Below are 57671 nucleotides of genomic sequence, written 5' to 3' on the forward strand. Positions count from 1 at the left end.
TCTTGAGGCGCGCATCGCGCGGCGGCGGGTAGCCTTCGAGCACGATCTGCATGCCCAGCTCTTGGGCCGTGGCTTCGACCGCGGAGAGCAGGTCGAGGTAGTCCTCCAGGAAGGCCAGGGGCGGCATGAAGACGTAGAGCACGCCCGAGGCCTGGCCCACCTTCTCGGCGGCCGGGCCGTTGGCGCGGCGCGGGTCGCGCGCTTCCACGCACAGGGCCGTGCGCGTGATCCAGTGCGCCGACTCGCCGCGGCTCGGGAAGCGCACGTTGGCGCCGTCCGCCACATGGCGCGCGCTGCCGTCGCCGGGGGCCACGTCCCCGCCGGTGGCACCGGTCGCACTCGGCGGTTGCAGGCGCACCGTGGCACTGGCGCTGCGCGGTGCGCCTTGCACATAGGCAACGTCACCGGCTGCGGCGCCCATGCCACCCTGTCCCCAGGCTTCGGCATAGCGGGCCCGCAGTTCGGCGGCCGGGGGCAGCGCGGCCTGCGGCGCATGCGGATCGCGGTCGATCAGGTAGGGGAAGTCGCCCTTGGCCGCCCAGGGCTGCGAATCCAGCGGCAGGCGGTAGCCCATGGGCGAATCGCCCGGGATCAGGTACATGCGGTCGTCGCGTAGGAACCAGGGGCCGGTCTTCCAGCCGGCACCGGCCAGGGACGGGTTGTCCGTCGCGTTGGAGGAGGGCTCCAGCGGCAGCACGTAGCCGATCACGGCATCGAGCTTCTGCGTGAACACGCGGCGCAGGCGGGCGCGCTCCAGCTCATCATCCAGGTTGGACTCGAAGGGGTCGACGTTGACCGGCAGCCGGCGCTCGCGCCAGAGGTAGTAGTAGACGTCCTCGTAGCCGGCCTGGATGAAGCGCTCCGACAAACCCAGCTTGCCGGCCAAGGTGCGGGTGAAGCGCTCGGCGTCGGCGCTGGTGTAGTGGGCGGGCTTGCGTTCGTCGGCGAAGAGGGCGGGGTTGTGCCAGATCGGCTGGCCGTCGGCGCGCCAGAAGATCGACAGTGCCCAGCGCGGCAACTGCTCGCCTGGGTACCACTTGCCCTGGCCGAAATGCAGGAAGCCGCCGTGGCCGTATTCGGCGCGCAGGCGGTCCACCAGTTCGGTCGCATAGCCGCGCTTGGTGGGGCCGAGGGCGTCGGTGTTCCATTCGGCGGCGTCACGGTCGCTGGTGGCCACGTAGGTGGGCTCGCCGCCCATGGTCAGGCGCACGTCGCCAGCGGCCAGGCGGGCATCGACCGCCTCGCCCAGGGCCAGCACCTCGGCCCACTGGTCGTCGGTGTAGGGCTTGGTGACGCGCGGCGATTCGTAGATGCGGCTGACGACCATCTCGTGGTCGAACTCGACCTCGGCCTCGTCCACCAGGCCCTCGATGGGCGCGGCGCTCGACGGGTTGGGCGTGCAGGCCAGCGGGATGTGGCCTTCGCCGGCCAGCAGGCCGGAGGTGGCGTCCAGGCCAATCCAGCCGGCGCCGGGCAGGTAGACCTCGCACCAGGCATGCAGGTCGGTGAAGTCGACTTCGGTGCCGCTCGGGCCGTCGAGCGACTTGACGTCGGGCGTGAGCTGGATCAGGTAGCCCGACACGAAGCGCGCCGCCAGGCCCATGTGGCGCAGCAACTGCACCAGCAGCCAGCCGGAATCGCGGCAGGAGCCGCTGGCTTTCTCGAGCGTCTCTTCCGGCGTCTGCACGCCGGGCTCCATGCGGATGAGGTACTTGACGTCCTGCTGCACCTGCTGGTTGAGCTGGACCAGGAAGTCGATGGTGCGCTTCTCGCTGCGATCGATCTTCTCGAGGTAGGCCGCCACCAGCGGCGTGGCCGGCTCCGTCACCAGGTAGGGCGCCAGTTCCTCGGCCTGCGCCTTCGAGTACTTGAAGGGCACCGTCTCCGCGTGCGGCTCGAGGAAGAAGTCGAAGGGGTTGTAGACCGCCATCTCGACCACGAGGTCGACCGTGACGGTGAACTCGGTCGTCTTCTTCGGGAAGACCAGCCGCGCCTGGTAGTTGGCGAAGGGATCCTGCTGCCAGTTGATGAAGTGCTCGGCCGGCTCGACGCGCAGCGAGTACGAGATCACGTTGCTGCGACAGTGCGGCGCAGGGCGCAGCCGCACGACCTGCGGGCCCAGTTGGACGGGCCGGTCGTACTTGTAGCGTGTGACGTGGTGGAGGGCGGCGTGGATCGACATGGGACTCGGTGGTTTGGGCTTATTCTGGTGACGGCGCGCGTGCAGCAATGACGGGCCCGAGGGCGCATGCTAGCCGAGAAGCAAGCAAGGACTGCGCCATCGGCCCTCCCCATGCGGCGGGCCCTTCAGGGAGAGAAACAGGCTTGAACACAGGCAGGGTGGCGGTGCACGCACGAGGGTGCCTGCGCGCCGTGACGGGGTCATGGCGGGGCAGGGGATGGCCGGGTCTGATGGCGGGGCTGGCCGGCGCCATCGTCGGCATCGCGCTGCAGCTGCGGCAGCCCGCGCTCTGGCCGGTCGGGCCCTATGCCGTGGCGGCGCTGGTGGGGCTGGCGGCCTGGCTGCTCTCTGGCCTCCTGCCTGTGCAGCGCCATCGCGCCGGCCTGCTGCTGGCGCTGGTGGCCGGCTTGGCGGTGGGATTCGCCCAGACGGGCTGGCGTGCCGTTGATCGCCTGGCCGGGGCGCTGGCGCCGGCCCTCGAAGGCCGCGATCTCATCCTCCAGGGGCGCGTGACGGGCATGCCGCAGCGGCGCGATGGCGGCCTGCGCTTCGAGTTCACGACCGAGGGCGAGGCGCCGCTGCCGGGTCGGCTGATCCTGTTCTGGCCGGACGCCGTCGCGTCGCCCGCGCCGTTGCATGTGGGCGAGGGTTGGCGGTTGCCGGTACGGCTGCGTGCACCGCACGGCACGCTCAATCCGCACGGTTTCGACTACGAGCTCTGGCTGTTCGAGCAGGACATCCAGGCGACCGGCTCGGTACGACCTGCGCCGGCTCCCCTGCGACTGCAGACGCCCTCGTGGTGGGAGTTGCCGCTCGAGCGTGCCCGTGAGGCCGTGCGCGACCGCATCCTCGAACGCACGGGCGGCAGCAGCGCGGGCCGGGTGGTGGCGGCGCTGGTCACCGGCGACCAGTCGGCCATCGCGCCGGCCGACTGGACCGTTTTCCGCCTGACGGGCGTCGCCCACCTGATGAGCATCTCGGGCCTGCACGTGACCATGTTCGCCTGGCTGGCGGCGGCCGTGGTCGGCTGGCTCTGGCGGCTCAGCCCGCGATTGATGCTGCGCTGGCCGGCCCAGCATGCCGGTCTGGCCGGCGGCGTGCTGCTGGCGGCCCTCTACGCGGCCTTCAGCGGCTGGGGGCTGCCTTCGCAGCGCACGGTGTGGATGCTCGCGCTGGCCGTGCTGCTGCGGCTGTCGGCCCGGCGCTGGCCCTGGCCGGTGGCATGGCTGGTGGTCTTCGCGCTGGTGGTGGCCATCGATCCGTGGGGGCTCATGCAGGCGGGCTTCTGGCTCAGCTTCGTCGCGGTCGCCGTGCTGTTCGCCACCGATGCGGGGCCGGCCGTGGGCCCGCAGGGGCGGGGTGCGGCATTGCGGCGCCTGCTGCGCGAGCAGGGCGTGGTGACCGTCGCGCTGGCGCCGTTGGGGCTGATGCTGTTCCAGCAGGTCTCGGTGGTGGGCCTGGCGGCCAACCTCCTCGCGATTCCAGCCGTCACGCTGGTCGTGACCCCGCTGGCCATGGCAGGCATCGCCGTGCCGGCCTGCTGGGATCTGGCGGCACTGGCGGTGGAGGCGCTGCGCAGTGCGTTGGCCTGGGCGGCCACGCTGCCTGGCGCGACCTTCAGTGCGGCCGCACCGCCGCTGTGGGCGGCGGCCGCGGGCGTGCTCGGCGGCATGCTGCTGGTCATGCCCGGCCCCTGGCGCTGGCGGCTGCTCGGCTTGCCGCTGGCGCTGCCGGTGCTGCTGTGGAAGGCCGAGCCCGTGACGCCCGGCGACTTCGAGGTGCTGGCGGCCGACGTGGGGCAGGGCAGTGCGATCGTCGTGCGCACGGCGGGCCATGTGCTGCTGTTCGACGCAGGCCCGCGCTATGGCCCGCGCAGCGATGCCGGCGAGCGGGTGCTGGTGCCGCTGTTGCGCGCCCTGGGCCTGCGGCTGGACCGGCTCCTGCTGAGTCACCGCGACACCGACCACACCGGCGGCGCCGAGTCCGTGCGCGCCGCCCAGCCGGCGGTGGCCGACTTCGGCGCTCCTTGCGCACGCGGCCTGCGCTGGCGCTGGGAAGGCGTCGATTTCGAGGTGCTGCACCCCGCGCCCGAGGCCGCCCAGCCGCTGGCCCAGCGCAATGCCGATTCCTGCGTGCTGCGCATCGACAACGGCCGCGCCAGCGCCCTGCTGACCGGCGACGTCGAGCAGGCGCAGGAACTGCAACTCGTGCAGGAAAGGGGCGACAGTCTTCGCACCGACCTGCTGATCGTGGCCCACCACGGCAGCCGCAGCTCGTCCAGTTTGCCCTGGCTGCGTGCCGTGCGGCCACGCGTGGCCGTCGCCCAGAACGGCTGGCGCAATCCCTTCGGCCACCCGGCGCCCGAGGTGCGGGCACGCTACCTGTCCGAGGGCATCCCCTTCTTCGAATCCGCGCGCTGCGGGGCGGCCCATTGGCGCAGCACCGAGCCGGATGCCGTCCGCTGCGAGCGGGTGCATGCAGCCCTGTACTGGCACCACCGACCGCCGCCGCCCGAAGGTCAAGAATGAAAACTTTTGCGCACGGTGGGGCCGGGAGATGGCCTTGAACTTGCTAAGCTATGGCTCAAGGAGATTGGTCGTTCCATGCACAAGTTCGATGAAATGTATGAGCGGCTCCCCTACGAAGGGGCCGCGATCCGACAGCACTACCAGCGATACGACCAATGGCTCGCGAAGCAACCCCCCGAGGTGATGCGTTCGCGCCGTGAAGAGGCGGAGATGATCTTCCGCCGGGTCGGCATCACCTTTGCCGTGTACGGCGCCAAGGACGAGGATGGCTCGGGCACCGAGCGCCTCATCCCCTTCGACCTGTTGCCGCGGATCATCCCGGCCGACGAGTGGGCGTCGATGGAGAAGGGGCTGGTGCAGCGCGTGACGGCACTCAACCGCTTCATCCACGACATCTACCACGACCAGGAGATCGTCAAGGCCGGCATCGTGCCGGCCGAGCAGATCCAGGGCAATGCCCAGTTCCGCCCCGAGATGATGGGCGTGAACGTGCCCAACAACATCTATTCCAACATCTCCGGCATCGACATCGTCCGCGCGCCCGACAGCGCCGGCAAGGGCGAGTACTACGTGCTGGAAGACAACCTGCGGGTGCCCAGCGGCGTGAGCTACATGCTCGAGAACCGCAAGATGATGATGCGGCTCTTTCCGGAGCTGTTCGCGCAGAACCGCGTGGCGCCCGTCGCCCACTATCCCGACCTGCTGCTCGAGACGCTGCGCGCCAGCGCGCCGCCGGCCACGGCCGAGCCCACGGTGGTGGTGCTCACGCCCGGCATGTACAACAGCGCCTACTTCGAGCATGCCTTCCTGGCCCAGCAGATGGGCGTGGAACTGGTCGAGGGCCAGGATCTGTTCGTCAAGGACGACTTCGTCTACATGCGCACCACGCGCGGCCCGCGCCGCGTCGACGTGATCTACCGCCGCGTGGACGACGACTTCCTCGACCCCGAGGTGTTCCGCCCCAATTCGACGCTGGGCTGCGCCGGCCTGATGCGCGCCTACAAGGCGGGCAACGTGGTCATCTGCAATGCGGTGGGCACGGGCATCGCCGACGACAAGTCCATCTACCCCTACGTGCCCAAGATGGTGGAGTTCTACCTCGGCGAGCAGCCGATCCTGAAGAACGTGCCCACCTGGATGTGCCGCAACAAGGACGACCTGGACTATGTGCTCGCGCACATGGAAGACCTGGTCGTCAAGGAGGTGCACGGCGCCGGCGGCTACGGCATGCTGATCGGCCCGGCGTCGACCAAGGCCGAGATCGACGAGTTCCGCGAGGTGGTGCGGGCCAAGCCCGATGGCTACATCGCGCAGCCCACGCTGAGCCTGTCCTCGTCGCCGACTTTCGTCGACGCCGGCATCGCGCCGCGCCACATCGACCTGCGACCCTTCGTGCTGTCGGCCAAGGAAGTGCAGATGGTGCCGGGCGGCCTCACGCGCGTGGCACTCAAGGAAGGCTCGCTGGTCGTCAACTCCTCGCAGGGCGGCGGCACCAAGGACACCTGGGTGCTGGAGCCCGACCGCCGCTTCGCCGGCAAGAACGGTCAGAGCCAGTCGCAGACCCAGGGTGGCCAGGGGCAGTCGCAGTCCCAGAGCCAGTCGATGAACTCGTCCTCTTCCGCGGCCTGAGGCAGCACCCTTCGATTTCGAGAAAGACAAGACCCATGCTGTCCCGTACCGCCGACCACCTCTACTGGATGTCGCGCTACACCGAGCGGGCCGAGAACACGGCGCGCATGCTCGACGTCAACTACCAGACCTCCCTGCTGCCCCAGTCGGCCGAAGTGGCCCAGCTGGGCTGGCAGGGCGTGCTGTCCATCAGCGAACTGCGGCCCGCCTACTTCCAGAAACACGACGCCATCACGCCCGAGGGCGTCATGGAATTCATGGTGAAGGACGAGAGCAATCCGTCCTCCATCGTGTCCTGCCTCAAGGCCGCGCGCGAGAACGCCCGCGCGGTGCGCGGCGCCCTCACCACCGAGTCGTGGGAGACGCAGAACACCACCTGGCTGGACGTGGTCCGCATGCTGCGCCAGGGCGAGTTCGAGCGCGATCCGGGCCAGTTCTTCGAATGGGTGAAGTTCCGCTCGCACCTGTCGCGCGGCGTCACGCAGGGCACCATGCTGCAGGACGAGGCGTACCACTTCCTGCGCCTGGGCACCTTCCTGGAGCGGGCCGACAACACGGCCCGGCTGGTGGACGTGAAGTTCCACGCCATGAACAGCGAGTTCTTCGGCGGCGGCACCGAAGAGCACCAGGAGTACGACTTCTACCACTGGAGCGCGATCCTGCGCAGCGTCTCGGCGTTCGAGGTCTACCGCAAGGTCTACCGCAACGTGATCAAGCCGGAGCGCGTGGCCGAACTGCTGATCCTGCGCGCCGACATGCCGCGCTCGCTGCACGCCAGCCTGGTCGAGGTGGTCAACAACCTGAGCAAGGTGGCCAACGACCAGAGCGCCGAAACCCTGCGCCGCGCCGGCAAGCTGCTGGCCGAACTGCAGTACGGCCGCGTGGACGAGATCCTGGCCACCGGGCTGCATGCGTATCTCACGCAATTCCTGGATCGCATCAATGAGCTGGGGATGCGGGTCAGCCAGGATTTCCTGGTTCCGACGAATTAAGGAACCCCCTCAGCCGCTTTGCGGTGGCTGCTCAGCCTGCCGTCGCTTGCCGTACGGCGTGTTCCCACCGCGCCATGGCCGCCTCGGCCTGCGTGCGGCTGAGTGTGGGCAGGAAACGGCGCTCTGCTTTCCACAAAGCTGACAGCTCTTCCGTGCCGGCGTAGACACCGCTCGACAGGCCGGCCAGGAAGGCGGCGCCCAGGGCCGTGGTTTCGACCACCGCGGGGCGGACGACCGGAATGCCCAGCAGGTCCGCCTGGAACTGCATCAGCAGGTCGTTGACGCAGGCGCCGCCGTCCACGCGCAGCTCGGCGACGGGCGTGCCGCCGGCGGCCTCGACGTCGCGGCTCATGGCGGCGAGCAGCGCGGCGCTCTGGTAGGCGATGCTCTCCAGCGCGGCGCGGGCGATGTGGGCCACGGTCGTGCCGCGCGTCAGGCCGGTGATGGTTCCGCGGGCGTCGGCGTTCCAGTAGGGCGCGCCCAGGCCGGTGAAGGCGGGCACCATCATCACGCCGCCGGCATCGGGCACGCTCTCGGCCAGGGCCTGCACCTCGGCGCTGCCCTTGATGGCCTGCAGGCCGTCGCGCAGCCACTGCACCACGGCACCGCCGACGAAGACGCTGCCTTCCATCGCGTATTGGGCGACCGCAGCCTGGGCTGTAGCCGCGCCCGGCGCGCCGCCTCCAGCGACAAGGCCGTTCTGGATTCCGGTGGCCCGCGGCGCGGCGCCACGGCCGGCAGGCGCTACCGTCAACTGAGCAGCGCTGGTCACCACCAGGCCATTGCTCGACGGCTGGAAGCGCTCGCCCGTATGCATCAGCAGGAAGCAGCCAGTGCCATAGGTGTTCTTGGCCATGCCGGCGTCGAAGCAGGCCTGGCCGAAAAGGGCCGCCTGCTGGTCGCCGGCCACGCCGCCGATGGGCAGGGCGGCGCCCAGCAGGGCTGGGTCTGTTTCGCCGAACAGGCTGCTGGAGGGCTGCACCTGCGGCAGCAGCGCGGCTGGGATGTCCAGCGCAGCCAGTAGCTCGTCGTCCCAGACATTGCGATGCACGTCGAAGAGCATGGTGCGGGAGGCGTTGGTCACGTCCGTCGCATGCACGCGGCCTCCGGTCAGCTGCCAGATGAGCCAGCTGTCCACGGTGCCGAAGGCCAGCTCGCCCGCTTCGGCCTGCGCGCGCAGGCCGGGCATTTCGTCCAGCAGCCAGCGCAGCTTGGTGGCGGAGAAGTAGGCGTCGATGACCAGGCCGGTCTTGCGCTGGATCTCGGCCTGCATGCCCTGGGCGCGCAGCTCTGCGCACAGCGGCTCGGCGCGGCGGTCCTGCCAGACGATGGCATGGTGCACGGGCTGGCCGGTGCGGCGGTTCCACAGCACGGTCGTCTCGCGCTGATTGGTGATGCCGATGGCACGGACGTCGCTGGCCTTCAGGCCGGCCTTGGCGAGCGCGTCGCGGGCGGTGGCCAACTGGCCGCGCCAGATCTCCATCGGGTCGTGCTCCACCCAGCCCGGCTGCGGATAGATCTGCGGCAGTTCGCGCTGGGCCATGGCCACGATGCGGCCGCCGCGGTCGAACACGATGCTGCGTGAGCTGGAGGTGCCCTGGTCCAGGGCGAGCAGGTAGTCGGTGGGGGATGCCATGGTGTCGTCTCCGTTGAATGGTTGGCGCTGGGTCGCCGCCGTTCAGGCGATCTCGCAGCGCACCTGCGCTTGCGCGAGCAGGTCGGGGAAGGGCGCCGGCGGTTCGGCGTCGGTGAAGAGCCGATCGATGGCCGTGAGCGTTGCCACCTGAACCATCGCCGGCCGGTTGAACTTGCTGGCGTCGGCCGCCAGCCACACTTCCCGACCCTGGCCGATGATGGCCTGGGCCACCTTCACCTCGCGCAGGTCGTAGTCGCGCACGGTGCCGTCCTGCTCGATGCCCGAGCAGCCAACAAGGGCGATGTCCACCTTGAACTGGCGGATGAAATCCATCGTCGCCTCGCCGACGACGGCGCGGTCGCGGGCGCGCACCGTGCCGCCGGCCACGATCACTTCGCAGGCCTCGTTGCCGGCCAGGATGTGCGCCACATGCAGGTTGTTGGTGATGACGCGCAGGCCGCGGTGTTGCAGCAGTGCGCGGGCAATGGCCTCGGCCGTGGTGCCCACGTTGAGGATCAGCGAGCAGTCGTGCGGCACCTGCGCCGCCACGGCCCGCGCGATGCGGGCCTTCGCCTCGGCATGGAGCATCTGCCGCTGCGGATGGGCGATGTTCTCGATGGTGGAAACCGGCACCCGCACGCCGCCATGGAAGCGCGCCAGCAGGCCGGCGTCGGCCAGGCGCTGCACGTCGCGGCGCACCGTCTGCAGCGTCACGCCCAGTTCCTCCGCCAGCTCCTCCACGGTGGCGCTTCCGCGGGTGCGGACGGTGTCCAGCAGCTGGACTTGGCGAGGGTTGGAGTGGTTCACGCGCGTCGATCCGAAAACAAACGAAATGATAAGGGCAAAAATTTGCGGCAAAATCGCGCCAAAAGGAATCGAAATGAACGAATCCGAAAGCATTCGCGCCGCCAGCTTCGAGCTCGACCCCATCCAGTGCGACGTGCTGGTCGTCGGCGGCGGCATCAACGGCTGCGGCATTGCGCGCGACCTGGCCGGCCGCGGCTTCAAGGTGGTGCTGTGCGAGCAGGACGATCTGGCCGCGCACACTTCCTCGGCCTCCACCAAGCTGATCCATGGCGGTCTGCGCTACCTGGAGTACTACGAGTTCTCGCTGGTGCGCAAGGCGCTGGCCGAGCGCGAGGTGCTGCTCAAGAGCGCACCGCACATCATGTGGCCGCTGCGCTTCGTGATGCCGCACGACCCGGCCATGCGGCCGGCCTGGATGATCCGCGCCGGCCTCTTCCTCTACGACCATCTGGCCAAGCGGGAAGTGCTGCCGGGTTCGCGCAGCGTCGACCTGCGCCGCCACCCGGCCGGTGCGCCGCTCAAGTCGCGCTACAAGCGCGGCTTCGTCTATTCCGATGGATGGGTGGACGACGCCCGACTGGTGGTGCTCAACGCCCTCGACGCACGGGCGCGCGGCGCGCAGATCCTCACCGGCACCCGCTGCGTGGCGGCGCGTCGCAGCGCCGAGGGCTGGACCTGCACGCTGGAGACGGCCGACCATGCCGCCCGCGCCGTGCAGGCCAAGGCGCTCGTCAACGCCGCCGGCCCCTGGGCCGAGGCATTCCTGCGCGGCGCGGCCACGCCCGCGGGCGGCGAGTCGCTGGCCAAGCGCAGCCTACGGCTGGTGCAGGGCAGCCACATCGTCGTTCCGCGGATGTTCGAGCACGACCATGCCTACATCTTCCAGAACCCTGACCAGCGGATCATCTTCGCCATCCCCTACCAGCAGGACTTCACGCTGATCGGCACCACCGACCTGGAACTGGAAGGCCATGACCCGCGGGCCGGCCGCATCACCCCGGGCGAGATCGACTACCTGTGCGAACAGGCCAGCCGCTACTTCGAGCGTGCCGTGACGCCGGCCGACGTGGTGTGGACCTATTCCGGCGTGCGCCCGCTGCTGGACGACGCCTCGGGCGATCCCTCCGCGGTCACGCGCGACTACCTGCTGGAGCGCCACACCGAGGCCGCGCCGCTTCTGTCGGTCTGGGGCGGCAAGATCACCACCTTCCGCAAGCTGGCCGAGGATGCGGCCGATGCCGTCGGCGAGATGCTGCACGACCGGCGTCCGGCCTGGACCGAGGCCGCCCCGCTGGCCGGCGGCGACCTGGCAAGCTGGCTGCCCCCGGAGAGTCGCCGGCTGCCGCCGGATGCACAGTTCGAGCGCTTCGTGCAGGAAGTCCAGCGGCGCCATCCCTGGCTCGAGGCGGCGCTGGCGCGGCGCTGGTCGCGCGCCTACGGCACCCGCATCGCCCAGGTGCTCGGCGATGCGGCGGCCATGGCGGACCTGGGGGCCGCCGTGGCGCCGGGCGTGTTCGAGCGCGAGCTGCGCTACCTGGCCGACGAGGAATGGGCACGCACCGGCGACGATGTGCTCTGGCGCCGCTCCAAGCTTGGCCTGCACCTGGATCCGTCGCAGCGCGAGGCGGTGGACGCCTGGATGCGCCAGTTCGCCATCGGGCCCAGCCTGCGCGCAGCCCACTGAACCCGGGCGCGCCCCGTGGCCCTCAGCCGACGGTCGAGGACTGGGCCGGCGTGCCCCAGGATGCGCCGGATTGCGCAGAGGGGCGGCTGTCGGGCCAGCGGATCAGCACCTCGGTGCCGCGGTCGACCTCGCTGCGCACCCGCAGCTCGCCACCCCCTTCGAGGGCGAACTGCCGGGCGATGGCCAGGCCCAGCCCCGTGCTGTGCGCGCGGCCCTTGCCGTTGCTGTAGCCGCGGTCGGTGCAGTGGGCGACCTCTTCGGGCGTCATGCCCACGCCCTCGTCGCGCACTGCCATCCAGACCCAGCCGGGCTGTGCGTCGCGGCCGCTGGCCAGGGTGACCGTGCCACCGGGCCGGCTGAACTTCATGGCGTTGTTGAGCAGGTTGCCCGCCACGCGCAGCAACTCGCCGCGGCCCACGGCCACCCGGCCGCCGCTGTCCAGATGGGTCTGCAGGCGCAGCCCGTCGCGGGCCGCGATGGGCTGGACCATGCGGGCGACGTCCACCAGCACGGCGTCGAGCGCCAGGGGGCCGGTGGCCGGCTCGTCGGCCGCGGGCACCGTGGCTTGCAGCTCGCGCGAGGCGAGGCCCGCCTTGGTGGGCGATGTGGGCTCGGCGGGCATCGGGGGCATGTCGGCGCCGCCGCCACGCGCCAGCCGCCGGCCGTTGAGGGCACCGACCAGCTCGCGCAGCATGTCGGTGGCATGGCCCAGGCCGGCCAGGGCGTCGGCCTCGCCGGGATGGCGCTTTCGCAGCATGGCCAGGCTCAGCTGCAGCGACAACATGGGCGTGGCCAGGTCGTGCAGCACGTTGGCCACCAGCGTCTCGCGTTCGAGCACCAGCTCGGCCTGGCGCCGCATGTCCTCCCGGGCCCCGCGCAGCGTGGCCCGCAAGGCCAGTTCACGCTCGATGGACTGGGCCATGGCCTCGAGCAGGTCGATCTCCTGCTCGCCCCAGCGCCGCGGCACCTGGTCGATGACGCACAGGCTGCCGACCACCTGCCCCTGGTGCCGCACCGGCACGCCCAGGTAGGCGGCCACGCCCAGCGTGCGTACCGTCGGCACCTCGCGCCACGGCGACTCGGCCCGGGTGTCCTCGATGGCCAGTGTCCGGCCGAGCGCATGGGTGTAGTGGCAGAAGGTGCGTCCCGCCATGGTGCGGGTGTCGGACAGCGGAGGCCCCGCACCTTCGATCGCCTTGTAGTGGTCGACCTCGGGCCCGATGGCGCCAAAGAACGAGACTGGCGAATGCGTGAGCCTGCGGACCAGGGACACCGCATGGCCGACGGCTTCGTCCACGTCGCGGTCGAGCAGGCCCAGTGCTGCGGTCAGCGCGACGCGGGCAGGTTCGCGGACGGCGAGGTCGATCTCGGATTCAGGCGGGCAGAGCGCCGCAGCCGAGGCGCCGGTGATGCGCTGGGGTCCCGCGCCGGGCGTCGGGAAGGAAAGGGCGTCAGCGCTCATGGGTGGAAAGTGGGTCCGAGGGGGCGGAGGCGCCCAGTGTCGCGCCTTTGTAGGACATTGGCGGGGGTGGCCGGCTCCGGACGGACGATGAACACCAAAGTTCGAGTGGGACAAGAGGCCGACTTGGCCAGCCGCCCGCCGCCTGCCGGGTCGGCGTGCGCTGGCGGTCAGCCCGCCACGGCGGCAGCGAGGTTGCGCCGCGCCTGCGGCTCCCGTTCGGCACGGATGCCGGCCGTGAGGTAGAGCGGCTGGCGCGCCAGGAAGCCCGCCATCAACTGCCGGCGCCGCGGCTCGAACACCTCGGGCGGCACATGGGCGTATTCGGCGCGGATCTGGCGCTCGTATTCGGCGTAGCGGGCGGGCGGTGCGCCGAGGATGGCCAGGTCCACATCCAGCAGCAGCCGGGTGTCTAGGTCTTGCGGCGCCTGCGCGCCGGGCTGGCCGTGGCGCGTCGCCATCACCAGGGCATGCACGCGTCCGGCCGCTTCGGCGGGCGCGCCCGCCGTGATCAGGGCATCCCGTGCCCAATCGGCGCTGCGCGCCTCGTTGTCGCCGGCCTGCACGTCGTACACGGCGTCGTGGAACCACAGGGCCAGCGCGACCTCGGGGGGCCGTTCGGCCAGATCGCGGTGCGCGGCCAGCAGGTGCAGGCACTCGTCCAGGTGCTGCAGCGTGTGGTAGTGGCGCTGGGGCTCGGCATAGCGGGTGCAGAGCTGTTCGAGCAGCCCAGCCGGTGCTCGCGTGCCGATTTCGGTCCAGGCCTGCAGCCAGCCGGCGCCATGGCGGGCAAGGAAGGCGTCGCGGTCCATGGCGGCGGCTTCTTCGCTCACTGCGCCATCGCGGCGCGGACGGCGGCGCCCAGCTCGAGCACCGCCATGGCGTAGTAGCTGCTCCAGTTGTAACGCGTGATGACGTAGAAGTTCTGCGTGCCGGCGACGTAGCTGGCCGGCGCACTCGGGCCGTTCTGCAGCTCGATCAGGGCCAGCAGGCCGCGGTGGCGCAGGCCGTCGGCGTCGAGCTGTGCGCCGCCGGCGACGAAGGCATCGGCGCTGAAGCTGGGCACGATGTCAGGCGCCAGCAGCACGGGCAGTTGGGCGCGGGCCGCATCGACGCGCACGCCGTAGGTGGCCGGCAGGCCCGGCTGCCAGCCGAAGGCCTTGAAGTAGTTGGCCACCGAGCCGATCACGTCCTGCGGATCGTTCACCAGGTCGATGCGGCCGTCGCCGTCGTAGTCCACCGCGTACTTGGCGATGCTGCTGGGCATGAACTGCGGCATGCCCATGGCGCCGGCGTAGCTGCCGACCGGCGTCGTGGGGTCGGCGTGGGTGCGGCCCTCCTGCGTCAGGAAGTTCTCCAGCTCGCCGCGGAAGAAGGCCTGGCGCTGCGCGGCGCGCGGATGGGCCTGCGGAAAGTCGAAGGCCAGCGTGGCCAGCGCATCCAGCACGCGGAAGCTGCCCATCTGGCGGCCGTAGATGGTCTCGACGCCGACGATGCCCACGATGATGTCCGCGGGCACCCCGAAATCGCGCTCGGCGCGGGCCAGGGTGGCGGCGTTGTCGCGCCAGAAGCGCACGCCGGCGCCGATGCGGATCGGCTCGACGAAGCGGCTGCGGTAGGCGGCCCAGTTCTTGGCGCCACTGCCGGCCGGTGCGGGCAGCATCAACCGCGGCACGTTGGGCAGCAGGCGGGCCTGGCCGAGCGTTGCGCGGACCCAGGCGGGGTCCAGGCTCTGGCGGGCAGCGATCTCGTCGGCAAAGGCCATGGCATCGGCGCGGCCGGCATAGGCCTCGCCGACGGCAGCGGTGCGCTTGGCGGCCTGCTTGCCGCCCTGCTTGGCGGAGCGGGCAGCGTCGCCGCGCCTGGACGTGGCGCCGGCATCGAGGGCCGGCAGGGCCAGCGACGCGCACAGCGCGAGCGGCAGGAACGGGAAGGAGCGCATCCGGCCGATTGTGCCGAAGGGTGCGCGCATCGCTCACCCTGGCCAGCGCAGGCGCCGGAAGTCGCGCCGCAACGCGGCCAGGTCGTCGGCCGGATCGCGTGCGTAGCGCTGGGCCTCCAGCCGCAGCAGCCAGTCGCGCGTCGGTGTGGCGGCCTCGCCGAAACGCGCGGCGAGCAGCTCCGCCATGCGCCGCGGCGGACTGTCGGGCGGCACGCTCACGCCGGCCCGGGCGAGCCGGGCACGCGCCCGGGCCAGCAGCCGCAGCCACGGGTCGGTGCGTCGACGCTCGCGCCAGGCCCAGGCCGCGCCGCCCAGGCTGGCGGCCACCAGTGCCATCAGCAGTACCCGGGCCAGGTCGGCCGGGCTGGGGCTGTCCATGCCGAGGGCCTTGAGCAGGTCCAGCTGCCGGGTCTGCGTGTAGTTCAGCACCCGCTGGTTCCAGGCGTTGTTGACCGCCTCCCACAGCGCGCGGGCGTGCTGCATCAGCGTCGGGCTCATGGCGCCGATGGCCCCGGCGAAGAAGCCGGGCGGGGGCACCAGGCGCTGGAACTGGCCCACGCGGCCCGGCGACACGGCCGCCGTCGGGTCCACGCGCCACCAGCCCTTGTCTTCCTCCCACACCTCGGCCCACGCATGGGCGTCGCTGTTGCGCAGCGTCCAGTAGCCGTCCACCGGGTTGATCTCGCCGCCCTGGAAGCCGGTGACGATGCGCGCCGGCACGCCTGCAGCCCGCATCAGGATCACGAAGGACGAGGCGATGTGCTCGCAGAAGCCGGCCTTGCGGTCGAACCAGAACTCGTCGGCCGTCTGTGCACCATAGACGCCGGGCTCCAGCGTGTAGACGTAGCCACCCGTGCGCAGCCGCTGCAGCACGGCGTCGACCAGCGCGGTCGTGCTGCCGCCGGCCTGGGCCTGCAACTGGCGGGCGAGCTCGGCTGTGCGCGGATTGCTGCCGGGCGGCAGCGCCAGGTAGAAGCCGGGCAGGCCGGCTCGGCGCACCGGGCCGCTCGTGAAATCCAACTGGCTTTGGCCGCGGTAGCGCAGCAGGTCGCCGATGGGGCGGTTGGTGCTCCACTGCAGGTCGCCGCCCTGGAGCGCGCGCAGGCCGTCGGGCAGGGCGGGCGCCGTGCGCATGGCGTCCAGGGCCAGCAGCCAGGGGCGGTTGCTGGGCTCCAGCGTGATCTCGTAGCCAACTGGCTCGCCGCGGCTGCGCAGCTGGGGCAGGCCGCGCTCCCAGGGCTCGGGCGATGTCCATTCGACGCCATCGAAGCGCGACAGCACCGGCCCGCGGAAGTACAGCGCGGTGCGAGTGGGCGGGGCGTCGCCGTCGAAGCGCACGCGCGCGGCGATGCCGTCGTCCAGCGCCAGCTGCGCGATGGTGCCCACGCGCATGGTGGCCGAAAGGCCGCTGCGGCCGGTCATGCCCTCGTTGGGCGTGCCCCACAGCGGCGCCAGCCGCGGGAAGAAAAGGAACAAGGCCAGCATGACGGGCGCGCCGGCCAGGGTCATGAAGGCCGCGATGCGCGCGGACTGCGCGAGCGGCGGCCGGCCAACCGGCATGTGGGCATTGACGAGCGCAGTGAGCAGCCCCATCAGCGCCAACAGCATCAGCGCCGCCGTCAGCAGCGACTGCGACTGGAAGAAGCTGGTGAGCATCACGAAGAAGCTCAGGAAGAACACCACAAAGGCGTCGCGCCGGGCGCGCAGTTCCAGCGTCTTGAGCGCCAGCAGTACCACCACCAGCGTGACGCCTGCCTCGCGGCCGATCAGCGTGCGGTAGCTCAGCCAGGTGGCCGCCAGCGCGAGCAGCAACATGCCCACGCGCCAGCGCCACCCCGGCAGCGGCGCAGAGCGCCAGGCCAGCAGCCCGCGCCCCACCAGCACGGCGCCGGCCAGGACGCTGGTCCACAGGGGCAGCGTTGGCACCTGCGGCAGCAGCACCACCGCGATGACGGCCAGCAGGAAGAGCGTGTCGCGCGCGTCGCGCGGCAGGCCGGCGGCGCGCGCGCGAAGGCGCGGGGACAGGGCGGTCATGGCGGCATCACGGGGCAAGGGCCAGGGCTTCGAGGCAGGCACGTCGGTGGGCTTCGCCACGCGACGGCCCCAGGCTGCGCCCGCCGATGCGCAGGCCGTAGTCGAGCTCCAGCCGGTCGGCCTGCAGCACCCAGGCAGTCAGGCGGGACAGCCGCGCCTCGGCATCGGGCAGGCCGGTGGCGGCGGCATCCAGCCAGAGCGAATGGCGCGAGGACTGCTGGCTGTCGCGGCTGACCAATTCCTCGGAGCCGGCCGCCTGCGCGCGGGCCACGCGCTTCCACACCAGCTGGCGCAGCGGGTCGCCACGCTGGTAGACGCGCACCCCTTCGAAGCCGCTGCCGCCGGCCTGGCGCCGGGCCGGGCTGGTGTTGTCCGCATCCGCGGGGCCGGTGGGCAGCGGCGGCGCACCCACCTCGGCGGCAGGCCAGACCAGCAGTTGCGCCGCCGGGCGCCAGACGGTCCAGACGCGGAAGGCGCCCATCGGAAAGCGCGTCTCGGCCGTGAGCATGGGCACGGCATGCAGGCCGCGGCGTGGCGGCAGGAAGCCGATGTCCACCGGGGTCTCGCCCTGCGCGGGCACATCCGTCCACGACCAATGCCCGCTGCCTCGCACGGCCAGCCCGATGCCGAAGCGCGTGCGCCGGCCCGTGTTGTGCAGCACCACCCGCAGCACGGCCGCCGTGCCCGCATGGCCGGGCACGGGCGGCAGCAGGTGCATCTGCAGGCCGCGCAGCGTGCCGTGGCCCACATGCATGCCCGCCACCGCGCAGCCAGCGATGAGGAAGGTCAGCAGGTAGCCCAGGTTGAGCTGGTAGTTGATCGAGGCCACCAGAAGCACCAGCAGCGTGGCGGCCAGCAGCAGCCCGGCGCGGGTCGGCAGGATGTACACCTGCCTTTGCGTGAGCGTGACCTGGTCGCTGGGCGCCCGGCGCGCGAGCAGCCAGGTCTCCATGCGCTGGCGCAGGGCGAGGGCCATGAGCGCGTGTGTCAGGGCAGCGCCACGGCGGCCATCATGGCGCGCACCTGCTCGACGGCGCCCCGGCCGGCATCGCCCACCGGGTTGAGGCGATGGGCGATGGTCTGCGGCAGCACGGCCTGGATGTCGTCGGGCGCCGCATAGTCGCGGCCGGCGAGCAGCGCCTGAGCCTTGGCGGCCCGCAGCACGCCGATGCCTGCGCGCGGCGACAGACCCTGCAAGAACCATCGGCCGGAACGCGTGGCCTCGATCAGGTCCTGCAGGTAGGCCAGCAGTGCCGGGGCGGCATGCACCTGCAGCACGCGCTGCTGGATCGCCCGCAGCTCGCCCGCGGTCAGCAGCGCGGGCAGCGTGCCCAGCATCTGGCGGCGATCGGCGCCCGAGAGCAGTTCCAGCTCGGCCGCCCGGTCCGGGTAGCCGAGCGAGATGCGCATCAGGAAGCGGTCCAGCTGCGACTCGGGCAGCGCGAAGGTGCCGAGCTGATCCAGCGGGTTCTGCGTCGCGATGACGAAGAAGGGCTCGGGCAGGGGGCGGGTCTGGCCTTCGATGGTGACCTGCTTTTCTTCCATGGCCTCGAGCAGCGCGCTCTGCGTCTTGGGGCTGGCGCGGTTGATCTCGTCGGCCAGCAGCACCTGGGTGAACACCGGGCCGGGATGGAAGACGAAGCCTTGTTGCCCGCGGTCGTAGATGGACACACCCGACAGGTCGCCCGGCATCAGGTCGGCGGTGAACTGGACGCGCGAGAACTGCAGTCCGAAGGTATGGGCCAGGGCATGGGCCAGCGTGGTCTTGCCGACGCCGGGCACGTCCTCGATCAGCAGGTGCCCGCCGGCGAGCAGGCAGGCCACGCCGTCGCGCACCTGGGCGGCCTTGCCGACGATCACCGTGTTAAGCTGATTCAGCAAGGCGGCGAGCTTGGCGGCCACGTCCATTTTGGTATCCATCCGCAGAAGATAGCGCATGCGCCCCGGCCGGCCGCCGCCTGGGGCCATGCACGAGAAGACGAGACATGGGCAACACCGGCTACTACACGCACCGCGATTTCTGGAAGCACGAAATGGGGCGCGGCCACCCGGAATGCCCCGAGCGCCTGGACGCGATCGAGGACCGGCTGCTCGTCACCGGCGTGGCCGATGCGCTGGAGCGCCACGACGACGACATTCCCCTGGCCACGCTGGCCCAGATCACCCGGGCCCACAGCGCGGAGCATATGGAGCGGCTCGAAGCCCTGGCCCAGCGCCTGGTGGCCGATGCGCCCGCCGGCGGCCCTGACCATGCCCCCGTCGACCCCGACACCTCCCTCTGTCGCGGCACGCTGCTGGCGGCACGCCGCGCGGCCGGTGCCGCCATCGCGGCCACCGACGCGGTGATGGGCGGGCAGCTGCAGAACGCCTTCTGCGCCGTGCGCCCGCCGGGCCATCATGCCTGCCGTGAGCAGGCCATGGGCTTCTGCTTCCTGAACAACGTGGCCATCGCGGCGCGGCATGCGCTGGACGAGCACGGCATCTCGCGCGTGGCGGTGGTGGACTTCGACGTGCACCACGGCAACGGCACCGAGGACATCCTGGCCGGCGACCCACGGGTGCTGATGGTGGGCATCTTCCAGCATCCCTTCTACCCGTTCAGCGGCACCGACCATCCGGCCGACAACATGGTCAACGTGCCCATCCCGGCGTACACCCGCGGCATGGACGTGCGCGAGATGATCGAGGCGGTGTGGATGCCCCGGCTGGAGGCCTTCCGGCCCGAGCTGCTGATCGTGAGCGCCGGCTTTGACGCCCACCGCGAGGACGAACTGGGCCAGCTCGGCCTCAACGAGAACGACTACATCTGGATCACCAGCCGCATCCGCGAGGTGGCCGACCGGCATGCCAAGGGCCGCATCGTCTCGATGCTGGAAGGCGGCTACAACCTCGACGCGCTGGCGCGCAGCGTCGAGGCGCATGTGCGGGTGCTGGCCGACCTCTGAGCGCTGGCGCGCTCAGGCTTGCCATACGCCATAGCCGGCCTCGCGCAGGCCGATCGCCAGTTCCACCTCCATCTCGACGGCGGCGCGGTAGGGCATGGGGTTGTAGGCCTCGTACAACTCGGGCATGAGTCGCTCGCCGTACTTCAAGACGAAGCGATTGGCCTGCACCCCAGCCATGTGGCGGTCGAAGCGCAGGTCCGGGTCCAGGCCGGTCATGCCGACGTAGACGCAGGGCTTGAGGATGTCGTGGTCCGGGTTGGCGCGCCGGAAGGCCGGCTCGTTCCACACGCGCTCGGACAGCAGCACGACGTAGACGTGGTGGTGGTCTCGTGAGCGGCGGCGCGGCATGGGCCGATGATTGTGCGTCGGCACCCCGCATGCCGAAGGTTGCCGGCTGACATCGACGTCTGCTTGCCGGGCCAACGCCGCTTGTTACCCTCGCGCCTCCCGCAACTCCCGTGATCTTCCCCGAAGGGGAAGCCGCCAGCGCATGCTCGACTGGAATGGATTCGTACAGCGCCTCTCCGAGGTGCATGCCCGCACACTGTGGACCGAGATCGCCGCGCTGGTGCTGTGCCTGCTGCTGGCCTGGGGCGTGACCCGGTGGTTCGGCCGCGACCAGCCGGGTGATTCGCTGTGGTTCGGCGAGAAGAGCTTCGACGGCTTGCTCTTTCCCCTGCTGGCGCTGGCCTTCACGGATCTGGCGCGGCGGCTGCTGCTGACGGTGCAGCCCACGCTGCTGCTGCGGGTGGCGGTGTCGATCTTCCTGGCGCTGCTGGCCATCCGGCTCTTCGCGCGGGTGTTGCGGCGGGTGTTCCCGGCTTCTGCGCTGGTGCGGCTGGTGGAGCGCACCATCTCATGGGTGGCGTGGGCGGCCGCCATTCTCTGGATCGTGGGGCTGCTGCCGCCCGTGCTGGACGAGCTGGAGGCGATCAACCTCGGTTTCGGCAAGACGCGGGTCAGCCTGCGCACGCTGTTTGAAGGCGTGCTGTCGTGCGGCGTGGTGCTGATGATCACGCTGTGGATCTCGTCCACCATCGAGAAGCGGCTGCTCACGCCGGCGGTGAGTGACCTGTCGATGCGCAAGGTGGCCTCGAACGCGGTGCGTGCCGGGCTGCTGCTGGTCGGGCTGCTGTTTGCCTTGTCGGCGGTCGGCGTGGACCTGACCGCGCTCTCGGTGCTGGGCGGCGCGCTGGGCGTGGGCCTGGGCTTCGGCCTGCAGAAGCTCGCGGCCAACTATGTGAGCGGCTTCGTGATCCTGCTGGAGCGCTCGATCCGCATCGGCGACAGCGTCAAGGTCGACACGTTCGAAGGCCGCATCACGGACATCAAAACCCGCTATACGCTGATCCGCGCCGGCAACGGCCGGCAGGCCATCGTGCCCAACGAGTCGATCATCACGGGCCGCGTCGAGAACCTGACGCTCGCGGACCTCAAGACCAATCTCAACACCGTCATCGCCGTGGGGTACGACAGCGAGCCGACGCAGGTGCAGGCGATCCTGTGCGAGGCCGCCGCCGCGCAGGACCGGGTGCTGGCCGACCCGAAGCCGGTGGCCTTCCTCACCAACTTTGGTGCCGACGGGTTGGAGTTCACGCTCAACTACTGGATCAGCGATCCGGACAAGGGCAGGGACAACGTGCGCTCGGCGGTCAACATCGCGGTGCTGGAAGGACTGCGGCGAGCCGGCATCGACATTCCTTTTCCACAGCGCGTCGTGCGGGTGGCGTCGCTGCCGGCCGGTGCGGGCCCGCAGACGCCCCCGGGCGGGGGCGGCGACAGCCAGCCCTCGGCTGGGGACCGGAGCGCCACCGGAGGCGCCTGAACGAGGCCGTTGCGGGCCGCGAAAGGGGCCCGACCGGTGATGAACGGCCTTTCCAGCGCCGGCCTTGTCCCTCGGTTCGTGTCGCCAATGCTGCAGCGCACGAGGAATCCGTCACTATAATCTTCAAAAAAGCACGATCGTTCTTTTTATGGCGTCGGCGCTGGCCGCCCGCGTCGCCCCAGCGGGCAAAGCACGCCCGCCGGAGGGGTCGCCCTAGAATGTTTTGCTGAGTTGCGCAGCAACACGCCTTTTGCAATCAACGGAGTCAAGCCAATGAAGATTCTGGTCCCCGTCAAGCGGGTCGTCGACTACAACGTGAAGGTGCGCGTCAAGAGCGACGGCAGCGGGGTGGACATCGCCAACGTCAAGATGAGCATGAACCCCTTCGACGAGATCGCCGTCGAAGAGGCCGTGCGGCTGAAGGAAAAGGGCCTGGCCACCGAGGTCATCGCCGTCAGCTGCGGCGAGGCCAAGTGCCAGGAAACGCTGCGCACCGCCATGGCCATCGGCGCCGACCGCGGGATCCTGGTCGAGACCACCGAAGAGTTGCAGCCCCTGGCCGTGGCCAAGCTGCTCAAGGCCCTGGTCGACAAGGAACAGCCCGCGCTCATCATCCTGGGCAAGCAGGCCATCGACGACGACGCCAACCAGACCGGCCAGATGCTCGCCGCCCTGGCCGACCTGCCGCAAGCCACCTTCGCCAGCAAGGTCGAGGTCGAAGGCGACAAGGCCAAGGTCACGCGCGAAGTCGACGGCGGCCTGGAAACCATCAGCCTGAGCCTGCCGGCCGTGGTCACCACCGACCTGCGCCTCAATGAGCCGCGCTACGTCACGCTGCCCAACATCATGAAGGCCAAGAAGAAGCCGCTGGACACCGTCAAGCCCGAGGACCTGGGCGTGGACGTCAAGCCGCGCCTGAAGACCCTGAAGGTCAGCGAGCCGGCCAAGCGCGGTGCCGGCGTGAAGGTGCCCGACGTCGCCACCCTGGTCGACAAGCTCAAGAACGAAGCCAAGGTCATCTGATCGGCACAGACACGACGAAGGAAAGACAAGACATGACCGCACTCGTCATTGCAGAACACGACAACCAGTCGATCAAGCCCGCCACGCTGAACACCGTCACGGCCGCTGCCGCCTGCGGCGGTGATGTCCATGTGCTGGTGGCCGGCCAGAACGCGGGCGCCGCCGCCCAGGCCGCCGCGCAGATCGCCGGCGTGGCCAAGGTGATCCATGCCGACGGCGCGAGCCTGGCCGAGGGCCTGGCCGAGAACGTCGCGGCCCAGGTGCTGGCCCTGGCCGGTGACTACAGCCACATCCTGTTCCCGGCCACCGCCGCGGGCAAGAACGTCGCTCCGCGCGTGGCCGCCAAGCTGGACGTGGCGCAGATCAGCGACATCACGAAGGTCGACAGCCCCGACACCTTCCAGCGCCCGATCTACGCCGGCAACGCCATCGCCACCGTGCAATCGGCCGACGCCAAGAAGGTGATCACCGTGCGCACCACGGGCTTCGACGCCGCCGCTGCCACCGGTGGCAGCGCGCAGGTCGAGACCAAGGACGCCGCTGCCGACAGCGGCAAGAGTGCATTCGTGGGCCGCGAGGTGAGCAAGAACGACCGTCCGGAGCTGACGGCGGCCAAGATCATCGTCTCGGGCGGCCGCGCGCTGGGCAGCAGCGAGAAGTTCCAGGAAGTGATGACGCCGCTGGCCGACAAGCTGGGCGCCGCCATCGGCGCCAGCCGCGCCGCGGTGGACGCGGGCTATGCGCCCAACGACCTGCAGGTGGGCCAGACGGGCAAGATCGTGGCGCCGCAGCTGTACGTGGCCGCCGGCATTTCGGGCGCCATCCAGCACTTGGCCGGCATGAAGGACTCCAAGGTGATCGTGGCGATCAACAAGGACCCCGAAGCGCCGATCTTCAGCGTGGCCGACTACGGCCTCGAAGCCGACCTGTTCACGGCCGTGCCGGAGCTGGTGAAGGCGCTCTGAGGCCCTCGCCACCGCCGAAGCGCAACTTCAAGGGCATCGTTCGCGATGCCCTTTTTTCATCGTCGGCAGCGGGGCGGCATGCCCCGCAGGATCGCCTGCGCCTGGGCGGTCACCCGTTCCGCCACTTTCATCCGAGGAGACTTCCATGAGCTACACCGCGCCCATCAAGGACATGCTGTTCGACATCCAGCATCTGGCGCGCATCGACAAGATCGCCCAGATGCCGGGCTTTGGCGACGCCGGCCTGGACACCGCCGCCGCCGTGCTGGAAGAGTGCGCCAAGCTGACGCAGGACGTGATCGCGCCGCTGAACGTGGCCGGCGACCGCGACCCCTCGTCCTTCAAGGACGGCGCGGTGCGCACCACGCCCGGCTTCAAGGACGCCTTCCGCCAGTACGCCGAAGGCGGCTGGCAGGGCCTGCAGCATCCGGTCGACTTCGGCGGCCAGGGTCTGCCCAAGACCATCGGCGCGGCCTGCGGCGAGATGGTCAACAGCGCCAACCTCAGCTTCGCGCTGTGCCCGCTGCTGACCGACGGCGCCATCGAGGCGCTGCTCACGGCCGGCTCGGAGCAGCTCAAGGCGACCTACCTGGAAAAGCTGGTGAGCGGCGAATGGACCGGCACCATGAACCTCACCGAGCCGCAGGCCGGCAGCGACCTCGCCCTGGTGCGCACCCGCGCCGAGCCGCAGCCCGACGGCAGCTACAAGGTCTTCGGCACCAAGATCTACATCACCTACGGCGAGCACGACATGGCGCCGAACATCGTGCACCTGGTGCTGGCCCGGGTGAGCGGCGCGCCGGAGGGCGTCAAGGGCATCAGCCTGTTCGTGGTGCCCAAATTCATGGTCGATGAAGACGGCTCGCTGGGCGCGCGCAACGACGTGCACTGCGTGAGCATCGAGCACAAGCTGGGTATCAAGGCCAGCCCGACAGCCGTGCTGCAGTACGGCGACCACGGGGGTGCCATCGGCTATCTCGTGGGCGAGGAGAACCGCGGCCTGGAGTACATGTTCATCATGATGAACGCCGCCCGCTATGCGGTGGGCGTGCAGGGCATCGCGGTGGCCGAGCGGGCCTACCAGCATGCGGTGGCCTATGCCCGCGAGCGGGTGCAGAGTCGCCCCGTCGATGGCTCGATGACGAAGAGCGCGCCGATCATCCACCACCCCGACGTGCGCCGCATGCTGATGACCATGCGGGCGTACACCGAGGGCTGCCGCGCCATGGCCAGCGTGGCCGCAGCAGCCTACGACGCCGCCCACCACCACGAGGACGCCGAGGTGCGCAAACAGAACCAGGCCTTCTATGAATTCCTGGTGCCGCTGGTCAAGGGCTACAGCACCGAGATGAGCCTGGAGGTGACCAGCCTGGGCGTACAGGTGCACGGTGGCATGGGCTTCATCGAGGAGACCGGCGCCGCCCAGTACTACCGCGACGCCAAGATCCTGACCATCTACGAAGGCACGACCGCCATCCAGGCCAACGACCTGGTGGGCCGCAAGACGGCGCGTGACGGCGGCCAGGCTGCACGCGCCATCGCGGCGCAGGTGGAGAAGACCGAGGCCGAACTGCTGGCCAGCCCCAGCGACGACGCGAAAGCCGTGGCGCAGCGCCTGAAGGCCGCGCGCGAGGCCTACCTGGACGTGGTGGACTTCATCGCCGGCCAGGCCAAGGGCGACCCGAATGCGGTGTACGCGGGCAGCGTGCCCTACCTGATGCTGGCCGGCAACCTGGTGGCTGGCTGGCAACTGGGCCGCTCGCTGCTGGTGGCGCTGACGCCCGAGGCCCAGGAGCAGGACGCGGCCTTCATGCAGGCCAAGGTGGCCACGGCGCGCTTCTACGCCGAACACATCCTGGTGAAGGCCGGTGCCACGCGCGACGCCATCGTCGGCGGTGCGTCCAGCGTCACGGCCCTGCCGCTCGAAGCCTTCTGAGGCCGCCGCCGGCCATGCCCACCTGTCGCCCATCGGACGGCAGGCGCGGCAGCCGGCCCCTATAACTTCGCCCGAACCATCGATTCACACGAGAGGAGACTTTCCCATGTCCAGACTGCCTGGCGCACTCGCCCACCTGCCGCTGCCCATCATCGGCTCGCCCCTGTTCATCATCAGCAACCCCAAGCTGGTGATCGCCCAATGCAAGGCCGGCGTCGTCGGCTCGATGCCTGCGCTCAATGCGCGGCCCGCGGCGCAGCTGGACGAATGGCTGGCCGAGATCACCGAGGAACTGGCGGCCTACAACAAGGCCAACCCCGACAAGCCGGCCGCGCCCTTCGCCATCAACCAGATCGTCCACAAGAGCAACGACCGGCTCGAGCACGACATGGAGCTGGTGGTGAAGTACAAGGTGCCGATCATCATCACGTCCCTCGGCGCGCGCACCGACGTCAACGAGGCCGTGCACAGCTATGGCGGCGTGACGCTGCACGACGTGATCAACAACACCTTCGCCAAGAAAGCCATCGAGAAGGGCGCCGACGGCCTGATCGCCGTTGCGGCCGGTGCCGGTGGCCATGCGGGTGTGAAGAGCCCCTTCGCGCTGATCCAGGAGATCCGCGAGTGGTTCGATGGCCCCGTCGCGCTGTCGGGCTCCATCGCCACCGGCGGTGCCGTGCTGGCCGCGCAGGCCATGGGCGCCGACTTCGCCTACATCGGCAGCGCCTTCATCGCCACCGACGAAGCCCGCGCGAGCGACGCCTACAAGCAGGCCATCGTCGACAGCAACTCGGACGACATCGTCTACTCCAGCCTGTTCACCGGCGTGCATGGAAACTACCTGGCGCCCAGCATCGTGGCGGCAGGCATGGACCCGGCCAACCTGCCCGAGGGCGACGTCAAGACCATGAACTTCGCGTCGGGCGAGGGCAGCAAGGCCAAGGCCTGGAAGGACATCTGGGGCTCCGGCCAGGGCATCGGCGCCATCAAGAAGGTGCAGCCCACGGCCGACTTCGTCGCCACGCTGCGGCGCGAGTACGAAGAAGCCCGCCGTCGCCTGGCACTTTGAACCCTGCCGCCGGCGGCCGCGCGCCGCCGCCTCGCTGGCCCCTGATCGACGCACTCAAGGCACTGGCCTGCCTGCTGATCGTGGCCCATCACTTCAGCCGCTACGGGCCCTTGCCCGTGGCGGCTTGGCCGTTGGCGCCGACGCTGTTCGAGGTCCTGGGGCGCGAGGGCCGGCTGGCGGTCCAGGTCTTCCTGGTGCTGGGTGGCTTCCTGACGGCGGCCAGCCTGGCACCCGAGGGTGAGTTGCGTGCGGGGCATCCCTGCCTGCGACTTGTCCAGCGCTACGTGCGGCTGGCTTCGCCCTATCTGGCGGCCCTGGTGGCCTGCGTGCTCGTGGAAGCCCTCGTGCGTCCGGCGCTGCCGGGCGACGACGTGCCGGGCCAGCCGTCGTTCGTCCAGATGGTGGCCCATGCGCTGCTGCTGCAGGACCTGCTGAACCAGCCCGCGCTGTCCACTGGCGTGTGGTACGTGGCGGTCGACTTCCAGCTGTACGGCCTGGCGCTCCTGCTGTTCTGGGTGGCGGCACTGTGGCGGCGGCAGGGCCGGCTCGACGCCTCGGTGGCCCGGGCGCTGGCGGTGCTCATGGTGACGGGGCTGACGTCCGCCTCTTTGGTGGTCTTCAACCGGCACAGCGCGCTGGACGACACGGGCATCTATTTCTTCGGCAGCTATGGCCTGGGCATGCTGGCCTTCTGGGCAGGACGGCTGCGGGCGCCCCGATCCCGCATCGCTGCCGGGTTGGCGCTGGCTCTGCTGGGCGGCGTCGCCCTGTGGATCGACTGGCGCAGCCGCATCGCGCTGGCGCTGGTCGCCACCTTGCTGCTCATGCTGGCGCAGCCGCGGGGATGGCTGGCGCTGTCGGTGTGGGCGCCGCTGGGGCGGCTGGGGACCTGGGCGTACGCGCTGTTCCTCATCCACTTTCCCGTGTTGCTGCTCGTCAGCGCCTCGGCGCAGACGGGCCTGGCGCCCCTGACGCCGTGGCAGGCCCTCGCCGCCCTGGTTGCGGCCTTCGTGCTTTCGGTGGGCGCGGCCCGCATGCTGCACGAGCGGGTGGAGTTGCGTGCCATGTCGTGGCGCGCGCCGGCCGTCTGGGGGACCGGCTTGCTGCTCAGCGGCCTGGCCGTCGGCCTTTGAGGCTCAGATCAGGTTGCGCATCGCCTGCGCGGCCTCGCGCAGCACGGGGAGCACGCGGGCCACGGCGGTCTCGGTGCTCTCCTGGCCCATGGGCATCGTGATGTTCAGGGCGCCATGCACGTCGCCGCGCCGGTCGCGCAGCGGCACGGCGATGCCGCGTGAATTCAGGTCCAGCTGCTGTTCGGACAGCGCCCAGTCCTGGGCCTTGACGCGGGCCATCTCGCGCCGCAGGTCGGCGGGGTCGGCCAGCGTGAAGGAGGTGAAGACCTGCAGCTTGCGTGCGGCCCACCAGGCCGCCGAAGCGGCCTCGGGCAACAGGGCCAGCATGAGCAGCCCGGCCGCCGTCACCTGCGCGGGCACCCGTGCGCCCAGCACGTAGCCGGTGCTCATCTGCCGCTGCGGACCGTTGCGGGCGATGTAGACCACATCGTCGCCGTCCAGCACGCTGAGGTAGGCCGTCTCGTGCGTGCCGACGGCCACGCGCTGCAGGAAGGGCTGTGCAATGCGCGGCAGCCGCGCCGAATCGAGGTACGACTGGCCGAGCCGCAACACGCGCGGTGTGAGCCAGAACAGCTTGCCGTCGCTGGCCACATAGCCCATGTGCTGCAGCGTCAGCAGGTAGCGCCGCGCTGCCGTGCGCGTGAGGCCGGTGCGCTGGCCGGCCTCGCTGGCCGTCATGCGGGGATGGGCGTCGTCGAAGGCCTCAATGATGCCGACGCCGCGCTCCAGGCCGGCGATCCAGTCGCGCCGGTCCAGGCCGGCGGGCGCCTGACCGTCCTGTGCATTCCCTGCGGGGGAGGACGGAGAATCGGGGCTTTCGTCCTCGTGCGATGGCTCGGAGACGGGGGTGGAGGCAAGGCGGCGAGAGACCACGTACAAACCCTTAAGACGTTCGTTGATCGTTCAGTGCTGGGCGATTATCGAACGCCGCGATCCGCCCCCGACTGACGGCCCCGCACCCTGCTGTCTACAGTCCGGGCCGTTGTTCTTGCGGCCTCGACACCGATCCGATTCGCGCATCCGATTCCTGGAGTGAACGACCCGATGGCTTCCATCACTGGCAAGACCGACCTCTACCTCATCCCTGGCGATCCCGTCACCAATGTGCGCCTGCCGCGCATGTTCAACGCCGTCTTCGAGCGCTGCGGCATCGACGCCGTGATGGTGCCGGTGCAGGTGCGCGCCCGCGACTTTGCCGTGTGGCTCAAGGCCAGCTTCCTCGGCCACAACGTCCGGGGCATGCTGATCGCACCGCCTCACAAGCCGCTGGCGGTGGACCTGCTCGACGGCTGCGGCCTGTTCGCGCGCGTGGCGGGCTCGGTCAACATCGTGCGCCGCACGAAAAGCGGAGAGCTCGAAGGCGACCTGTTCGATGGCGAAGGCATCGTCGGTGCGCTGGACTGGTTCGGCATTCCTTTCCGCGGGCAGCGGGTGCTGATCCTGGGCGCGGGCGTGAGCGCTGCCGCCATCGGCGTGTCGCTGGCTGAAGGCGGCGGCGACGACGGCGCGCGCCACATCGCCTTCTATGACCCGGCCGCGGGCAAGGCCGCGGGCACCGCAGCCCGCATCGATGCCGCCTTCGACGCCGAGGTAGTGGCCGCGCCCTCGGCCGATCCGTCGGGCTACGACCTGGTCATCAATGCCACCCAGGTCGGCCTGAAGGGCGAAGAAGCGCTGCCCTGCGACGTCACCCGAATGGCGCCGCACGCGGCCGTGTTCGACATCCTGCTGCGCGGCCAGCCCACGCCGCTGGTGCGCGCCGCGCGTGCGCGCGGCCTCCAGGCCCAGCCCGGCTTCGAGATGCTGATCCAGCAGATGGCGCATTACTTCGATTACTTCGACCTGCCGCAGGCCGCGGCCCTCGTGCGCGAGGACGCCGGCTTTCTGCGGCAGATCATCTATCCGGCCGAACTTCAGGCCGAGATCGCCCAGGCGCCACGGGGCCGCCAGGGCTGATCGCTTTTCGCGTTCTTCCGCCCCCCATCACTGCTTCCATGATCTCCGGCAAGACCACCCTCATCGCCCACATCGGCTACCCCACCGAGAGCTTCAAGGCTCCGATGATCTACAACCCCTGGTTCGACAAGAAGGGCATCGACGCGGTGGTGGTGCCGATGGGCGTGAAGCCCGAAGACTACGTGGCCTTCCTGCCGCTGCTGTTCAGGATGAGCAACATCCGCGGCGCGCTGGTCACCATGCCGCACAAGGTGACCACCATGTCGCTGGTGCACGAGACCACGCCCACGGCCCGCATCGCCGGTGCCTGCAACGCCGTGCTGCTGCGCGATGACGGCACCCTGCTCGGCGACCAGTTCGATGGCGCCGGCTTCGTGCGCGGCGTGGAGCGCAAGGGGCGCAGCTTCCGTGGCGCGCGCGTGCTCGTCTCCGGCGCGGGTGGCGTGGGCTGCGCCATTGCGGCGTCCATCGCGGCGGCGGGCGCGGCGCACCTCTCGCTGTTCGACCTGAACACGGCGTCCGTCGAAGGCTTGGCCGAGCGCCTGCGCGCCCACTATCCGCAGTTGACGGTGAGCACGGGCTCCAACGACCCGGCTGGCTACGACGTGGTCGTGAACGCCACGCCGCTGGGCATGAAGGAAAGCGATCCGCTGCCCTTCGACGTGGAGCGTATCGCACCGACCACCTTCGTCGGCGAGGTGGTGATGAAGACCGAGTACACGCCGCTCCTGAAAGCCGCCATGGCGCGCGGCTGCCAGGTGCAGGTGGGCACGGACATGCTGTTCGAGATGATTCCTGCGTACCTGGAGTTCTTCGGCTTCGGCACCGCGACCGCGGACGAATTGCGTGAGAGTGCGACGCTGAAGTACTGAGCGCTCGAGCGTCGCTCGGCCATCCGCCAGGGATGGCGTAGGCACCGGGTCCGCCAGGGCCCGCATCGATGCCGTTGGCCTGTGAAGGTCGGCGGCATTTTTTTCGCCAGGCGCAGGGGATGTGTCCGGTTTCCACGCGCGCATCCATGCCCTCTTACGCTGCGGCAACCTTCCTTCACATCGCCTGAGGCGCTTCGCCACATCGGCGCGTAAAGCCTGGTGGACTACTTCACGAAGTCTCTTCATTACTGGGGCCGCGGCGCCGAATCCTTGCGCATCTCGGCTTAAATCGAAGCGAGCACCCGAAAGCGAGGTGCATGATTTCGATGGCAGGGAGGATCTCGTGAATACATCCATGATGGCGGCGCCGCGCATGTCCCGGCGCGAGGTGGCAGCGTGCGCCACGCACAACCTTACAGCGCCCCGCTGAGCATTGTGCGATGGCCGTTTCCCGCAAGGCGCTCTTCGGCAGGCTGAACACGACGCTGTTCCGCGCCATCGAATCCGGCGCAGCCTTTGCCAGGCTGCGCGGCAATCCCTACGTCGAACTCACGCACTGGCTGCATCAGCTCTGGCAGGCCGGTGACAGCGACCTGCACCGCATCGTCCGCCACTTCGATCTCCGGCCCGAAGACATCGAGGCGGGCCTGGCGGCGTCGCTGGCCGAGTTGCCCGCTGGTGCCAGCTCGCTCTCCGACATCTCTCGCCATGTCAGCGATGCGGTGGAGTGGGCTTGGGTGATTTCCAGCATTGAGTACGGCGGCCAGTGCGTGCGAGGTGCGTGGCTGCTGCTGGCGCTCCTGCAATCGGCCGACCGGCGTGCGCCACTGCTGCGCATCGTCCCGGCCTTCGCCCGCATCGATGTCGATCGGCTGTCGCAGGCCTGGGCCCGGGTCGTCGAGGGCTCGCCCGAAGGGCGTGAAGGTCCTCAAGACGGCGCGAGCGCAGTCGCTGGCAATGCCGCAGCAGCACCCGGTCTGGGTGCTGGCCCCCTCAGCAGAAACGATGCCTCGGGCCTGGAGCGCTACTGCACCGACCTCACGGCAAAGGCCAGGGCCGGGCAGGTCGATCCGGTGGTCGGACGTCAGCTGGAGGTTCGCGGGCTCATCGACATCCTGCTGCGTCGCCGGCAGAACAATCCCTTGCTCACCGGCGAAGCGGGCGTGGGCAAGACCGCCGTCGTCGAAGGCCTCGCCTTGGCCGTCGCTGCCGGCGAGGTGCCGCCGGCACTGCGCGAGCATCGGCTGCTGAGCGTCGATGTCGGGGCCATGCTTGCGGGTGCGGGTGTCCGGGGCGAGTTCGAGAGCCGGCTCAAAGGACTGCTCGAAGATGCCACCAAGGCCGTGCCGCCGGTCATCCTCTTCATCGACGAAGTCCACACGCTGGTCGGTGCGGGTGGGCAGGCAGGCACGGGCGACGCCGCCAACCTGCTCAAGCCGGCACTGGCCAGAGGCGCATTGCGCAGCATCGGCGCGACCACCTGGGCGGAATACAAGCGGCACATCGAGAAGGATCCGGCACTCACGCGGCGCTTCCAGGTGCTGCAGATCGCCGAGCCCGAGGAGGCCGCCGCCATCGACATGGTCCGCGGCCTCGCGGACGCCTTTGCCCGCCACCACGGCGTGGTGATCCTGGACGAAGCCATCCGTGCGGCAGTCACGCTGTCGCGCCGCTATCTGCCGGCCCGCCAGTTGCCCGACAAGGCGATCAGCCTGCTGGACACGGCCTGCGCACGGGTGGGTCTGTCCATGCACGCACCGCCTGCCGGCGTGGAGCGGCTGCGCCACCGGGTGGCGTCGCTCGAGGTCGAGGTCGACCTGCTGCAGAAGCAGATCCGGCTCGGGTTGAGCGGCGGTTCCGCCGAGGTGTCCCTGCAGGCAGTCCGTACCACGCTCTCGCAGGCCCGCGACGAGCTGGCCGGGCAGCTCCAGGGCTGGGAAGCGCAGGTGGCGCTGGTGCAGCGCATCAGTGCCTTGCGGCAGGACCTTCTGCGCGATGGCGTCGACGCAGCGGATGGCGCGGCATCACCAGTGTCGGCGGAGCTCGCGGCGTTGGACCAACAAGTCCGCGAGCGGCCAGGTCTGGCGCTGGCCCAGGTCGACGAGTCCGTCGTGGCCCAGGTGCTCGCGGATTGGACGGGCATTCCCGTCGGGCGCATGGTCAGCGACGACGCGAAGGCGGTCTTCCAGCTCAAGGCGCTGCTTGCTGCAAGGGTCATCGGCCAAGACTCAGCGCTGCAGACCATCGCCGACCGGGTGCAGGCCGCCAAGGCACGGCTCACCGACCCCGACAAGCCGGTGGGCGTGTTCCTGCTCGTGGGACCCTCCGGCGTGGGCAAGACCGAGACGGCACTCGCGTTGGCGGACGCCATGTATGGCGGCGTACAGAACATGGTCACCATCAACATGAGCGAGTTTCAGGAGGCGCACACCGTGTCCTCGCTCAAGGGAGCGCCGCCCGGCTATGTGGGCTATGGCGAAGGCGGGGTGTTGACCGAGGCGGTCCGCCGCCGCCCGTACAGCGTGGTGCTGCTCGACGAGATCGAGAAGGCCCACCCGGATGTGCACGAGCTCTTCTTCCAGGTGTTCGACAAGGGCTGGATGGAGGACGGCGAGGGTCGTCGCATCGACTTCAGGAACTGCATCATCCTGCTGACCAGCAATGTCGGCGCGGAGGCGCTGATGGACGCCGCCGACGTGGCGTCCGGCGCCGGGGACGCGCCATTGAGCGCCGAGGTCGCGATGCCGGCCCTGAGACGTGTGTTTCCAGCCGCCTTCCTGGGGCGTGTGACCGTCGTCCCCTACCGGCCCCTGCAAGCGCGCGACCTGTCGACCATCGTCGACCTTCAACTGGGCCGGGTGGCCCGGCGTCTCCAGGAACAGCACGGCATCCGAATGCAGGCGAGCGCGCGGTTGGCCGCTTATCTGCGCGAGGTGGGCGGCAACCATGAAGCGGGTGTCCGCCGCCTGATCACCGCCATCGAGCAGGAACTGCTGCCCGAACTCGCTCGCTGCTGGCTCACTGCCCTGGAGCAGGGCCGGCCGCTGGTGGTGATCGACGCCGACATATCCACGTCCGAGCCGCGCGATCCTCGCGCCGCCACGCCGCAGATCCGCATCCGCTGCGCCGCGAGCACGCTGGAGGTGCCGGCGTGAGCGTGCGTGCGGGCTGCCACCCTGGGATCCGCACTGCCGGCACAGCCAGGCCCGGACCGCAAAGCCTCTCGCCGGAGCGCGTGCTCCGTTCCTGAGTCGTCAGCCTTCTTCATCAACCAGCAGGGAGCCTATGAGCAACAGCAGTCAGAAGTTCATTGCGCGCAATCGCGCGCCGCGTGTGCAGATCGAGTACGACGTCGAGATCTACGGGTCGGAAAAGAAGATCGAGCTGCCCTTCGTCATGGGAGTGCTGGCCGATCTGTCGGGCAAGCCCGCGCAGCCGCTTCCGCCCGTGGGCGAGCGCAAGTTCCTGGACGTGGACATCGACAACTTCGACGAGCGCATGAAGGCGATCCAGCCGCGCGTTGCCTTCGCCGTGCCGAACACGCTCACGGGCGAAGGCCAGCTGATGGTCGACATCACGTTCGAAAGCATCGAGGACTTCTCGCCCGCAGCCGTCGCGCGCAAGGTCGAGCCGCTGCGGCAGCTGCTGGAGGCCCGGACGCAGCTGTCCAACCTGCAGACCTACATGGACGGGAAGGCTGGCGCCGAAAGCCTGATCAACCAGCTGATGCAGGACCCGGCATTGCTGAAGGCCTTGAGCGCGGCACCCAGGCAGATCGATGCCGAGCCGGCCACGACGGACCGCTGAAGGGCGGCACCTCCACCATCCAGGAAAGACAAGCTCATGAGTACCGACACCATCGAGTCCGCAGAGTCCAGTGTGCTGCTGGCCGACCCCGGTGAATTCGCCGCCCTGCTGGACCGCGAATTCAAGCCCAAGACCGACGAGGCGCGCAGTGCGGTCGAGGCGGCCGTCCGCACCCTGGCCGAGCAGGCGCTGATCAACGCGGTCACGATCTCCGACGACGCCTACGGCAGCATCGAGGCCGTGATCGCCGAGATCGACCGCAAGCTGTCCGAACAGATCAACCTGGTCCTGCACAAGGATGAGTTCCAGAAGCTCGAGTCGGCCTGGCGCGGCATTCATCACCTCGTGTCGAACACCGAGACGGACGAGAAGCTGAAGATCCGCTTCCTCGACATCTCCAAGGACGACGTGCGGCGCACGCTGCGTCGCCACAAGGGCGTGGCCTGGGACCAGAGTCCCATCTTCAAGCGCGTGTACGAGGAGGAATATGGCCAGCTCGGTGGCGAGCCCTACGGCTGCCTGGTGGCCGACTACTACTTCGACCACACGCCGCCGGACGTCGAACTGCTGAACGCGATGGCGAAGGTGTCGGCCGCCGCGCACACGCCCTTCATCGCGGGCGCTGCGCCGTCCCTGCTGGGCATGGAGTCGTGGCAGGAACTGGCCAACCCGCGGGATCTGGCGAAGATCACCTCCAACCTCGAACACGCGCCGTGGAACTCGCTGCGCGACACCGAGGACTCGCGCTACGTGGGCCTGGCCATGCCGCGCTTCCTGGCACGACTGCCCTATGGGGCCAAGACCAACCCCGTCGACGAGTTCGATTTCGAGGAAGAGACCGACGGCGCGGACCACAGGAACTACGTCTGGAGCAACGCGGCCTACGCCATGGCGGTCAACGTCAACCGCAGCTTCAAGCTCTATGGCTGGTGCACGATGATCCGCGGGGTGGAGTCGGGCGGGACGGTCGAGAACCTGCCCTGCCATACCTTTCCCACCGACGACGGCGGCTTTGATATGAAGTGCCCGACGGAGATCGCCATCTCCGATCGCCGCGAAGCCGAGCTGGCCAAGGCCGGCCTGATCCCTCTGGTGCACCGCAAGAACACCGACCACGCGGCCTTCATCGGCGCGCAGTCGCTGCAGCGGCCGCAGGAGTACTACGACGCCGACGCCACGGCCAATGCCAATCTGTCGGCGCGGCTTCCCTACCTGTTTGCGACCACCCGGTTTGCGCACTACCTCAAGTGCATCGTCCGCGACAAGATCGGCACGTTCAAGGAGCGCGACGACATGCAGCGCTGGCTGAACGGCTGGATCATGAATTACGTGGATGCGGACCCGTCCAACTCCTCCCAGGAGACGAAGGCCCGCCGTCCGCTGGCTGCCGCCGAGGTGGTGGTGGACGAGATCGAGGGCAATCCCGGCTACTACAACGCCAAGTTCTTCCTGCGCCCGCACTTCCAGCTCGAAGGCCTGACCGTGTCGCTGCGGTTGGTCGCCAAGTTGCCGTCGCTGCGCGAGGCGGCCTGAGTCACGCTGTCACACCTCTGTTCATTGACCAAAACAAGGGCGACCCGCCCAGGGAGTAAACCATGTCTCAAGATATCTTTCTGAAGATCAACGGCATCGAAGGCGAGGCGCTCGACGCCGACCACAAGAACGAGATCGAAGTGCTCAGCTTCGACTGGAAGGTGTTCCAGGAGTCCACCATGCACTCGGGCTCTGGTGGTGGTGCCGGCAAGGCCACGGTGGAGGACCTCGAGTTCATCCATTTCGTCGACCGCTCGAGTCCCAATCTGATGAAGTACTGCCTGACCGGCAAGCATGTGCCGGAGGCCAAGCTGGTGGTGCGCAAGGCGGGCGGCAGCCCTCTCGAATATCTCAAGTTCACCTTCACGGACGTCATCATCACCAGCGTGCAGCCGCACGGCTCCAATGACGACGAGCTGCGGGTCCGCGAACGGGTGCGGCTGTCTTTCACCAAGGTGAAGCAGGAGTACGCCGTGCAGAACGCCCAGGGTGGCAGCGGCGGCGCGGTGACCGCCGGCTACGACATCAAGGCCAACAAGGAGATGTGACCCGCGCACGGGGCACCCGGGTCGGCAACGGCTCGGGGATGCCCGTGCGTGTCTCCGCCAAGTGCCGGAGGGGCCGTCTGGTCCTTCCGCTGTCGTGGTTTCGCCTTGCAGATCGAACATGGGTATTCACTTGCTCGCCATCCACGTGCGCGCAGCGCTGTCGCTGCCGGTCAGAACATGCCTGTCTTGCGTCCGATCGGCGCTGATCAGCGGGGTCGCAGGCATGGTGGGGGTGCTGGCCCCATTCAGCCCCGCCCAGGCCCAGTTTGCCTATCCGCGCGAGCAGACGCGGCTGGAGATCAGGGTCTCGGCGGCCGAGGACGTCAACCCCGATGAAAAAGGCCGTGCCGCGCCCATCATGGTCCGCCTCTACGAACTCAAGGGTGACGCGGTCTTCCTGGCCGCGGACTACTTTTCGCTGCAGAACAGCGACAAGGCCGTGCTCGCCGACGACCTGCTCGTGCGGGACGAACTGGTCCTGAAGCCTGGCGAGACCCGCGTCCTGCGGCGACGCTCCCATCCGGACGTGAATGCCATCGGCGTGGTCGCGGGCTACAAGGACCTGGTGAATTCGGACTGGCGGGCGGTCCAGAAGATCGAGCCCGCGCCCGAGGCGGCCTGGTACCGGGCCGTGCTGCCTTCCAACAAGGCCAGCCTCGACATCCGTATCGGATCACGTGGCGTGCGTGTGCTCCAACGTGAATGAGCGCGCCGAAGACATGTCAGGGATGAGCAGATGAGTTGGTACAACAAGGTGGCATGGAGCGAAGGGCTGTTCCTGCGCCCCCAGCTTTTCCAGCAGCAGGAGCGTTACCTCGAGTACGTGGCGCACCGTCGCGCCGCGACCCTGAACGCCTTCTTCTGGGGCTTCAGCCGCTACACCATCGACCCGGAATCGCTGGCGCTCGGCAAGGTGGTGCTGGCGGCAGCGGCGGGCGTCTTTGCGGACGGCACTCCCTTCGAGGCGCCTGCCCAGGCACCCCTGCCGCCACCGCTCACCATCCGTCCAGAGCATCTGGAGCAGGTCATCCATCTGGGTGTGCCCATCCGCACGCCCAACGGCGAGGAGACCACCTTCGAGGACTCCGCGGACGCGGCAGGCTCGCTGGCGCGCTTCTCCGTCTTCGAGACCGAGCTGCGCGATGCCAACTCCTTCGGCCAGGGGCCGAAGGCCGTGCAGCTGTCGCATCTGCGCCTGCGGCTGCTGCCGGAGCGCGAACTGACCGAGGGGTGGATCGGCCTTCCACTCGCGCGGGTCACGCTGATCCGCTCCGACGGCAGCATCGTCCTGGACGAGAACCTGATCCCGCCCGTCACCGGCTATGGCGCGAGCGCGTTGCTGTCGGACTGGATCACCCATCTGCATGGCCTGTGCCGGCTGCGCGCGCAGTCGCTGGCGGCGCGGCTGACGGCCAGCGACGGCAAGTCGTCCGAAGCGGCCGAGGTGTCCGATTTCCTGCTGCTCCAGATCTTGAACCGCTATGAGCCGCTCCTGGAGCACTGGACGCGGGTGCGGGAGACCTCGCCCGAACAGGTCTATGCCGCGCTGAAGATGATGAGCGGCGAGCTGTCGACGTACATCCGGACGGGCTCGCGACGCCCGCCGCCACACCCGGCCTACCAGCACCTGGATCCCTACCTGTCGCTGCGAAACCTGGTGCTGGACATCCAGGCCCAGTTGAACGACGTCCTGGTGCGCAGTGCCCAGAGCATCCGTCTGGAGGAGCGGCCGCATGGGGTCCGCGTGGCCAGCGTCGATCCCACCCAACTGCAGGACTTCACGGCCCTGGTGTTCGCCGTGTCGGCGCAGATGCCTGCCGACCAGCTGATGGCGCAGTTTGCCGCCCGCTGCAAGGTGGGGCCGAGCGATCGGCTGACGGAGTTGCTGCGCTCGCATCTGCCGGGGATCGCACTGCAGTCGCTGCCGGTGGCGCCGCGCCAGATTCCGTTCAACGCGGGCTTCGTCTATTTCCAGCTCGACAGCCGGGGGCCACTCTGGGAGCACCTGCTCAAGTTCGGCGGGCTTGCCCTTCACCTTGCGGGCGACTTTCCGGGCCTGAGGCTCGAACTGTGGGGAGTGCGAGAGCGGTGAGCCTTGCCTTCCTGCCCTGTCCCGTCTCTGCGCCCAGGGTCCCCGTCGGCCTGGGTGGTGGAGGCCGCGCATGACCACACCCATCACGGCCATGGCCAAGGAGCACGCGGTGCTGTCCGCAGGCGGTGGCGGGATCACCGTCGTCGGCGCCGACATGACCGCGGGCTCGTTCATGGGGGTGGCGTGGACCGGTGTGCGCTTCGTCGACTGCGTGTTTGGCGGCCGTGGCAACGTCGCCTTGGCGGCCATGAGCGATTGCAGCTTCCTGACCTGCCGCTTCCTCAGTGCAGACCACGACTTCGGCGTGATGCAGGGAGTCCGGTTCCGCCAATGCGCCAGCCAGGGCCGCACCATCGTCTGTGGGCGCGATGGCAGCACGGCGGTCGTGTTCGAGCAATGCAGTTTTGCCGGAGGCGGCTCGGCGCCGCAGGATTTCCGGGGCATCGGCTGCACCGGCGAAGTCACCTTCCGCAACTGCATCGGGTCTGGCGAGGTGCTGGTGGCGGGAACGGCACTCACGATGGAAGGCTGCCGCTTCTCCGACATGAGCTTCGCGATCGGGCGGCGTGCCGACCGCGGCACCCCGTTGGCGGCCCGCGTGCTGATCGACGGATGCCAGGGCACGGGCCTCTGGCGGATGGTGGCGTGTCGTATGCAGACCAGCCACATCCAGAACAGCCGGTTCGACCGCATCGTCAACGACGGGTCCGAATGCGAGTCCTGAACGCCGGCTCCCTGGCCGCGAGCCACCGCCCCTTTCCCTTCTTCTCTACAGCCCTGTATGCGTGACGGCGAAATCACAGATCACGAGAGTCCCGAGGCATTGCCCAACGACATGCCCGTCGGCGTCGCCGAAGGCGATCCAAGCGCGGCCCACCTTCGCGTCGCGCCCGGCCCTGCGGCAGCGGAGCGGCTCGCTTGCGTCAAGGCGGCCACGAATCCGTTGCTGGAAGCCGCGCAGCCCCTGTTGCGTGCCCTGGCAGACATGGACACCGACCTCGACCCCACCGCTGTGGGCGTGCTGCGCGACCTCCTGGAGCGGGAGATCGCTGTCTTCCAGTCGCTGTGCAACGACGCGCAGATCCGCCACGAGCATGCCGTCGCCGCAAGCTATGCGCTGTGCACGGCCCTCGACGAAGCCGCCAGCAGTACGCAATGGGGCGGTGCCGAAGCCGGATCTGCGGGCGTGTGGGCCGCCCGGCCGCTGGCGGCGCAATTCCATGGCGACATCCGTGGTGGCGACAAGTTCTTCCTGCTGATCGGCCGGCTGGCCGCGAGCCCGCAGGACCACATCGACCTGCTGGAATTGATGTACCTGGTGCTGGGCCTGGGCTTCGAAGGTCGGTTCAGCACGGCTTCGAACGGGCGCCGGCAACTGGAGGCCATCCGCCACCGCCTTCAGGGCCAGATCACGGCGGTCCGTGGCGAGGTGCCGCAGGCGCTGTCGGCGCAGTGGCGGGGCGGTGCGCCGGGCCGGCTCGGCCTGTTGCGCAGCGTGCCGGTCTGGCTCACCGCCGCCGCGGCCTGCGCCGCCGCGCTGGGTCTTTTCGCCTGGTATCGCTATCAGCTGGACCAGTCCACGCTCGCTGTCGAGAAGAAGATCCGCGCCATCGCCTCCGGGGCGGCCGTCGGGGAAGCCGCCCCGCCGGCGCCGCAGGCCTCGCTGCGGCTGCGGGATCTGCTGGCGGGCGAGATTGCCAAGGGGCTCGTCAGTGTGAGGGAGGACCAGCAGCGCAGTGCAGTGAGTTTCAGCGGCGACGCCATGTTCATGCCGGGACGCGCCACCCTGGATGCGGCGATCCTTCCCGTGCTGAACAAGGTGGCTGACGAGATCGCGCGCGTCCCGGGCAGGGTGCAGGTCACCGGACACACGGACAGCGTGCCCATCCGCAGCCAGGAGTTCGCGAGCAACCAGGCACTCAGCGAGCGCCGGGCCGAGGCCGTGGCCGCCGTGCTGCGGCAGCGAGGCGTCCGGGGCGACCGGATCACCGTGCAGGGCAGGGGTGACACGCTGCCGCTCGCAGACAACCTCACGCCTGCGGGTCGGGCCAAGAACCGCCGGGTCGACATCGTGGTGGACGAGGCGTCGGCCGAAGGCGCGGCCGCGGCGGCCATGCCTGCGCAGGCGAATGGTGGCGGTGGGCGCGTTCCCGGCGCCGACAAGGCCGCCGCGCCGCGTGCGTCTTCCACTGCCGCAGGCATGCCCTGAGCGCCCCACGGAGGTCACCGATGCAAGCCCTCACCCAATTCCTGAAGTTCCTGTTCTCGCGGCAGATGCTGGCCTTCGTCACCGTGGTGGCGCTGGCCTGCGCTATCTGGTTCGTGGGCCCGCTGCTGTCGTTCGATGGTGCGCGGCCGCTCGCTTCCGCCGCTGCGCGCGTGACCGTCATCGTGATGCTGCTGGTGCTGCTCAGCCTGTGGCTGGTCGCATGGCCGCTGAGCCTTGTCGGCATCCCGGCCCTGTGCCTGGCAATCTGGCACCTGGGCCCTCTGCTCGCGGTGGGCCAGGTCGCGCCCCTCGCTTCGACGCAGGTGCGCGTCGTGATCGTGGCCATCATCCTGCTGGCCTACCTGCTCTATGGCGTCTACCGGCTCTGGCAGGCCATGCGCACGGACACGGAGTTCCTGCGCAAGGTGCTGGACTTCGGAAGCGGTGCCCGACGCGAGGCGGTCGCCGCGGAGGAGCTGAAGACAGTGTCCGAGATCGTCGCAAGAGCCCTTCGGCAGTTGCGGACCCTGCGTCTGCGTCGCGGATTCCTTCGCCGGATCTTCGAGGGGCGGCGGTATCTCTACGAACTGCCCTGGTACATGATCGTGGGCAGCGCCGGCGCGGGGAAGACCACCGTTTTGCTCAACTCCGGGCTCCAGTTCCCGGTCTCGCGGCAGATGGGCAATGCGTCCCGGGTCTCCGTGCTCGAGTCGGGCGCCGGCACCCTGAACTGCCAGTGGTGGTTTGCCAACGAGGCGGTGCTCATCGACACCGCCGGCCGCTACACGACCCAGGACAGCGACAAGGGCAAGGACACCGAGGAATGGGCCGGCTTCCTGGCATTGCTGCGCAAGCACCGGCCACGTGCGCCGATCAACGGGGCCATCGTCGCCCTCAGCGTCGCGGAGCTGCGCACGTTCACGCCGGACCAACGCGTGGACCATGCCGCCCTGATCCGTGATCGCCTGCTGGAACTGCGCAGGACGCTGGGCATCCGCTTTCCGGTCTACGTCCTGGTGACCAAGGCCGATCTGCTGCAGGGTTTCGAAGAGTATTTCCTCTCGCTCACCTCGGAGGGGCGTGCCCAGCCTTGGGGCTTTACCTTCCCTGTCGGGGCCGACAAGGTCGACGCCGCGCGGGTGTCGGGGGGCAACCGTCAGTCCGCCATGCGGCTGGCACTGGACGAGCAACTGGACCGTCTGCACGAGCGCCTGTCCGCTGGCTTGCGCGGCCGCCTGATCGAGGAATTCGACACCGGCCATCGCCGGCGTCTGTTCGCGCTGCCGCAGGAGTTCGATGCGCTGCGCGAGCCGCTCGTGCAGGTGCTGGAGGAGGTCTTCCTGGATTCCCGCTTCGACGACACGCAATCCCACGCCATGCTGCGCGGCGTGTACTTCACCAGCGGTGCGCAGGCCAGGACGCCACTGCCACCCCCTGCCGATACGGTGTTCGGCCGCCTCAGGCGGGCGCTGGCCGGCGCCGGGCGGCGTACGTCCATCGATGCCGGAATGGAAGCCGCCACGGGCCACTGGGGCTTCTTCCTGCACGACGTCTTCGCGCGGATCATCATCCCTGAGGCTCATCTCGTCCGCCCCAATCTGCGGTGGGAGCTGCGCTTCCGGCTGCTGCAACTGCTGGGGCATGCGCTGGTGCTGATCGTCCTGGCCTGGCTTGGAACCAGCATGGCGCTGAGCTTCCGGAACAACGGCCAGTACCTGAGCATCATGGCGCAGCGGGTGCAGGCCCTGGCCGCCCAGGGCCTGACCGCGGGGCGGACGGTGGACCCGGCCCAGGTGCCCGCGGTACTGGACGCCGCCCACGCGCTGCCGGCCTATGCGGGACTGGATCTCGACCATCCGCCACTCTCCTTCCAGTTCGGCCTCTACAGCGCACCACCGATCGTGGCGGCGGCGCGCCAGCTCTACGCGGGCCTCCAGGACGACCTGCTGCTTCCCGTGGTGATCGCCCGCATGGAGGATGAACTCTCCCGCAGCGTCCGGGAGCGGGACACCCGCTCCGCCTACGCCACGCTGCGTGCCTACAAGCTCCTCCATGATCCGGAGCGTTACATGCAGGGCGGCGCGCGGGATGTCCGCGAGTGGGTCATGAAGGACTGGGAGCGGCGCGACAGCGATGCCCTCTTCGGCGGGCGTGCCGCGATGGTGGGGCACGTGGACCGGCTGTTCTCCGGCGACCGGCTCGTGCAGTCCGGTGCTGTTCCCAAGGAAGTCCTCATCCGCGACGTCCAGGCCTTCCTCGACGGCAACACGTCGACCCAGCGGGTGTACGAGCGTGCGAAGTCGGCCATGACCACCGAGGCGCCCCAGGAGTTCAGCCTGATCCGCGCGGTTGGGCCGCAGGTCGGCACCGTCTTCTCGCGTGCCGACGGGCAACCGCTCGACCGGGGCGTGCCGGGACTGTTCACCTACGCGGGCTACCACACCGTGTTCAACAAGCGCCTGGGGGCGTTCGTGGATCGGGCACTGCAGGAGGATGCCTGGGTCATGGGCCGTGCCGACGCGGCTGCGACAGCGAAGGCGATGGGCACCGAGGCCGAGCGGATCAGGCAGAACGCCGTGCTCATCGAGGATGTCCGCCGGCAATACCTCAGCGAGTATGCCGAGCGCTGGACGGCCTTCCTCGACTCCATCCGCGTGGTGGGTGCGGGCGAAGGTGGCACCAGTCTTGGCTTCGACCTGGCCGTGCTGCGGCAGCTGTCGTCGCCGGACTCGCCGCTGGCCCGCCTGGCCCGCGCGGCGGCACGCGAGACAACCCTGTCTCGCGTGCTCGACGCCGAGCGGCAGCAGGACAAGAGCCTGCTGGACCGGGCCACCGAGCAGCTCGACCTCAAGACGCGCGAACTGGGCCGCAACCTGGGCATCCGTCCCGAGGAGCGCATGGAGCGCGAAGGGGTCGACGACCGGTTCGCCGCCCTGCGGGAGGTGGTCACCGGCCAAGCCGATGTGTCGGCTGGCGTCGCGCCGGCAGGTGCGGGCCGGCAGGGGCTGGACAGCGTGCTGGGCCTCATCAACGAGTTCTACACCGTCCTGGTGGTCGCAGACACCGCCATCACGGCCGGCAGCCTGCCCCCGACGAGCAACGACGTCGGCGCACGCATGAGACTGGAGGCCGGCAAGTTGCCGGCCCCCTTTCGCGAGGTGCTGAGCGCCCTGGCGCAGAGCGGTGCCGACAAGGTGAACCAGGGGGCCACCGAGATCCTCAGGAAGCAGGCTCAGCAGCAGTTCGACCGGATCATGGGCCTGATGGCGATGCAGGTGACCGAGCCCTGCCGCCGGGGTATCGAGGGACGCTATCCCTTCCTGGCATCCGGGCAGGATGCCTCCATCGAGGACGTGACGGCCGTCTTCGCTGCAGGCGGCGCCGCGGACGCCTTCTTCACCAAGTACCTGGCCGCCTTCGTCGACACGGGTGTGCGCCCCTGGCGATACAAGCCACCGTCGACCGGCAATGCACTCGTCGGGGCCGAGAACGTGGCCAATGGCGTGGCGCCCGCGCCGGCCTCCACGGGCCCGACGCTGGTCGGCGAACTGCTCAAGCTGCTGGAGCAGGGCGGGCCCCGGCTCGACACCTTCTACCGGGCCCAGCAGATCCGCGACCTCTACTTCCGCGAGGGCGACGGCCGGCGGCTGGCCTGGAAGGTCGACGTGCGGGTCGCCGAACTCGAGCCGAGCATCACGGCGCTGATGCTGGACATCGATGGCCAGGGCCAGCGCTACGTGCATGGCCCGGTCGAGCCGCTGCCGGTGAAATGGCCGGGGCCGCGCGGGGGCGCCTCGGCGGAGATCACGGCCCAGCCGAGGATCTCCGCCGCGGGCTCGACCCTGATGGCCCAGGGGCCGTGGGCGCTGCTGCGGCTGATGCAGAAGGGCCGGGTCGTCAACACCGCCACACCCGGCAGGGTGGCCGTGGAGTTCGTGCTCGATGGTCGCAAGGCGGTGCTCGATCTCGGCACCGGCAGCCAGCCGAATCCGCTCAACAGCGATCTGTTCAGCGGGTTCCACTGCCCCGGAGCGATGGGCTGAACATGTTGGCGCACCTCTTCAATGCCCGACCGGTGACGTCGCCGGCCATCTGGGGGCGCCTGCCGGCGCATGCCGACTTCGTGCGCCACGGTGTGCGCCACGGCGAGGCCGAAGGTTGGGAGGCATGGCTGAGGGGCGCACTCGGCCGAGCGTCCTCGCAGCACGAGCCGGATGCCGGCCGGGCCCTGCGTACCTCGATTCCCATCGCGTTCGTGCTGCCGCCGGGGCATGTGCCGTTTGCGCAGGGGCGGTTCGTGCTCGGCGTGATCCTGCCGTCGACCGACCGCGTGGGCAGGCGGCATCCTCTCGTGGTCTACCAGGTGGCGCGCCGGGTCTGGATCGAACGCCATTACGAGCGGCACGTTCATGAGCCCCGGAGCTGGCAGTTTGGGCTGGCGCGGCTTCTGGCCCAGCATGTCCAGGCGCGGGCCGACTGCGAGCTGCGGCAACTGGCGCAGCACGTCGACCGGCTGTGGTGCGAGTTGGGCGACGGTGGCTCCGGAGGCCCGGCAGGCAAGGCCGCGGATGCCCCGGCGGTCCGCGCGCCAGCGCATGGCTTCCACGACCCCGCGGCCGCGCTGCATGGGGTGCGGCACCTGCCATGGTCGGACTGGCCTCGGCGCCTGCAGGGCGTGCGCGGCCACTGCGCCTTCTGGCAGCAGGACGTGGCCGGGCGCTTCGTCAATGCCTCCGAGAACCTTGTATCGCTATGGGAGGGCCGGCATGGACGGCATGGTTGAGGCGCCACCGTTGCGGCTGCGGCTCACGCACAGCCATGGCAGGGCGGCCGATGCCCGCCTGGTCCTGGAGCCGGCCGGCATGGCCGTGGGACGGGTGCTGCAGTGTCTGGGTGAAGACGCGGCCGACCTTGGGTCGCAGGGCGATGGACAGCTCGCCTGGCAGGCCGCGGCGCAGCAGTGGCAACTGAGCCATGGGGGGGCGGGCCTGGCTTTCACCCTCAACGGCCGGCGCCTGGCGCTGGGCGAGACGGTGGCCTTGCGTGCGGGGGACGAGCTCGAGATCGGCCTGGTCCGTCTGGTGGTCGAGGGCGCCGGCATCGCAGGCGTGATGGAGGAGCGCGAACCGCGGGCGTGGCCCGCCGCCGGGCGCCAGGCAGAACCCGAGTTCGACCTGCGGGACCTCGCCGGGACGTCGGTCGCTGGCCCGATGGTCGTCGAGTCCGAACGCGCCACGGAGGACCCCTTCAGTGTCCTGGGTCTGGACGCCGTACGGTCGGCGGCGGTTGAGGACCCGTGGCTGGCGTTGCTCGGATTGGATCCCGGGCCAGTGGGCGCCGTGTCTGCGCCGCCGTCTGCGGCCCAGCCTTCGGCCCGGGCGGCGCAGCCGGGCGTGCCGCTGCTCGAGCAACTGCACGAGGAGTTCGTGCGGGCGGTGCGCGACCCCACCGGGCTCCCAAGGCCTTGGGATTGGCCGGAGACGTCGCCCGACCCGCGGGGGCAGGCGCCCTCGTTCGAGGCCCTGTGCGAGGAAGCCCGGTCCTTTGCCCTGCTGCGCGACATCCTTCAACCCCGGGAGGACATGGACAGGCTCATCGACCAGTTCCCCTCCCTGGGCGAGGGCGACCTGCTGGCCGTGGAGGGTGAACCGGACGTGCTGCGGCTCTTCGCGCCTGAGCTCGTGGCGGGCCTGTCCCCGGGGCTGCCCGCCCTGACCCGCCGGGAGCACCATGCCCTGGCCGCAGACAGTGCGGTACGACTGGGCCGCGCGATGAACGGCATCGGCGGCGGCGATGCGGTCCCTCCCAAGGGCGAGCGGCCATGACGGCGCAGGACATGCACCCCCCATCCGGCGAAGCACCCCAGGCCGGTGCCGCGCCCGCGCCGCAAGCGCGCGGCGAGCTCCGGGCCCCGCGGCTCGGGGCGGAGCCGCCCATGGCCGCGCCGCAGACCCGTGCGCACGAGCGCGGCGAGCGCGCCATGCACCCGGGTGTCCGCCTCACCCGGTTGCCGGCCGAGCGCACCTGGCGCGCCGATGGGCGGCTGATGCCCACGCTCTTCGACCGGCTGCGCGACGACGCGCCCGGGCGTGCTGCCGGCGCGGGCGCCGAGCCCGGCATCACGCCCGCCCAGTTGCGCGACATCGTGCAGCGCGACCTCGGCTACCTGCTCAATACCACCAATGTCGAAGACCTGATCGATCGCCGGCGCCATGAGGCCGCCGCGTCGTCCACCCTCAACTTCGGTGTGCCCGCATTGGCGGGAGGCTATGCGTCCGAGCGGCGCTGGGCCGACATCGAACGGATCATCCGCCGTGCGATCGCCGACTACGAACCGCGCCTGATCCCGCAGACCGTGCAGGTGCGGCCGCTGCTGACCGACGAGGCCCGGGACGCCTACAACGTGCTGCTGTTCGAGATCCACGCCATGATCGATTGCAAGCCCTTTCCGCTGGAGCTGACGGTGCGCAGCTCGCTCGATCTCGAGAACAGCCGGATCGCCGTGCGGCCGGCGGCCCCCGCCCTGGACACCCGGCACCCATGACGGCCACCTGCTGCGTGGCGTGAGGAACCATGGATCCCCAACTGCTCGATTACTACAACCGGGAACTGGTCTACATGCGGGAAACGGCGCGCGAATTCGCGGCGTCGCATCCCAGGATCGCAGGCCGGCTCGGCATGCTCGGCATCGAGGTGGCCGATCCCTATGTGGAGCGCCTGATCGAAGCCTTCTGCTTCATGTCGGCGCGCATGCAGATCAAGCTGGACGCGGAGTTCCCGCGCTTCACCCAGCGGCTGCTGGAGGTGCTCTACCCCAACTATCTGGCGCCCACGCCGTCGATGGCGGTCGCGCAGCTCCACCCCAACTACCAGGAGGGCGATCTTGCGCGTGGCTTCGTGGTGCCCCGGGGCACGGCCTTTCACGGACAGGTGCCGGCCGGTGAGGAGACGCCTTGCGAGTTCCGGTCCGGCCAGGATGTCACGCTCTGGCCGATCGAGATCGTGGATGCCCGGCTCACGGGCGCTCCACCGGATCTGCCCGGCCTGGAGCGGCACCTGCCGGCCCATGTGCAGGTGGCCGGTGCGCTCCGACTGCGCCTGAGGACGGCGGGCGATCTGCGCTTCCACGACCTGGCAGGCTTCGACAGCCTGCCGGTGTACCTGTGCGGCGACCCGTCGGTCGCATCGCATCTGTTCGAGCTGCTGCACACGTCGGCCGTCGCGTCGTTCACCGGGGCGCCGGGCCAGTTGCTGGTGCGGCCCCATGCGGTCACGTCCCAGGCCCTGGTCCACCATGGACTGGAGCCCGGACAGGGCCTGCTGCCGCTCGAATGGCGCAGCTTCCACGGCCACAACCTGCTGCACGAGTATTTCGCCTGTCCGGAGCGCTTCTACTTCTTCTCGCTGGCGGGGCTCGGGCCGGGCGTGAGGCAGGTGGCGCACAACGAGCTGGAGATCGTCGTGCTGCTGAGCCGGCCGCCCGGCGCGCTGGCGGCCGTGGTGGACAAGGGGCAGTTCGCGCTCTTCTGCACGCCGGTGGCCAACCTCTTCGAGCGCCGCACCGACCGGCTCGAGATGAATGCCGCCCAGCCCGAGTTCCATGTGGTGCCCGATCGCTCGCGGCCGCTCGATTTCGAGGTCTACGCCATCCGGTCCGTCGAAGGCCACCAGGCCCGCACCACGGCCGGTGTGGAGTTCCGGCCGCTCTACCAGAGCCTCAACGAGGACGAAGGCAACCTCGGCCGTTACTTCAGCGTCCGCCGCGAGGCGCGCACCGCGTCGGACACGGCGCGCCGCTACGGCACGCGCACCCCTTACGTCGGCACCGAAGTGTTCATCTCGCTCGTCGACCAGAACGAGGCGCCCTATCCCGAGGCCATCCGCTACCTGTCGCTGCGGGCGCTGCTCACCAACCGCGACCTGCCGGCACTCATGCCACGCAACGGCCGCGCGGATCTGCGCGTGGCTGATTCCATTCCGGTGGAGGCGGTGGGACTGATCCGTGCGCCGAGCCTGCCCAAGCCGCCGTTCGCGGAGCGTGAGCTCGCGTGGCGGCTGGTGCGGCAGCTCAACTTCAACCATCTGCCGCTGGCGGACATCGGCCATCGTCCGGGGGCGCAGGGCCTGCGGGACCTGCTGCGGCTGTTCGTGAACGGCGCGGACGAGTCGCAGCTGCGCCAGATCGACAGCCTGGTGGGCTCGCGCATCGAGCCGGTGACCCGCCGCCTGCCCGGCAGCGGTCCGCTGGTGTACGGGCGTGGCGTGCAGTGCACCCTGACCGTGGACGAGCAGGGCTTCTCGGGCGCCAGCCCCTACCTGTTCGGGCTGGTGCTGGAGCAGTACCTGGCGCGGCACGTCAGCATCAACGTCTTCACGCAGACCCGTCTGGAGTCGATGCAGCGCGGCCTGGTGGCACAGTGGCCGGTGCGCATGGGCGGCCGCGGCATCGTCTAGGCACATGGCTGAAGCGACCGACCAGGCGCCGGCAGCCGGCATGGGACAGCAACCCGCCGCGGCCCGTGCCCATGCCTTGCTGGAGGCCCTGAGCCGTCAGCCCTGGAAGTTCGGCTTCCTGCCGCTGCTTCGGCGCCTGGGTGCCCTGCATCCGGCGCTGCCCCGCATCGGCCATGCGCAACGGCCACAGCAGGAGCCGGTGCGGTTGGGCCAGCGCGCCTCGCTGGCCTTTGCGCCGCGCGAGATCGCCGAAGCCGTGCTGCCGGCACGTGCCACGGCGGCGCCCTATGCGAGCGCCCATCCGCGACGGGGCAACAACCCGGCGCTGCCCGCCGTGCGTGTCTTCGGCCTGGGCCTGCTGGGGCCCAACGGTCCGCTGCCCCTGCACTACACCGAGATCGTGCGCGAGCGCTGGGAGAACCTCGGCGACCCGACGCTGGCGGACTTCCTCGATCTGTTCCACCACCGTTACCTGAGCCTGGTCTACCGCGCCTGGGCCGAAGGGCAGTCGGCGGCCGGGCTCGACCGGCCGGACGACGAGCGCTTCAGCCGGTACGTGGCGTGGCTCACCGGGCATGAACTGGGGGAGATCCAGCACGGACCGTTGCCTGTGCATGCGCGGCTCTCGGCGGCCCCGCACCTGGCCGGCGGTACCCGCCACCCGGCGGGGCTGGCGGCGACCCTGGCCCATTTCTTCAAGGTGCATGTCGAGCTCCAGGAGTTCGTGATGCACTGGATCGACATCGAGAAGCCGGACTGCAGTCGGCTTGGCCAGGCCAACGAGGCCGCACTGCTGGGCCAGGGCGCCATCGCTGGCGAGAAAGTGCCCGACCGCCAGAACAAGTTCCGGCTGGTGATCGGCCCCCTGTCGTTGCAGCAGTACCTGCGCTTCACGCCGGGAGGGGCCGACCTGCCGGTGCTGATCGAGTGGGTGCGCGGCTTCGTCGGCTTCGAGTTCGCCTGGGAGGTCGAGTTGCGCGTCCTGCGCGACAGCGCGCCGCCCGCCCGGCTGGAAGAAGGCGAGCGCCTGGGCTGGACGACCTGGCTGGGCCTTGCCGGCATGCCCGCGCCGTCCACCGGCGCGGCGGGTCCCGACCATGACGCATCCCCGCCGCGGGGCCGGCCGCGCGTGGCATCCCGTGCCGGGCCCGAGAAGGACTACGCCGTGGGAATGATCTTCGAGCCCGAACGCTACCTCCCGGCCTGACCGACGCCGCCTCATTTCTACGTTCTTCCGTTTCCTTCCCATGACCCTCGCCGTCCCCCACTCCGCGCCGCTGGCCGGGGCTCGCCATGTCCTCGGCGCCTCGGCCGACTGGTTGCTGCCCGTCAGCGACATCGAACCCTGCGGTCCCAATCTGGAGTACGACCCGGAGTACGCGATGCTCTGGACGCGCCTGCAGCCGCGGGGCGAGGCGCAATACGGCAGCTTCGTCGACACGCCCGAAGGCCCCAACTGGGCCGAGGTCGAGCGCGATTGCCGCCGGCTGCTGCTGCGCACCAAGGACCTGCACCTGATCATCTGCCTCACCCGCGCGCGCACCCGCCTGGGCCAGGCGGCGGGGCTGCTGCAGGGCCTGGACATGCTGGTGCAGTCACTGCGTGCCTGGCCCGACACGATCCATCCGCAGCCGGTCATCGACGGCGAGGCCGAGCCGGCGGTTCGCGCCAATGCGCTGGCGGCACTGGCCGATCCGGAGGGCCTGGTGGGCGACGTGCGCGAGATCGCGCTCGACACCGGGGCCGGCGTGCGCCTGACCGTGCGCGATGTGGAGCGGGCCCTGGCGGTGCCGCGGCCCGAGGATGCACGGTCGCCGGAGTCGGTGCGCCGACAACTGACCGCCCTGCGCCGGGCGGCCGTGGGGGATCCTGACGTGCCGGTGCACCAGCTGGCCGCCGCCTGCCGCCATGTACAGACCATCGCGGCCTGGTGCCGCAGCCATCTGGGCGAGCAGGCGCCCGACCTCCTGCCCCTGCAGCGCATGCTGGCGCTCTTCGTTCCCGCGGCCGATGAGCTCGAAGCCGTGACCGCCGTGCCGCCTTCGCCGGCGGCGACCTCGACGCCCGCCGTGGTGGACCTGCGCCGACCGCCGCTGGCCGCGGGCCTGCGACCGGTCACGCGCGACGATGCGCTCGCCGCCATCCGCCAGGTGCGCGACTGGTTCGAGCTGCATGAACCCAGCAGCCCCGTCTCGGCGCTGCTGCGGCAGGCGGAGCGCATGGTGGGGCGACGCTTCAGCGAAGTGGCCGACTGGGTGCCGCTGGACCTGCTGCGCCAGTGGGAGGCCGCCGACGAACAGGAGACGTCACGGGGAGGCCGGCCATGAACCTCGACGAAGGCGCCATCATCGCGCTGGGCTTGCTGCTGACCGGTGCAGGCGGCGCGCTGGGGGCGGCGTTCGCCCTGGCCGTCTTCTGGCGCAAGCTGCAGGCGGGTGCCGCACGCATGGTGGAAGAGCGCCTCGCCGCGCAGATCGCCGCCCTGCGCCAGGAACAGCAACGCCTGCCGCAGAGCGTGCAGCAGGCCCTTCAGGTCGAACTGGAGTTCCATGCGCGCGAACAGGCGGAGCGCGATGCGCACCATGCGGCCGAGCTGCGTGAGGTGCTGCGCGGCGCCCTGGCCGCCTATGGCTGGATGCCCGCCCCGCCGATGTCCCCCGTGCCCGCACCGGCGCCCGCCGCACCCGCATGGCCGCCAACTGCCGGCCCCGGCGTGGCGCCGCCGCTCGGGCCGGCCAGTCCCGGGCCGGCCGTGGTCGATGGTGCGCAGGCGCCGCGCGCACTGCCGCACTTGAGCGACGCGGAGATTGACGCCCTGCCTGCCGACCTCCCGCTGCCCTCGCGACGCGTGAAGCCGCCGCTGCGGCCCCCGGCCGGTCTGCCGGTGAAGCGGCTCTGAGCCCGCTCTGCGCCGCGGCCCGGCTTCCCTCAGGACCGGCCGGTGCGGACGTCGTGGTTCAGTGCCCGACGCCGGGCATCGGCCGCGTGCGGTAGAACTGCATCGGCACCGCCTCCATCTCCTTGCGCTGCTGCTGAAGCACGGAGCGCTTCATGCGGCCCACCACGTGCATCTCGCAGGGCTTGCAGTCGAAGCGCAGCGTGAGCTTCTCCTTGCCGTTGACCAGGTGCAGCGGCTCGGCCTTGATGGTGCCCTTGACGCCGATCACGCCCTTGGCCTGCTTGGGACACAGGCTCAGCGAGAAGCGCACGCAGTGCTTGGTGATCATCAGGCTGACCTCGCCTTCCTCTTCCTGGCTCTCGTAGGCGGCGTCGATCACCTTGACGCCGTGGCGGGCGTAGAAGTCGTGCGCCTTCTGGTTGAAGACGTTGGCCAGGTAGCTCAGCGAATCCTCGGGATAGGGCGCGGGCGGCTCCACCGGCTGGGCACGCGGCAGGCGCTGGAAGCCCGCGGCGCGGGCCGACTCCAGCGCCTCCACGGCCTCGCGACGCAGGGCATTGAGCTGCGAGGCGGGTACGAACCACGGCTGCGACAGCGCCAGTTGCAGGTCGATGAGTTCGAACACGGTGTTGCCGAAGCGGCCCAGCTGCTCGCGCAGGCTGGCCTCGGCCTTGGCGGCATCGCTGGCCGCCTCGTGCGGCAGCGCGATGTCGGCGGCGCCGACGAAGCCGTCCTCGTCGGTCAGCGTGAGCGCAAAGCCCTTTGGCGTCTCGGCCAGGTGGGCCCACAGGCCGATGCGGCGCTCGCTCGACTTCTTGTCCAGCATGCGCACCCAGTCCATGTCGCGGTTGCGGTTGAGCTCGGTGCCGCGGCGCAGGTCCTTGAAGCCCTCCATCGGGTCCTTGGGGAACACGCGCCACTTGCCCGCGCCCGGCTTGCCCACCGCCTCGGCGCGGTTGATGGCCACGCCCACCAGCTCGCGCTGAAGGTCGTAGTAGCACAGGCCGTCGCCGTTGTGCAGCACGGCGCCGTGGTCGGCGGTCTCCAGCTCGAACCAGTTGGGGCCGGTCTGCGTCACCCAGCCGATGGCACGGCCGGGGTTCTTGGGCGTGTCGAAGGCGCCGATGTCCTGCTGGCGGCCGTTGACGAAGTAGTCGGTGAACTCGCGGTTGAAGTTCTGCTCGGGGTCGGGCGTGAAGAAGAAGCGGGTTCTGCCGCTCGACGCCCGGGCCAGCGGCGCGGCGCCGCCTTCGCGCTCCTCGACGATCTCGTCCAGCAGCCGGCGGTAGTGAGCCGTGATGTTCTTGACGTAGGCCATGTCCTTGTAGCGGCCTTCGATCTTGAAGCTGCGCACGCCCGCGTCGATCAGCACGCGCAGGTTGTCGGACTGGTTGTTGTCCTTCATCGACAGCACGTGCTTGTCGTGGGCCACGAAGCGGCCCGCGTCGTCGATCACCTGGTAGGGCAGGCGGCAGGCCTGCGAGCAGTCGCCGCGGTTGGCGCTGCGGCCGGTATGGGCATGGCTGATGTAGCACTGGCCGCTGTAGGCCACGCACAGCGCACCGTGGATGAAGAACTCGATGGTGCAGCGGCTGGGGTCGGTGGCGGCGCGCACGGCGGCGATCTGCTGCACCGTCAGCTCGCGCGCCAGCACGATCTGCGACAGGCCGGCGTCCTGCAGAAAGCGCGCCTTCTCGGGCGTGCGGATGTCGGTCTGGGTGCTGGCGTGCAGCTGAATGGGCGGCAGGTCCAGCTCCAGCAGGCCCATGTCCTGGATGATCAGCGCATCGGCCCCGGCCTCGTACACCTGCCAGGCCATGCGGCGCGCGGCTTCCAGCTCGTCGTCGCGCAGGATGGTGTTGAGCGTGATGAAGATGCGGCTGCCGAAGCGGTGCGCATGGCGGATCAGCCGCTCGAGCCCCCGCATGTCGTTGCCCGCGCCGGCCCGTGCGCCGAAGGCCGGGCCGCCGATGTAGACGGCATCGGCGCCGTGGTTGATGGCCTCGATGCCGATGTCGGCGTCGCGGGCAGGGGAGAGCAGTTCGAGCTGGTGGGGCAGGAGCGACATGGTGGGCGCGGATTATCCCAGCGCGCCCCTTTTCCCTTGTTCCTCGCCTACTTGCGCTTGGCCTTGCCCTGCTTCTGCCAGTAGGTGAAGGGGTCCTCGTGCACCTCCAGGTCGATCTCGGCCACGCGGCGGGCGAGGCGCTCCTGCACCTCGGCCACCGCCTGGTTGTAGACCAGCGGGCCGATCTCCTCCAGGAAGAAGTTGAGCAGGGCGCCGGCCGCGATGTTGCCGATGCGCTCTTCCATGTTCTCGGCGAAGTAGCGCTCGATGGAGGCCACGGCCTCCTGGCGTTGGTCGCGTTCCAGCTCGATGGTCATTCAAAAGCCTCCGCGCTGGCGCGCTGCGGCGCGAGCGCCCTTCGGAACGGCCGGGCGGGTGAGCACGGAGGAACCTCCGGCTTCGCCTTCGGTGTGAGCGCCCTTCGGAGCGGCCGGGCGGGCGCTCATGGCTTCACCTCCACCTTCATCCGCGCGTTCGGCACCATGCCGTACATCTCGGGCGCGTACATGGCCTCGACCCGGCTGGGCGGCAGGGCGAAGTCGCCGGCGTTGTTCAGGCGCACGGTGTACTCCATCTTCACCACGCCCTTGGGCAGGTACTCGTAGTAGCTGCGGAAGGCCTCGAAGCTGCGCTCCTCGAAGGCCGGCGCGGCGCGGCCGGAGGCCGACTTCTCGCCCTGCGTCGCGATCTGCGAATCGCGGCCCAGCCCGCTGCCCAGGATGGTGGCGCCGCCCGGGATCGGGTCGCTGATCACCACCCAGGTCATGTCGGTGCTGGCGTTCACCTCCAGCGCCACACGCAGCACGTCGCCACGGCTGTAGCGGCCGGCGGTGGCCTGCTCGACCGGCGTGACGGTCTTCTTGAGCGTGTAGCCCGCGGACACCGGCGCCTTCAGCGGCACGGCGGCCATCGACTGCACCGTGAGCCATGGCCGTCCGCTGCCCTGCTGGGTGACCAGCAGCGTGCCGCGGCCCTCGCCGGCCGGCCAGGGCAGGCTCATGGTGTTGTTGCGCAGCATGCCGGCGGCGGCCGGGGCGCCGATGGCGCTGGCCTGGTGCGGCGCGCCGGTCGGGTCGCTGGCCTTGACGCGCTCGACGCGGGCCCAATCCACCTGCGCCTTGGCGTCGCCCAGCGTGGCGCCGGTGATGCCGGTCACGGGCGCGCTCTCGAAGGCGCGGCTGAACTTCTCCAGCGCCAGGCTGCCCCACAGGTTGGCCGTGGTGGTGTTCCAGGCGCCGCGCTGCTGGCGGCCGATGAAGCCGGCGGCGATGCGGCCCAGGTCGTCCTTCCAGGCCGGGTCGTCCATCACGGTGAGCAGCAGGCGCGCGGTGTTGACGTCGCCGCCCGCCATCAGCCACCACCAGTAGTCTTCCTGCTCGGTGCTGAAGATCAGCTTGGTGCCTTGATACGAGAGGCGCGCGCGCAGCACCTGGTCGGCCTCGCGCAGGCGCTGCTCGCGCTGGGGCACGTCCTTCACGCGGCGCAGCACGTTGATCCAGTCGATCACCGCGCTGGTGGGCCACTGGTTGGGCGCAATGGTGAGGCTGCCCGTCATGGCGCCGGTGGCGCGGCCGTAGCGCGACAGCGCCTCCAGCGCGGCCAGCTTGCGCACGTCCAGGTCCTTGCGCGGGCTCCAGAAGTCGCGCTGGATGCGGCCTTCGACGAAGGCGATCAGGCCGTTCTCCATCGGCGTGCGCACGGCGTCGGGCAGGGCGAAGGCAGGGTCGATGCCTGCGGCCTCGTTCGTCGCGGCCAGCAGGTAGCTGGTCAGGATGTCGCTGCCCCGATTGGCGTCGCCGCCCTGTGGCGGGAAGTAGCTGGCCAGGCCGTCGCCGTCCAGATAGCCGGGGATCTGCGCCGCGACCGACTGCCACAGCTTGCCGTCGCGCAGGCCGATGGACTTGCTGGTCTTCTGCTCCAGGCAGGCGAAGGGATAGCGGGCGAACCAGTCGCGCACGCCGGGCAGGCCCTCGGCCAGCCGCGGCTGCAGCGCCAGCTGGATGCCGCCGCGGCCGGGCAGGGCGCCGGCGGGCGCCTGCACGTCGAGCGTGAACATGCCATCGACCTGCGCCAGCGTGGCCTGCTGCACCGTCACCGGCACGGCCGGCAGGATGCGCTGGCTGGCCTTGAGCGCGTCGCGCGCGTTGCCCGAGACGTCCTTGGCCTCGATCTCCCACAGGATGGCCTCGGCCCGCGTCTGGCCCAGTTGGGCGGGGGCGGTCACGTCCCAGGCCAGCTCGCGCGATTCGCCGGCGGGGATGTCCACCGTGCGCGGCTCCAGCGTCAGCAGCGTGGCGCGCGGCGCCACCTCCACCTTCATCGGTTTGGCCGTCGTGTTGCGCAGCGTGAACTGCGCGCGGAACTGGTCGTCCTCGCGCACCAGGGGCGGCAGGCCGCTGATGATCTGCAGGTCCTGCGTGCTCTGGATGGTGGCCTCGCCGGTGCCGAACAGATTCGTGCCCGAGTCGGCCACGGCGACGATGCGGAAGGTGGTCAGCGCGTCGTTGAGCGGCACCGTCACCGTGGCCTGGCCGTTGGCGTCGAGCACCACGCGCGGGTTCCACAGCAGCAGCGTGTCCAGCAGCTCGCGCGTGGCGGCCTTGCCGCCGCCGCCGCCCGCGGGCACGGCCTTCTTGCCGTAGTGCCGGCGGCCGACGATCTCCATCTGCGCCGTCGAGGTCGACACGCCCCAACTGCGCCGCTGCAGCATCGCCTCCAGCAGCTTCCAGCTGTCGTTGGGCATCAGTTCCAGCAGCGCCTGGTCGACGGCGGCCAGCGCCACCTCGGCGCCCGCCGCCGGCTTGCCGCCCGGCAGGCGGGCGGTGATGGTCACCTGCGCCTTGCCCCGCACGGTGTACTTGGGCTGGTCGGTGGCCACCTTCACATCCAGGCGGTGCGCCTCGGTGCCGACGCGGATCTCGGCCACGCCGAGGCGATAGGCCGGCTTGGACAGGTCCACCATCGCCGTCGGCGCCACATACTCGCGGCCCTCGACCCAGAAGGCCGTCCACCATTCACGCGGCGCCTTCCAGCCCCAGCTGAAGAAGGAATACCACGGCACCTCGCGCAGCCGGCCGCGCAGGGCCAGCACGCTCACGTACACGTTCGGGCCCCATTCGGGCTTGATGGTGAGGTTGACCGTCGGGTCCTGGCCGTTGAGCTGCACCACCTGGGTGTCGAGCACGCCCTCGCGCTCCACCGACACCAGCGCGGTGGCAAAGCGGAAGGGGCTGCGCACCTGGAACTTGGCGACCTCGCCGGGCTGGTAGTTCTTCTTCTCGGGCAGCACGTCGATGCGGTCGTTGTCCTCGCCGCCGAACCACAGCTCGCCCTGCTTGGTCACCCACACCGAACCAGCGGCGCGGCTCGCGCGGCCTTCGCCGTCGGTGGCCGTGGCGACCAGCTCGACCTCGCCGGCCTCCTTGATCTGCGCCTCGCACAGCA

The 57671-nt window shown here is 69.9% G+C and carries 43 protein-coding genes (2 of these 43 only partly in view); 29 read left to right on the forward strand and 14 right to left on the reverse strand.

Annotated features, from left to right (window positions below; genetic code table 11):
* Positions 1 to 2182 carry the 5' portion of a transglutaminase family protein gene (locus ACT54X_RS07105; RefSeq protein ID WP_476345737.1) on the reverse strand. Its footprint begins 1346 nt before the window's first position, so only the first 2182 of its 3528 coding nucleotides appear in the window; its start codon is at positions 2180 to 2182; the stop codon falls past the left edge of the window.
* 230 nt (positions 2183 to 2412) lie between these two features.
* Between ACT54X_RS07105 and ACT54X_RS07110 the strand changes: the two genes are divergently transcribed.
* From ACT54X_RS07110 to ACT54X_RS07120, 3 genes are all read left to right on the forward strand, one after another.
* Positions 2413 to 4710 (forward strand): DNA internalization-related competence protein ComEC/Rec2, encoded by a 2298-nt coding sequence (locus ACT54X_RS07110; RefSeq protein ID WP_476345738.1) that lies wholly within the window; start codon positions 2413 to 2415, stop codon positions 4708 to 4710.
* A 75-nt stretch (positions 4711 to 4785) separates the two neighbouring features.
* The gene (locus ACT54X_RS07115; RefSeq protein WP_294370204.1) at positions 4786 to 6339 is read left to right on the forward strand and encodes a circularly permuted type 2 ATP-grasp protein; all 1554 of its coding nucleotides are present in this window, start codon (positions 4786 to 4788) and stop codon (positions 6337 to 6339) included.
* Between the two features lie 35 nt (positions 6340 to 6374).
* Positions 6375 to 7331: an alpha-E domain-containing protein gene (locus ACT54X_RS07120; RefSeq protein WP_017761237.1), complete on the forward strand. Its 957-nt coding sequence runs from the start codon at positions 6375 to 6377 to the stop codon at positions 7329 to 7331.
* 31 nt (positions 7332 to 7362) lie between these two features.
* On the opposite strand, the gene glpK is transcribed toward ACT54X_RS07120, so the two are convergent.
* Together glpK and ACT54X_RS07130 are read right to left on the reverse strand one after the other, a co-directional pair.
* On the reverse strand, positions 7363 to 8967 hold the full coding sequence (gene glpK, locus ACT54X_RS07125; RefSeq protein WP_294370200.1) for a glycerol kinase GlpK: 1605 nt from the start codon (positions 8965 to 8967) through the stop codon (positions 7363 to 7365).
* 42 nt (positions 8968 to 9009) lie between these two features.
* Positions 9010 to 9774: a DeoR/GlpR family DNA-binding transcription regulator gene (locus ACT54X_RS07130; RefSeq protein WP_294370199.1), complete on the reverse strand. Its 765-nt coding sequence runs from the start codon at positions 9772 to 9774 to the stop codon at positions 9010 to 9012.
* Positions 9775 to 9847: 73 nt separating this feature from the next.
* On the opposite strand from ACT54X_RS07130, the gene glpD reads away from it, so the two are divergent.
* Positions 9848 to 11458, forward strand: coding sequence for a glycerol-3-phosphate dehydrogenase (gene glpD, locus ACT54X_RS07135; RefSeq protein ID WP_476345740.1), 1611 nt, complete (start codon positions 9848 to 9850; stop codon positions 11456 to 11458).
* A gap of 22 nt (positions 11459 to 11480) precedes the next feature.
* On the opposite strand, the gene ACT54X_RS07140 is transcribed toward glpD, so the two are convergent.
* The 6 genes from ACT54X_RS07140 to ACT54X_RS07165 form a co-directional block, all read right to left on the reverse strand.
* The gene (locus ACT54X_RS07140; RefSeq protein WP_476345742.1) at positions 11481 to 12920 is read right to left on the reverse strand and encodes a sensor histidine kinase; all 1440 of its coding nucleotides are present in this window, start codon (positions 12918 to 12920) and stop codon (positions 11481 to 11483) included.
* Between the two features lie 167 nt (positions 12921 to 13087).
* A complete protein-coding gene (locus tag ACT54X_RS07145; RefSeq protein ID WP_476345744.1) occupies positions 13088 to 13729 on the reverse strand; it encodes an HD domain-containing protein in 642 nt (213 codons plus the stop codon).
* Positions 13730 to 13746: 17 nt separating this feature from the next.
* Complete coding sequence (gene mltB, locus ACT54X_RS07150; protein WP_476345746.1) at positions 13747 to 14859, reverse strand: lytic murein transglycosylase B; 1113 nt, start codon at positions 14857 to 14859, stop codon at positions 13747 to 13749.
* Between the two features lie 33 nt (positions 14860 to 14892).
* Entirely contained in the window at positions 14893 to 16893 is a 2001-nt protein-coding gene (locus ACT54X_RS07155; RefSeq protein ID WP_294370193.1) for a transglutaminase TgpA family protein, read from the reverse strand.
* Between the two features lie 7 nt (positions 16894 to 16900).
* Positions 16901 to 17869, reverse strand: coding sequence for a DUF58 domain-containing protein (locus tag ACT54X_RS07160; RefSeq protein ID WP_294370191.1), 969 nt, complete (start codon positions 17867 to 17869; stop codon positions 16901 to 16903).
* A gap of 11 nt (positions 17870 to 17880) precedes the next feature.
* Positions 17881 to 18801: an AAA family ATPase gene (locus ACT54X_RS07165; RefSeq protein WP_294370380.1), complete on the reverse strand. Its 921-nt coding sequence runs from the start codon at positions 18799 to 18801 to the stop codon at positions 17881 to 17883.
* Between the two features lie 77 nt (positions 18802 to 18878).
* Here ACT54X_RS07165 and ACT54X_RS07170 point away from each other — a divergent pair, with 77 nt between their 5' ends.
* Positions 18879 to 19838, forward strand: a complete 960-nt coding sequence (locus ACT54X_RS07170; RefSeq protein WP_294370188.1) for a histone deacetylase family protein — start codon at positions 18879 to 18881, stop codon at positions 19836 to 19838.
* A 12-nt stretch (positions 19839 to 19850) separates the two neighbouring features.
* Here the strand turns inward: ACT54X_RS07170 and ACT54X_RS07175 are convergent, their stop codons facing one another.
* The gene (locus ACT54X_RS07175) at positions 19851 to 20186 is read right to left on the reverse strand and encodes a hypothetical protein (protein WP_017761807.1); all 336 of its coding nucleotides are present in this window, start codon (positions 20184 to 20186) and stop codon (positions 19851 to 19853) included.
* Positions 20187 to 20328: 142 nt separating this feature from the next.
* Between ACT54X_RS07175 and ACT54X_RS07180 the strand changes: the two genes are divergently transcribed.
* The 6 genes from ACT54X_RS07180 (at position 20329) to ACT54X_RS07205 (ending at position 27789) form a co-directional block, all read left to right on the forward strand.
* Positions 20329 to 21663 (forward strand): mechanosensitive ion channel family protein, encoded by a 1335-nt coding sequence (locus ACT54X_RS07180; protein WP_354321110.1) that lies wholly within the window; start codon positions 20329 to 20331, stop codon positions 21661 to 21663.
* A 273-nt stretch (positions 21664 to 21936) separates the two neighbouring features.
* Positions 21937 to 22686 carry an electron transfer flavoprotein subunit beta/FixA family protein gene (locus tag ACT54X_RS07185; protein WP_476345750.1) on the forward strand — a complete coding sequence of 250 codons (750 nt, stop codon included), beginning with the start codon at positions 21937 to 21939 and terminating at the stop codon, positions 22684 to 22686.
* Positions 22687 to 22718: 32 nt separating this feature from the next.
* A complete protein-coding gene (locus ACT54X_RS07190) occupies positions 22719 to 23651 on the forward strand; it encodes an electron transfer flavoprotein subunit alpha/FixB family protein (RefSeq protein WP_476345752.1) in 933 nt (310 codons plus the stop codon).
* Positions 23652 to 23796: 145 nt separating this feature from the next.
* Complete coding sequence (locus ACT54X_RS07195; RefSeq protein ID WP_476345754.1) at positions 23797 to 25587, forward strand: acyl-CoA dehydrogenase; 1791 nt, start codon at positions 23797 to 23799, stop codon at positions 25585 to 25587.
* A 106-nt stretch (positions 25588 to 25693) separates the two neighbouring features.
* Positions 25694 to 26656: an NAD(P)H-dependent flavin oxidoreductase gene (locus tag ACT54X_RS07200; RefSeq protein WP_017760954.1), complete on the forward strand. Its 963-nt coding sequence runs from the start codon at positions 25694 to 25696 to the stop codon at positions 26654 to 26656.
* Positions 26653 to 27789, forward strand: a complete 1137-nt coding sequence (locus ACT54X_RS07205) for an acyltransferase family protein (RefSeq protein WP_294370066.1) — start codon at positions 26653 to 26655, stop codon at positions 27787 to 27789. The genes ACT54X_RS07200 and ACT54X_RS07205 overlap by 4 nt, the downstream gene beginning before the upstream one ends.
* 3 nt (positions 27790 to 27792) lie before the next feature.
* On the opposite strand, the gene ACT54X_RS07210 is transcribed toward ACT54X_RS07205, so the two are convergent.
* On the reverse strand, positions 27793 to 28545 hold the full coding sequence (locus tag ACT54X_RS07210; protein ID WP_234197997.1) for an IclR family transcriptional regulator domain-containing protein: 753 nt from the start codon (positions 28543 to 28545) through the stop codon (positions 27793 to 27795).
* A 288-nt stretch (positions 28546 to 28833) separates the two neighbouring features.
* On the opposite strand from ACT54X_RS07210, the gene ACT54X_RS07215 reads away from it, so the two are divergent.
* The 18 genes from ACT54X_RS07215 to ACT54X_RS07300 all read left to right on the forward strand — a co-directional run bounded on the left by ACT54X_RS07215 (position 28834) and on the right by ACT54X_RS07300 (position 52159).
* Positions 28834 to 29745: a shikimate dehydrogenase family protein gene (locus ACT54X_RS07215; RefSeq protein ID WP_294370064.1), complete on the forward strand. Its 912-nt coding sequence runs from the start codon at positions 28834 to 28836 to the stop codon at positions 29743 to 29745.
* 38 nt (positions 29746 to 29783) lie between these two features.
* Positions 29784 to 30617: a shikimate dehydrogenase family protein gene (locus ACT54X_RS07220; protein WP_294370062.1), complete on the forward strand. Its 834-nt coding sequence runs from the start codon at positions 29784 to 29786 to the stop codon at positions 30615 to 30617.
* A gap of 440 nt (positions 30618 to 31057) precedes the next feature.
* Positions 31058 to 33772, forward strand: coding sequence for a type VI secretion system ATPase TssH (gene tssH, locus ACT54X_RS07225; RefSeq protein ID WP_476345758.1), 2715 nt, complete (start codon positions 31058 to 31060; stop codon positions 33770 to 33772).
* Between the two features lie 130 nt (positions 33773 to 33902).
* Positions 33903 to 34424 carry a type VI secretion system contractile sheath small subunit gene (gene tssB, locus ACT54X_RS07230; RefSeq protein WP_294370059.1) on the forward strand — a complete coding sequence of 174 codons (522 nt, stop codon included), beginning with the start codon at positions 33903 to 33905 and terminating at the stop codon, positions 34422 to 34424.
* A 36-nt stretch (positions 34425 to 34460) separates the two neighbouring features.
* Positions 34461 to 35957 (forward strand): type VI secretion system contractile sheath large subunit, encoded by a 1497-nt coding sequence (gene tssC / locus ACT54X_RS07235; RefSeq protein WP_294370055.1) that lies wholly within the window; start codon positions 34461 to 34463, stop codon positions 35955 to 35957.
* A 62-nt stretch (positions 35958 to 36019) separates the two neighbouring features.
* Positions 36020 to 36505, forward strand: a complete 486-nt coding sequence (locus ACT54X_RS07240; RefSeq protein ID WP_234197943.1) for an Hcp family type VI secretion system effector — start codon at positions 36020 to 36022, stop codon at positions 36503 to 36505.
* Between the two features lie 130 nt (positions 36506 to 36635).
* Positions 36636 to 37211: a type VI secretion system lipoprotein TssJ gene (tssJ, locus tag ACT54X_RS07245; protein WP_294370052.1), complete on the forward strand. Its 576-nt coding sequence runs from the start codon at positions 36636 to 36638 to the stop codon at positions 37209 to 37211.
* Positions 37212 to 37241: 30 nt separating this feature from the next.
* Positions 37242 to 38597, forward strand: coding sequence for a type VI secretion system baseplate subunit TssK (tssK, locus tag ACT54X_RS07250; RefSeq protein WP_294370050.1), 1356 nt, complete (start codon positions 37242 to 37244; stop codon positions 38595 to 38597).
* Between the two features lie 70 nt (positions 38598 to 38667).
* Positions 38668 to 39321, forward strand: a complete 654-nt coding sequence (locus ACT54X_RS07255; RefSeq protein ID WP_294370048.1) for a hypothetical protein — start codon at positions 38668 to 38670, stop codon at positions 39319 to 39321.
* Positions 39322 to 39378: 57 nt separating this feature from the next.
* Positions 39379 to 40806: a type VI secretion system protein TssL, long form gene (gene tssL, locus ACT54X_RS07260; protein ID WP_476345762.1), complete on the forward strand. Its 1428-nt coding sequence runs from the start codon at positions 39379 to 39381 to the stop codon at positions 40804 to 40806.
* Positions 40807 to 40826: 20 nt separating this feature from the next.
* On the forward strand, positions 40827 to 44849 hold the full coding sequence (gene tssM / locus ACT54X_RS07265; protein ID WP_294370045.1) for a type VI secretion system membrane subunit TssM: 4023 nt from the start codon (positions 40827 to 40829) through the stop codon (positions 44847 to 44849).
* 2 nt (positions 44850 to 44851) lie between these two features.
* A complete protein-coding gene (gene tagF / locus ACT54X_RS07270) occupies positions 44852 to 45589 on the forward strand; it encodes a type VI secretion system-associated protein TagF (protein WP_294370043.1) in 738 nt (245 codons plus the stop codon).
* A complete protein-coding gene (locus tag ACT54X_RS07275) occupies positions 45573 to 46631 on the forward strand; it encodes a TagK domain-containing protein (RefSeq protein ID WP_476345765.1) in 1059 nt (352 codons plus the stop codon). Before tagF ends, ACT54X_RS07275 begins: the two co-directional genes overlap by 17 nt.
* A 110-nt stretch (positions 46632 to 46741) precedes the next feature.
* Positions 46742 to 47350: a type VI secretion system baseplate subunit TssE gene (tssE, locus tag ACT54X_RS07280; protein ID WP_476345767.1), complete on the forward strand. Its 609-nt coding sequence runs from the start codon at positions 46742 to 46744 to the stop codon at positions 47348 to 47350.
* A gap of 29 nt (positions 47351 to 47379) precedes the next feature.
* Positions 47380 to 49260 (forward strand): type VI secretion system baseplate subunit TssF, encoded by a 1881-nt coding sequence (tssF, locus tag ACT54X_RS07285; RefSeq protein WP_476345769.1) that lies wholly within the window; start codon positions 47380 to 47382, stop codon positions 49258 to 49260.
* Positions 49261 to 49264: 4 nt separating this feature from the next.
* On the forward strand, positions 49265 to 50467 hold the full coding sequence (gene tssG, locus ACT54X_RS07290; RefSeq protein WP_476345771.1) for a type VI secretion system baseplate subunit TssG: 1203 nt from the start codon (positions 49265 to 49267) through the stop codon (positions 50465 to 50467).
* A gap of 40 nt (positions 50468 to 50507) precedes the next feature.
* Positions 50508 to 51587: a type VI secretion system protein TssA gene (locus ACT54X_RS07295; RefSeq protein ID WP_294370035.1), complete on the forward strand. Its 1080-nt coding sequence runs from the start codon at positions 50508 to 50510 to the stop codon at positions 51585 to 51587.
* Positions 51584 to 52159, forward strand: coding sequence for a hypothetical protein (locus tag ACT54X_RS07300; protein WP_476345773.1), 576 nt, complete (start codon positions 51584 to 51586; stop codon positions 52157 to 52159). The genes ACT54X_RS07295 and ACT54X_RS07300 overlap by 4 nt, the downstream gene beginning before the upstream one ends.
* Positions 52160 to 52217: 58 nt before the next feature.
* Here the strand turns inward: ACT54X_RS07300 and ACT54X_RS07305 are convergent, their stop codons facing one another.
* The 3 genes from ACT54X_RS07305 to ACT54X_RS07315 all read right to left on the reverse strand — a co-directional run.
* Positions 52218 to 54227 (reverse strand): peptidase U32 family protein, encoded by a 2010-nt coding sequence (locus ACT54X_RS07305; protein WP_476345775.1) that lies wholly within the window; start codon positions 54225 to 54227, stop codon positions 52218 to 52220.
* Positions 54228 to 54274: 47 nt separating this feature from the next.
* Positions 54275 to 54544, reverse strand: a complete 270-nt coding sequence (locus tag ACT54X_RS07310) for a DUF2164 domain-containing protein (protein WP_476345777.1) — start codon at positions 54542 to 54544, stop codon at positions 54275 to 54277.
* Between the two features lie 125 nt (positions 54545 to 54669).
* On the reverse strand, positions 54670 to 57671 hold the 3' portion of the coding sequence (locus tag ACT54X_RS07315; RefSeq protein ID WP_476345779.1) for an alpha-2-macroglobulin family protein. Its footprint extends 2989 nt past the window's final position; the window shows 3002 of its 5991 coding nt (coding positions 2990–5991); its start codon lies beyond the right edge, outside the window; the stop codon is at positions 54670 to 54672.

Source organism: Pseudacidovorax sp. DMC4 (genome assembly GCF_056314265.1).

What these genes read in the sequence shown, in the direction of transcription:
- ACT54X_RS07110 (WP_476345738.1), top strand. Translation starts at nt 2,413, where the DNA reads ATGGCGGGGCTGGCCGGCGCCATCGTCGGCATCGCGCTGCAGCTGCGG.
- ACT54X_RS07115 (WP_294370204.1), top strand. Translation starts at nt 4,786, where the DNA reads ATGCACAAGTTCGATGAAATGTATGAGCGGCTCCCCTACGAAGGGGCC.
- ACT54X_RS07120 (WP_017761237.1), top strand. Translation starts at nt 6,375, where the DNA reads ATGCTGTCCCGTACCGCCGACCACCTCTACTGGATGTCGCGCTACACC.
- glpK (WP_294370200.1), bottom strand. Translation starts at nt 8,967, where the DNA reads ATGGCATCCCCCACCGACTACCTGCTCGCCCTGGACCAGGGCACCTCC.
- glpD (WP_476345740.1), top strand. Translation starts at nt 9,848, where the DNA reads ATGAACGAATCCGAAAGCATTCGCGCCGCCAGCTTCGAGCTCGACCCC.
- ACT54X_RS07140 (WP_476345742.1), bottom strand. Translation starts at nt 12,920, where the DNA reads ATGAGCGCTGACGCCCTTTCCTTCCCGACGCCCGGCGCGGGACCCCAG.
- ACT54X_RS07145 (WP_476345744.1), bottom strand. Translation starts at nt 13,729, where the DNA reads ATGGACCGCGACGCCTTCCTTGCCCGCCATGGCGCCGGCTGGCTGCAG.
- mltB (WP_476345746.1), bottom strand. Translation starts at nt 14,859, where the DNA reads ATGCGCTCCTTCCCGTTCCTGCCGCTCGCGCTGTGCGCGTCGCTGGCC.
- ACT54X_RS07155 (WP_294370193.1), bottom strand. Translation starts at nt 16,893, where the DNA reads ATGACCGCCCTGTCCCCGCGCCTTCGCGCGCGCGCCGCCGGCCTGCCG.
- ACT54X_RS07160 (WP_294370191.1), bottom strand. Translation starts at nt 17,869, where the DNA reads ATGGCCCTCGCCCTGCGCCAGCGCATGGAGACCTGGCTGCTCGCGCGC.
- ACT54X_RS07165 (WP_294370380.1), bottom strand. Translation starts at nt 18,801, where the DNA reads ATGGACGTGGCCGCCAAGCTCGCCGCCTTGCTGAATCAGCTTAACACG.
- ACT54X_RS07170 (WP_294370188.1), top strand. Translation starts at nt 18,879, where the DNA reads ATGGGCAACACCGGCTACTACACGCACCGCGATTTCTGGAAGCACGAA.
- ACT54X_RS07175 (WP_017761807.1), bottom strand. Translation starts at nt 20,186, where the DNA reads ATGCCGCGCCGCCGCTCACGAGACCACCACCACGTCTACGTCGTGCTG.
- ACT54X_RS07180 (WP_354321110.1), top strand. Translation starts at nt 20,329, where the DNA reads ATGCTCGACTGGAATGGATTCGTACAGCGCCTCTCCGAGGTGCATGCC.
- ACT54X_RS07185 (WP_476345750.1), top strand. Translation starts at nt 21,937, where the DNA reads ATGAAGATTCTGGTCCCCGTCAAGCGGGTCGTCGACTACAACGTGAAG.
- ACT54X_RS07190 (WP_476345752.1), top strand. Translation starts at nt 22,719, where the DNA reads ATGACCGCACTCGTCATTGCAGAACACGACAACCAGTCGATCAAGCCC.
- ACT54X_RS07195 (WP_476345754.1), top strand. Translation starts at nt 23,797, where the DNA reads ATGAGCTACACCGCGCCCATCAAGGACATGCTGTTCGACATCCAGCAT.
- ACT54X_RS07200 (WP_017760954.1), top strand. Translation starts at nt 25,694, where the DNA reads ATGTCCAGACTGCCTGGCGCACTCGCCCACCTGCCGCTGCCCATCATC.
- ACT54X_RS07215 (WP_294370064.1), top strand. Translation starts at nt 28,834, where the DNA reads ATGGCTTCCATCACTGGCAAGACCGACCTCTACCTCATCCCTGGCGAT.
- ACT54X_RS07220 (WP_294370062.1), top strand. Translation starts at nt 29,784, where the DNA reads ATGATCTCCGGCAAGACCACCCTCATCGCCCACATCGGCTACCCCACC.
- tssH (WP_476345758.1), top strand. Translation starts at nt 31,058, where the DNA reads ATGGCCGTTTCCCGCAAGGCGCTCTTCGGCAGGCTGAACACGACGCTG.
- tssB (WP_294370059.1), top strand. Translation starts at nt 33,903, where the DNA reads ATGAGCAACAGCAGTCAGAAGTTCATTGCGCGCAATCGCGCGCCGCGT.
- tssC (WP_294370055.1), top strand. Translation starts at nt 34,461, where the DNA reads ATGAGTACCGACACCATCGAGTCCGCAGAGTCCAGTGTGCTGCTGGCC.
- ACT54X_RS07240 (WP_234197943.1), top strand. Translation starts at nt 36,020, where the DNA reads ATGTCTCAAGATATCTTTCTGAAGATCAACGGCATCGAAGGCGAGGCG.
- tssK (WP_294370050.1), top strand. Translation starts at nt 37,242, where the DNA reads ATGAGTTGGTACAACAAGGTGGCATGGAGCGAAGGGCTGTTCCTGCGC.
- ACT54X_RS07255 (WP_294370048.1), top strand. Translation starts at nt 38,668, where the DNA reads ATGACCACACCCATCACGGCCATGGCCAAGGAGCACGCGGTGCTGTCC.
- tssL (WP_476345762.1), top strand. Translation starts at nt 39,379, where the DNA reads ATGCGTGACGGCGAAATCACAGATCACGAGAGTCCCGAGGCATTGCCC.
- tssM (WP_294370045.1), top strand. Translation starts at nt 40,827, where the DNA reads ATGCAAGCCCTCACCCAATTCCTGAAGTTCCTGTTCTCGCGGCAGATG.
- tagF (WP_294370043.1), top strand. Translation starts at nt 44,852, where the DNA reads ATGTTGGCGCACCTCTTCAATGCCCGACCGGTGACGTCGCCGGCCATC.
- ACT54X_RS07275 (WP_476345765.1), top strand. Translation starts at nt 45,573, where the DNA reads ATGGACGGCATGGTTGAGGCGCCACCGTTGCGGCTGCGGCTCACGCAC.
- tssE (WP_476345767.1), top strand. Translation starts at nt 46,742, where the DNA reads ATGGCCGCGCCGCAGACCCGTGCGCACGAGCGCGGCGAGCGCGCCATG.
- tssF (WP_476345769.1), top strand. Translation starts at nt 47,380, where the DNA reads ATGGATCCCCAACTGCTCGATTACTACAACCGGGAACTGGTCTACATG.
- tssG (WP_476345771.1), top strand. Translation starts at nt 49,265, where the DNA reads ATGGCTGAAGCGACCGACCAGGCGCCGGCAGCCGGCATGGGACAGCAA.
- ACT54X_RS07295 (WP_294370035.1), top strand. Translation starts at nt 50,508, where the DNA reads ATGACCCTCGCCGTCCCCCACTCCGCGCCGCTGGCCGGGGCTCGCCAT.
- ACT54X_RS07300 (WP_476345773.1), top strand. Translation starts at nt 51,584, where the DNA reads ATGAACCTCGACGAAGGCGCCATCATCGCGCTGGGCTTGCTGCTGACC.
- ACT54X_RS07305 (WP_476345775.1), bottom strand. Translation starts at nt 54,227, where the DNA reads ATGTCGCTCCTGCCCCACCAGCTCGAACTGCTCTCCCCTGCCCGCGAC.
- ACT54X_RS07310 (WP_476345777.1), bottom strand. Translation starts at nt 54,544, where the DNA reads ATGACCATCGAGCTGGAACGCGACCAACGCCAGGAGGCCGTGGCCTCC.